Origin of the sequence: Luteococcus sp. Sow4_B9 (genome assembly GCF_052116585.1) — a bacterium.
In the GTDB taxonomy this organism is placed as follows: Bacteria; Actinomycetota; Actinomycetes; order Propionibacteriales; family Propionibacteriaceae; genus Luteococcus.
On record NZ_JBQKKT010000011.1, the window covers coordinates 1 to 54,834 of the forward strand.

The 54,834-nt window shown below is 67.2% G+C and carries 56 protein-coding genes and 5 tRNA genes (1 of these 61 only partly in view); 40 read left to right on the forward strand and 21 right to left on the reverse strand.

Translation table 11 applies throughout. The annotated features are described in order from the left end of the window. Positions 1–161 precede the first annotated feature (161 nt). Together ACTQ49_RS08370 and ACTQ49_RS08375 are read left to right on the forward strand one after the other, a co-directional pair. Positions 162–1,547 carry a 6-phospho-beta-glucosidase gene (locus tag ACTQ49_RS08370; protein WP_441827393.1) on the forward strand — a complete coding sequence of 462 codons (1,386 nt, stop codon included), beginning with the start codon at positions 162–164 and terminating at the stop codon, positions 1,545–1,547. A gap of 245 nt (positions 1,548–1,792) precedes the next feature. Then, positions 1,793–2,707, forward strand: coding sequence for an AEC family transporter (locus ACTQ49_RS08375; RefSeq protein WP_441827394.1), 915 nt, complete (start codon positions 1,793–1,795; stop codon positions 2,705–2,707). Between the two features lie 23 nt (positions 2,708–2,730). Here ACTQ49_RS08375 and ACTQ49_RS08380 read toward each other — a convergent pair whose 3' ends face one another. After that, on the reverse strand, positions 2,731–4,137 hold the full coding sequence (locus ACTQ49_RS08380) for an alpha,alpha-trehalose-phosphate synthase (UDP-forming) (RefSeq protein ID WP_441827395.1): 1,407 nt from the start codon (positions 4,135–4,137) through the stop codon (positions 2,731–2,733). A 133-nt stretch (positions 4,138–4,270) separates the two neighbouring features. Here ACTQ49_RS08380 and otsB point away from each other — a divergent pair, with 133 nt between their 5' ends. Both otsB and ACTQ49_RS08390 read left to right on the forward strand, forming a co-directional pair. After that, positions 4,271–5,146, forward strand: coding sequence for a trehalose-phosphatase (gene otsB, locus ACTQ49_RS08385; protein WP_441827396.1), 876 nt, complete (start codon positions 4,271–4,273; stop codon positions 5,144–5,146). Between the two features lie 54 nt (positions 5,147–5,200). Next, a tRNA-Ile gene (locus ACTQ49_RS08390) sits at positions 5,201–5,277 on the forward strand. A gap of 30 nt (positions 5,278–5,307) precedes the next feature. Here the strand turns inward: ACTQ49_RS08390 and ACTQ49_RS08395 are convergent. Further along, positions 5,308–5,964, reverse strand: a complete 657-nt coding sequence (locus ACTQ49_RS08395; RefSeq protein WP_441827397.1) for a GNAT family N-acetyltransferase — start codon at positions 5,962–5,964, stop codon at positions 5,308–5,310. A gap of 82 nt (positions 5,965–6,046) precedes the next feature. Here ACTQ49_RS08395 and ACTQ49_RS08400 point away from each other — a divergent pair, with 82 nt between their 5' ends. Further along, on the forward strand, positions 6,047–6,274 hold the full coding sequence (locus tag ACTQ49_RS08400; protein ID WP_441827398.1) for an amphi-Trp domain-containing protein: 228 nt from the start codon (positions 6,047–6,049) through the stop codon (positions 6,272–6,274). Between the two features lie 6 nt (positions 6,275–6,280). Here the strand turns inward: ACTQ49_RS08400 and ACTQ49_RS08405 are convergent, their stop codons facing one another. After that, on the reverse strand, positions 6,281–7,084 hold the full coding sequence (locus ACTQ49_RS08405) for an HAD family hydrolase (RefSeq protein WP_441827399.1): 804 nt from the start codon (positions 7,082–7,084) through the stop codon (positions 6,281–6,283). Then, complete coding sequence (locus ACTQ49_RS08410) at positions 7,084–8,064, reverse strand: hypothetical protein (RefSeq protein WP_441827400.1); 981 nt, start codon at positions 8,062–8,064, stop codon at positions 7,084–7,086. Before ACTQ49_RS08410 ends, ACTQ49_RS08405 begins: the two co-directional genes overlap by 1 nt. 238 nt (positions 8,065–8,302) lie before the next feature. Here ACTQ49_RS08410 and ACTQ49_RS08415 point away from each other — a divergent pair, with 238 nt between their 5' ends. From ACTQ49_RS08415 to ACTQ49_RS08435, 5 genes are all read left to right on the forward strand, one after another. Beyond that, positions 8,303–9,523: an AAA family ATPase gene (locus ACTQ49_RS08415; RefSeq protein ID WP_441827486.1), complete on the forward strand. Its 1,221-nt coding sequence runs from the start codon at positions 8,303–8,305 to the stop codon at positions 9,521–9,523. Positions 9,524–9,526: 3 nt separating this feature from the next. Continuing rightward, positions 9,527–10,600, forward strand: a complete 1,074-nt coding sequence (locus ACTQ49_RS08420) for a DUF58 domain-containing protein (RefSeq protein WP_441827401.1) — start codon at positions 9,527–9,529, stop codon at positions 10,598–10,600. Then, positions 10,597–11,571, forward strand: a complete 975-nt coding sequence (locus tag ACTQ49_RS08425) for a VWA domain-containing protein (RefSeq protein ID WP_441827402.1) — start codon at positions 10,597–10,599, stop codon at positions 11,569–11,571. Before ACTQ49_RS08420 ends, ACTQ49_RS08425 begins: the two co-directional genes overlap by 4 nt. Before the next feature lie 11 nt (positions 11,572–11,582). Further along, positions 11,583–12,542, forward strand: coding sequence for a VWA domain-containing protein (locus ACTQ49_RS08430; RefSeq protein ID WP_441827487.1), 960 nt, complete (start codon positions 11,583–11,585; stop codon positions 12,540–12,542). Between the two features lie 65 nt (positions 12,543–12,607). Beyond that, positions 12,608–13,342 carry a YggS family pyridoxal phosphate-dependent enzyme gene (locus tag ACTQ49_RS08435; RefSeq protein WP_441827403.1) on the forward strand — a complete coding sequence of 245 codons (735 nt, stop codon included), beginning with the start codon at positions 12,608–12,610 and terminating at the stop codon, positions 13,340–13,342. Between the two features lie 27 nt (positions 13,343–13,369). Here ACTQ49_RS08435 and ACTQ49_RS08440 read toward each other — a convergent pair whose 3' ends face one another. Further along, complete coding sequence (locus ACTQ49_RS08440; RefSeq protein WP_441827404.1) at positions 13,370–15,277, reverse strand: alpha/beta hydrolase family protein; 1,908 nt, start codon at positions 15,275–15,277, stop codon at positions 13,370–13,372. 184 nt (positions 15,278–15,461) lie between these two features. Here ACTQ49_RS08440 and ACTQ49_RS08445 point away from each other — a divergent pair, with 184 nt between their 5' ends. Beyond that, positions 15,462–15,962, forward strand: a complete 501-nt coding sequence (locus ACTQ49_RS08445; RefSeq protein WP_441827405.1) for a DUF3145 domain-containing protein — start codon at positions 15,462–15,464, stop codon at positions 15,960–15,962. Between the two features lie 33 nt (positions 15,963–15,995). On the opposite strand, the gene ACTQ49_RS08450 is transcribed toward ACTQ49_RS08445, so the two are convergent. The 4 genes from ACTQ49_RS08450 to ACTQ49_RS08465 all read right to left on the reverse strand — a co-directional run bounded on the left by ACTQ49_RS08450 (position 15,996) and on the right by ACTQ49_RS08465 (position 19,617). Next, entirely contained in the window at positions 15,996–17,252 is a 1,257-nt protein-coding gene (locus tag ACTQ49_RS08450; RefSeq protein ID WP_441827406.1) for a beta-ketoacyl-[acyl-carrier-protein] synthase family protein, read from the reverse strand. A gap of 92 nt (positions 17,253–17,344) precedes the next feature. Next, complete coding sequence (locus ACTQ49_RS08455) at positions 17,345–17,590, reverse strand: acyl carrier protein (RefSeq protein WP_441827407.1); 246 nt, start codon at positions 17,588–17,590, stop codon at positions 17,345–17,347. A gap of 97 nt (positions 17,591–17,687) precedes the next feature. Next, positions 17,688–18,680 (reverse strand): beta-ketoacyl-ACP synthase III, encoded by a 993-nt coding sequence (locus ACTQ49_RS08460; protein ID WP_441827408.1) that lies wholly within the window; start codon positions 18,678–18,680, stop codon positions 17,688–17,690. Between the two features lies 1 nt (position 18,681). Next, entirely contained in the window at positions 18,682–19,617 is a 936-nt protein-coding gene (locus tag ACTQ49_RS08465) for an ACP S-malonyltransferase (RefSeq protein ID WP_441827409.1), read from the reverse strand. Positions 19,618–19,860: 243 nt separating this feature from the next. On the opposite strand from ACTQ49_RS08465, the gene ACTQ49_RS08470 reads away from it, so the two are divergent. Beyond that, entirely contained in the window at positions 19,861–20,226 is a 366-nt protein-coding gene (locus ACTQ49_RS08470; protein ID WP_441827410.1) for a hypothetical protein, read from the forward strand. A 207-nt stretch (positions 20,227–20,433) separates the two neighbouring features. On the opposite strand, the gene ACTQ49_RS08475 is transcribed toward ACTQ49_RS08470, so the two are convergent. The 4 genes from ACTQ49_RS08475 to sepH all read right to left on the reverse strand — a co-directional run bounded on the left by ACTQ49_RS08475 (position 20,434) and on the right by sepH (position 23,283). Continuing rightward, positions 20,434–20,583: a hypothetical protein gene (locus tag ACTQ49_RS08475; RefSeq protein ID WP_441827494.1), complete on the reverse strand. Its 150-nt coding sequence runs from the start codon at positions 20,581–20,583 to the stop codon at positions 20,434–20,436. Further along, positions 20,538–20,690: a luciferase domain-containing protein gene (locus ACTQ49_RS08480; RefSeq protein ID WP_441827411.1), complete on the reverse strand. Its 153-nt coding sequence runs from the start codon at positions 20,688–20,690 to the stop codon at positions 20,538–20,540. Before ACTQ49_RS08480 ends, ACTQ49_RS08475 begins: the two co-directional genes overlap by 46 nt. Positions 20,691–20,782: 92 nt before the next feature. Further along, a complete protein-coding gene (locus tag ACTQ49_RS08485) occupies positions 20,783–21,898 on the reverse strand; it encodes a PucR family transcriptional regulator (protein WP_441827488.1) in 1,116 nt (371 codons plus the stop codon). Positions 21,899–22,041: 143 nt separating this feature from the next. Continuing rightward, on the reverse strand, positions 22,042–23,283 hold the full coding sequence (gene sepH / locus ACTQ49_RS08490; protein WP_441827412.1) for a septation protein SepH: 1,242 nt from the start codon (positions 23,281–23,283) through the stop codon (positions 22,042–22,044). A gap of 191 nt (positions 23,284–23,474) precedes the next feature. On the opposite strand from sepH, the gene ACTQ49_RS08495 reads away from it, so the two are divergent. From ACTQ49_RS08495 to ACTQ49_RS08505, 3 genes are all read left to right on the forward strand, one after another. Continuing rightward, a complete protein-coding gene (locus ACTQ49_RS08495; protein ID WP_441827413.1) occupies positions 23,475–24,557 on the forward strand; it encodes a ferrochelatase in 1,083 nt (360 codons plus the stop codon). A gap of 29 nt (positions 24,558–24,586) precedes the next feature. Then, complete coding sequence (locus ACTQ49_RS08500; RefSeq protein WP_441827414.1) at positions 24,587–26,635, forward strand: alpha/beta fold hydrolase; 2,049 nt, start codon at positions 24,587–24,589, stop codon at positions 26,633–26,635. A gap of 117 nt (positions 26,636–26,752) precedes the next feature. Then, the gene (locus ACTQ49_RS08505) at positions 26,753–27,049 is read left to right on the forward strand and encodes a DUF4193 domain-containing protein (protein ID WP_441827415.1); all 297 of its coding nucleotides are present in this window, start codon (positions 26,753–26,755) and stop codon (positions 27,047–27,049) included. 137 nt (positions 27,050–27,186) lie between these two features. On the opposite strand, the gene ACTQ49_RS08510 is transcribed toward ACTQ49_RS08505, so the two are convergent. Continuing rightward, positions 27,187–27,483, reverse strand: a complete 297-nt coding sequence (locus tag ACTQ49_RS08510) for a DUF4235 domain-containing protein (RefSeq protein ID WP_441827416.1) — start codon at positions 27,481–27,483, stop codon at positions 27,187–27,189. 150 nt (positions 27,484–27,633) lie between these two features. On the opposite strand from ACTQ49_RS08510, the gene ACTQ49_RS08515 reads away from it, so the two are divergent. Genes ACTQ49_RS08515 through ACTQ49_RS08530 form a run of 4 tightly spaced genes read left to right on the forward strand, consistent with a single transcriptional unit; the run spans position 27,634 to position 29,752 of the window. Then, positions 27,634–28,113: a DUF3093 domain-containing protein gene (locus ACTQ49_RS08515; RefSeq protein WP_441827417.1), complete on the forward strand. Its 480-nt coding sequence runs from the start codon at positions 27,634–27,636 to the stop codon at positions 28,111–28,113. Next, a complete protein-coding gene (dut, locus tag ACTQ49_RS08520) occupies positions 28,113–28,616 on the forward strand; it encodes a dUTP diphosphatase (RefSeq protein ID WP_441827418.1) in 504 nt (167 codons plus the stop codon). The genes ACTQ49_RS08515 and dut overlap by 1 nt, the downstream gene beginning before the upstream one ends. A 46-nt stretch (positions 28,617–28,662) precedes the next feature. Next, entirely contained in the window at positions 28,663–29,373 is a 711-nt protein-coding gene (locus ACTQ49_RS08525) for a DUF3710 domain-containing protein (RefSeq protein WP_441827419.1), read from the forward strand. Positions 29,374–29,410: 37 nt separating this feature from the next. Continuing rightward, positions 29,411–29,752: an OB-fold nucleic acid binding domain-containing protein gene (locus ACTQ49_RS08530; protein ID WP_441827420.1), complete on the forward strand. Its 342-nt coding sequence runs from the start codon at positions 29,411–29,413 to the stop codon at positions 29,750–29,752. Positions 29,753–29,783: 31 nt separating this feature from the next. Here ACTQ49_RS08530 and ACTQ49_RS08535 read toward each other — a convergent pair whose 3' ends face one another. Together ACTQ49_RS08535 and ACTQ49_RS08540 are read right to left on the reverse strand one after the other, a co-directional pair. Beyond that, the gene (locus ACTQ49_RS08535) at positions 29,784–30,452 is read right to left on the reverse strand and encodes a potassium channel family protein (RefSeq protein WP_441827421.1); all 669 of its coding nucleotides are present in this window, start codon (positions 30,450–30,452) and stop codon (positions 29,784–29,786) included. Positions 30,453–30,479: 27 nt separating this feature from the next. After that, positions 30,480–31,142: a potassium channel family protein gene (locus ACTQ49_RS08540; RefSeq protein WP_441827422.1), complete on the reverse strand. Its 663-nt coding sequence runs from the start codon at positions 31,140–31,142 to the stop codon at positions 30,480–30,482. A gap of 179 nt (positions 31,143–31,321) precedes the next feature. Here ACTQ49_RS08540 and ACTQ49_RS08545 point away from each other — a divergent pair, with 179 nt between their 5' ends. The 6 genes from ACTQ49_RS08545 (at position 31,322) to dxs (ending at position 38,962) form a co-directional block, all read left to right on the forward strand. Continuing rightward, on the forward strand, positions 31,322–32,524 hold the full coding sequence (locus tag ACTQ49_RS08545; RefSeq protein WP_441827489.1) for a class I SAM-dependent RNA methyltransferase: 1,203 nt from the start codon (positions 31,322–31,324) through the stop codon (positions 32,522–32,524). A gap of 2 nt (positions 32,525–32,526) precedes the next feature. After that, positions 32,527–32,868 (forward strand): hypothetical protein, encoded by a 342-nt coding sequence (locus tag ACTQ49_RS08550; RefSeq protein ID WP_441827423.1) that lies wholly within the window; start codon positions 32,527–32,529, stop codon positions 32,866–32,868. A 52-nt stretch (positions 32,869–32,920) separates the two neighbouring features. After that, positions 32,921–33,142, forward strand: coding sequence for a DUF6767 domain-containing protein (locus ACTQ49_RS08555; RefSeq protein ID WP_441827424.1), 222 nt, complete (start codon positions 32,921–32,923; stop codon positions 33,140–33,142). 215 nt (positions 33,143–33,357) lie between these two features. Beyond that, the gene (acnA, locus tag ACTQ49_RS08560) at positions 33,358–36,033 is read left to right on the forward strand and encodes an aconitate hydratase AcnA (RefSeq protein WP_441827425.1); all 2,676 of its coding nucleotides are present in this window, start codon (positions 33,358–33,360) and stop codon (positions 36,031–36,033) included. A 464-nt stretch (positions 36,034–36,497) separates the two neighbouring features. After that, positions 36,498–36,980 carry a hypothetical protein gene (locus ACTQ49_RS08565; protein ID WP_441827426.1) on the forward strand — a complete coding sequence of 161 codons (483 nt, stop codon included), beginning with the start codon at positions 36,498–36,500 and terminating at the stop codon, positions 36,978–36,980. Positions 36,981–37,033: 53 nt separating this feature from the next. Then, positions 37,034–38,962, forward strand: a complete 1,929-nt coding sequence (gene dxs, locus ACTQ49_RS08570; RefSeq protein ID WP_441827427.1) for a 1-deoxy-D-xylulose-5-phosphate synthase — start codon at positions 37,034–37,036, stop codon at positions 38,960–38,962. 38 nt (positions 38,963–39,000) lie between these two features. On the opposite strand, the gene ACTQ49_RS08575 is transcribed toward dxs, so the two are convergent. Together ACTQ49_RS08575 and ACTQ49_RS08580 are read right to left on the reverse strand one after the other, a co-directional pair. Continuing rightward, complete coding sequence (locus tag ACTQ49_RS08575; protein WP_441827428.1) at positions 39,001–40,266, reverse strand: HRDC domain-containing protein; 1,266 nt, start codon at positions 40,264–40,266, stop codon at positions 39,001–39,003. Positions 40,267–40,427: 161 nt separating this feature from the next. Then, complete coding sequence (locus ACTQ49_RS08580; protein ID WP_441827429.1) at positions 40,428–41,036, reverse strand: DUF3000 domain-containing protein; 609 nt, start codon at positions 41,034–41,036, stop codon at positions 40,428–40,430. Positions 41,037–41,141: 105 nt separating this feature from the next. On the opposite strand from ACTQ49_RS08580, the gene hemE reads away from it, so the two are divergent. The 4 genes from hemE to ACTQ49_RS08600 are packed head-to-tail and all read left to right on the forward strand — an operon-like array spanning position 41,142 to position 44,882. Beyond that, entirely contained in the window at positions 41,142–42,194 is a 1,053-nt protein-coding gene (gene hemE, locus ACTQ49_RS08585; RefSeq protein ID WP_441827430.1) for a uroporphyrinogen decarboxylase, read from the forward strand. A 33-nt stretch (positions 42,195–42,227) separates the two neighbouring features. After that, positions 42,228–42,944, forward strand: a complete 717-nt coding sequence (gene hemQ, locus ACTQ49_RS08590; protein ID WP_441827431.1) for a hydrogen peroxide-dependent heme synthase — start codon at positions 42,228–42,230, stop codon at positions 42,942–42,944. A 60-nt stretch (positions 42,945–43,004) separates the two neighbouring features. Continuing rightward, positions 43,005–43,778 (forward strand): ABC transporter permease, encoded by a 774-nt coding sequence (locus ACTQ49_RS08595; RefSeq protein WP_441827432.1) that lies wholly within the window; start codon positions 43,005–43,007, stop codon positions 43,776–43,778. A 60-nt stretch (positions 43,779–43,838) separates the two neighbouring features. Continuing rightward, positions 43,839–44,882 (forward strand): ABC transporter substrate-binding protein, encoded by a 1,044-nt coding sequence (locus ACTQ49_RS08600; protein ID WP_441827433.1) that lies wholly within the window; start codon positions 43,839–43,841, stop codon positions 44,880–44,882. Between the two features lie 22 nt (positions 44,883–44,904). On the opposite strand, the gene msrB is transcribed toward ACTQ49_RS08600, so the two are convergent. Further along, entirely contained in the window at positions 44,905–45,399 is a 495-nt protein-coding gene (msrB, locus tag ACTQ49_RS08605) for a peptide-methionine (R)-S-oxide reductase MsrB (protein WP_441827434.1), read from the reverse strand. Between the two features lie 112 nt (positions 45,400–45,511). Between msrB and ligD the strand changes: the two genes are divergently transcribed. The 3 genes from ligD to ACTQ49_RS08620 all read left to right on the forward strand — a co-directional run bounded on the left by ligD (position 45,512) and on the right by ACTQ49_RS08620 (position 47,537). Further along, complete coding sequence (gene ligD / locus ACTQ49_RS08610) at positions 45,512–45,787, forward strand: non-homologous end-joining DNA ligase LigD (RefSeq protein WP_441827435.1); 276 nt, start codon at positions 45,512–45,514, stop codon at positions 45,785–45,787. Between the two features lie 4 nt (positions 45,788–45,791). Next, a complete protein-coding gene (locus ACTQ49_RS08615) occupies positions 45,792–46,574 on the forward strand; it encodes a DNA polymerase domain-containing protein (RefSeq protein WP_441827436.1) in 783 nt (260 codons plus the stop codon). Positions 46,575–46,739: 165 nt separating this feature from the next. Beyond that, on the forward strand, positions 46,740–47,537 hold the full coding sequence (locus ACTQ49_RS08620) for a PPK2 family polyphosphate kinase (RefSeq protein WP_441827490.1): 798 nt from the start codon (positions 46,740–46,742) through the stop codon (positions 47,535–47,537). A gap of 88 nt (positions 47,538–47,625) precedes the next feature. On the opposite strand, the gene ACTQ49_RS08625 is transcribed toward ACTQ49_RS08620, so the two are convergent. Together ACTQ49_RS08625 and ACTQ49_RS08630 are read right to left on the reverse strand one after the other, a co-directional pair. Beyond that, complete coding sequence (locus tag ACTQ49_RS08625; protein ID WP_441827437.1) at positions 47,626–48,450, reverse strand: sirohydrochlorin chelatase; 825 nt, start codon at positions 48,448–48,450, stop codon at positions 47,626–47,628. A 502-nt stretch (positions 48,451–48,952) separates the two neighbouring features. Next, positions 48,953–49,024: transfer RNA gene (locus tag ACTQ49_RS08630), tRNA-Val, on the reverse strand. 384 nt (positions 49,025–49,408) lie between these two features. On the opposite strand from ACTQ49_RS08630, the gene ACTQ49_RS08635 reads away from it, so the two are divergent. The 8 genes from ACTQ49_RS08635 to ACTQ49_RS08670 all read left to right on the forward strand — a co-directional run. After that, a tRNA-Gly gene (locus ACTQ49_RS08635) sits at positions 49,409–49,481 on the forward strand. Positions 49,482–49,527: 46 nt separating this feature from the next. Continuing rightward, a tRNA-Cys gene (locus tag ACTQ49_RS08640) sits at positions 49,528–49,598 on the forward strand. Position 49,599: 1 nt separating this feature from the next. After that, positions 49,600–49,674: transfer RNA gene (locus ACTQ49_RS08645), tRNA-Val, on the forward strand. Positions 49,675–49,928: 254 nt separating this feature from the next. Beyond that, positions 49,929–51,065, forward strand: coding sequence for an ATP-grasp domain-containing protein (locus ACTQ49_RS08650; protein ID WP_441827438.1), 1,137 nt, complete (start codon positions 49,929–49,931; stop codon positions 51,063–51,065). A 107-nt stretch (positions 51,066–51,172) separates the two neighbouring features. After that, on the forward strand, positions 51,173–53,191 hold the full coding sequence (gene thrS / locus ACTQ49_RS08655; protein ID WP_441827439.1) for a threonine--tRNA ligase: 2,019 nt from the start codon (positions 51,173–51,175) through the stop codon (positions 53,189–53,191). Positions 53,192–53,193: 2 nt separating this feature from the next. Then, positions 53,194–53,778 (forward strand): HIT family protein, encoded by a 585-nt coding sequence (locus tag ACTQ49_RS08660; protein ID WP_441827440.1) that lies wholly within the window; start codon positions 53,194–53,196, stop codon positions 53,776–53,778. A 5-nt stretch (positions 53,779–53,783) separates the two neighbouring features. Further along, the gene (gene pgsA / locus ACTQ49_RS08665) at positions 53,784–54,473 is read left to right on the forward strand and encodes a phosphatidylinositol phosphate synthase (protein WP_441827441.1); all 690 of its coding nucleotides are present in this window, start codon (positions 53,784–53,786) and stop codon (positions 54,471–54,473) included. Positions 54,474–54,477: 4 nt separating this feature from the next. After that, positions 54,478–54,834: the 5' end (the start) of an LpxL/LpxP family acyltransferase gene (locus ACTQ49_RS08670; RefSeq protein ID WP_441827442.1), read on the forward strand. Its footprint extends 504 nt past the window's final position; only the first 357 of its 861 coding nucleotides appear in the window; the start codon lies at positions 54,478–54,480; its stop codon lies off the right edge, out of view.

Sequence of the window (54,834 nt, forward strand, 5' to 3'; positions counted from 1 at the left end):
TCGTGAAGCAGTGGCGCGGACTCGCTTCCCGCTACGACAAGACCGCCCGGTCATACGCGGCAGGGATCTGCCTCTCCGCCGCTCTGCAATGGATTTAGCAACACGTCCTAGGGGTGAGCCGATTTCGCTGGTGGCAGACGGCAGCTGCCAGACTGGCTGACATGATCCTCACCCTGCTTGGCGGCGGCGGTTTCCGCGTCCCACTGGTTTTCCAGGCCCTGCTTGCCGATGAATCGGCGGGGCGTGTCACGGAGCTGCGCCTGCATGACGTGGACGAGTCCAGGTTGGCTGCCATCGGCACGGTGGTCGACGAGTTGGCGGGTCGCCATCCGGATCCGCCACGTGTGGTCCGCACCACGAGTCTTGCTGACGCCATCCGCGGTACGGACTTCGTCTTCTCCGCGATTCGGGTGGGCGGAACCGCAGGACGGGCCGCGGACGAGTCCCTCTGCCTGGGGCACGGGGTGATCGGTCAGGAGACCGTGGGTGCCGGTGGCATCTCCTACGCCCTGCGCGGCATCCCGGTGGCCCTGGAGATCGCCCGTACGGTGCGGGAGGTGGCGCCGCAGGCGTGGGTGATCAACTTCACCAATCCGGCCGGCATCATCACCCAGGCCATGCGGGAGGTGCTGGGGGACCGGGTGATTGGCATCTGTGACTCGCCCGTGGGACTGGCCCGGCGCGTCCTCGAAGCAGCGCAGCACGGCGGAATCGTGAAGGACCCGGACCTGCGGGTGGAGCTGGGTGGTGACCGGGTTCGTCCGGACTATCTTGGCCTGAACCATCTGGGCTGGCTGAGGGGCCTGCACGTCGACGGCCAGGACGTGCTGCCCGAGGTGATTGCGCGGGCAGACCTTGTGGAGGGATTCGAGGAGGGCAGGCTCTTCGGCGCACCGCTGGTGCAGCTGCTCGGCGCCGTGCCCAATGAGTATCTGCACTACTACTACTGCTCGCGAGAGGCCCTGGCGGCCGACGCTGCTGCCGATGAACCGCGGGGACGCTTTCTGCTGCGCCAGCAGGGTGGCTTCTACGACGCTGTGGGCCGCGCGGAGAGCAGTGTCGAGGCGTTCGAGCTGTGGCAGCAGGTCCGGATGGAGCGTGAGCGGACGTACATGGCCACCAACCGTCAGGCTTCGGGCGACTTCGAACGCGATCCGCGGGACATGGCGGGTGGAGGCTATGACCGCGTGGCCTTGGCCATCATGCACGCCATCGCCAATGACGTGCCAGCGGACCTCATCCTCAATGTGGCCAACCAAGGAACCATCCCGGAGCTCGCCGACGAAGACGTCATCGAGTTGCCGTGCCGGATCGACGCCAGTGGGGTCAAGCCGCTGCCCACGGCCGGGCTTGCCGACCACGCCCTGGGCCTGGTGCTCAATGCGAAGTTCGTGGAGCGCATGACGATCATCGCGGGCCGCGATAGGTCCCGGAACCACGCGCTGCTTGCCCTCCTGCAGCACCCTTTGGTCGATTCCTGGCAGGTTGCCCAGGATCTGCTCGACGGGATGATCGAGCAGTGGCCGGAGCTGGCAGACCTGGCCTGATCCAAACCTGGCCTGATCCAAACCGGGCCTGATCCAAACCGGGCCTGATCCAAACCGGGCCTGATCCAAACCGGGCCTGATCCAAACCGGGCCTGATCCAAACCGGGCCTGAACCAAACCGGGCCTGAACCAACCGCAGGGCCAGGGCACATCGGCATCGTGGGCAAGATCCGCCAACAGCGCCGCGGGCGCGGCATGGATGCCTATTCTGGGCCCGTGGACCCCGGACGGGTCCGGGAGGCGCTGTGGAAATCCTGGTCAAGGCACTGTCCCTGGTGGCGATCATCCTCGTCGGCCAGGTGATCAAGCGGTTGGGCTGGGTGCAGGCCAGTGACTTCCCGATCTTCTCCAACATCGTCCTCAAGGTGACGCTGCCGTGCGTCCTGGTCACCAGCTTCAATGACCAGGACCTACCCACGGGTCTGCTCCTGGGGTTGGCGAGCGCGGGCCTGATCACCAACCTGGTCCTGCAGCTGGGTGGCTGGCTGGCGGAGCGTCGCAGTGGCAAGCGCGAACAGGCATTCGGGGTGATCAACGTCGCGAGCTTCAACATGGGGGCCTTCGCGACGCCATATCTGGCGGGCTTCATGGGGCCAGCAGCGGTGGTCCAGGCCAGCTTGTTCGACATTGGCAATGCCTTCGGTGCGGCGGGCATCGGCTATGCATGGTCCACCTCGCTCGCCGACGAATCCCGTCGGGTCACCGTCGGGCGCTTCTTCCGCCGAATGTTCAGTTCGGTGGTCTTCGACGTCTATCTGGTCCTGGTGCTCATGCAGCTCCTGGACCTGCGCTTCCCCGCGCCGGTGATCACCTTCACGTCCACGGTGGGGGCGGCGAACACCTTCCTCGCCATGCTAATGATCGGCATCGGGCTGGAGATCAGGATCGAACGAACCCGGCTTCGGCGTGCCCTGCGCCTGCTGGGCGTGCGCTACGTCCTGGCGACGCTGATGGCTTGCGCCGTGTGGTTCCTGCCCCTGCCGCTTGCCCAGGAGATCCGACTCCTGCTCACGATGGTGATGTTCGCGCCCATCGCCGCGATGGCCCCCGGCTTCACGCAGGAGATCGGCGAGGACGTGTCCGTGAGCACCTTCATGACGAGCGCCAGCATTCTCGTGGGCATCGTCGTGATGCCGCTGATCCTGCTGGCGCTCGGCTGAGGACGGCTCCGGCCAACCGCCGATCAGGCTCCCAGGTCCCGCAGGAAGTCGTTCGCCCAGTCGTCGATCTGGTGGGAGAAGACCTGCTTGCGCAACAGACGCATCCGCCGAGAACGATTCATGGTGCTGTCATTCGCGGCCCTCATGATGGTCTCCTTCATGCCGTCCAGGTCATGCGGATTGCACTGGTAGGCCTGCTTCATCTCCTTGGCGGCGCCCGCGAACTCGCTCAGCACCAGGGCTGCGTCATCGCCCTCGTGACAGGCCACATACTCCTTGGCCACGAGGTTCATCCCGTCGCGTAGGGGAGTGACCACCATCACGTCGGCGATCGAGTACATCGCTGCCATCGTGGTGCGCGGGTAGGAGTCATGCCGATAGGCGATGGCCGGGCTGCCAATCCTGCCCACCTCGGAATTGATGCGTCCCACGAGCAGGTCGATGTCGTCTCGCAACTTGCGGTACTCCTCGACGCGCTCCCGCGACGGGGTGGCCACCTGCAGGAAGACATTCTCGTCGGGATCCAGTTCGCCGCTGCTGAAGAGCTCGCCGAAGGCACGGATCCGCTGGCGCAGACCCTTGGTGTAGTCCAGCCGATCGACCCCCAGGAAGATCCGCTTCGGATTGCCCAGATCCTCGCGGAGCTGCGCCGCCTCGGCCTGGACATCGGGTTCACGAGCCAGGTCACGGAAACCGTTGGCATCGATCGAGATGGGGTAGGCCTTGGCCAGCACGACGCGACCATCGGGCATCCGGATGCGATCACGTGTCATCTGCACACCCACCAGCCGCTTGGCCAGGTTCACGAAGTTCGTCGCGCCGCCGGGCAGCTGGAATCCGATCAGGTCGGCGCCCAGCAGCCCCTCCAGAAGCTCGCGCCGCCACGGGAGCTGCTGGTAGAGCTCCTTGGGAGGGAAGGGGATGTGGAGGAAGAAGCCGATGCGCAGGTCAGGTCGCAATTCACGCAGCATGGCCGGCACCAGGTGCAGTTGATAGTCCTGGACCCAGACCGTCGCGCCTTGGGCCGCGTGGGCGGCGGCAGCCTGTGCGAAGCGCTGGTTCACCTCGCGGTAGGTCTGCCACCACTCGCGGTGGTAGACGGGCGGGACCACGACGTCGTGGTACAGCGGCCACAGGGTCGCATTCGAGAAGCCCTCGTAGAACTCCTCCACGTCCTGGGAGCTGAGGGGGACCGGCACGATGCTGTAGCCCTCGTGTTCGAACCCCTCGATGGTCTCGTCGGGAGCACCGTGCCAGCCGATCCAGGCGCCGCCCTTGCGCTTCATCACCGGTTCGAGAGCGGTCACCAGCCCGCCCGGGGAGGTACGCCACTGCAGTTCGCCCTCCGGGCCGGTCCGACGGTCGACGGGTAGCCGATTGGCCACCACCAGGAAGTCAGCGGTTTGGGGGGTCGAGGTGGTCTCCGGCATGGTGGCACTCCTTCGTTGCGGGACGTCGGATCACCTCCAGACTACCGGGGCAGGTGGCCCGCCCCCTTCCGGGTGGTGAATTCCAGCGGTCCTGCGGACCCACGGCGAGCCGGCTCATGGCAGGGTTGGTGCCATGAGCAATGTGACTGCGCAGGTGCCCACCGGCGGCTGGAAGGCCGTTACCACCACGGGGGAGTCGGCCATCGAGACGATCGTGGCCAACAGTTCCCGGACCCTTCTCGCCAGCGATTTCGACGGAACGCTGGCCGGGATCGTCGACGATCCCACCCAGGCCAGGATCAATCCCGCTTCGCATCGTGCTTTCTGCTCACTAGGAGCATTGGTGGGCCAGGTGGCCATCGTGACTGGGCGTGAGGTGGAGATGGCGCGGAGCCTGGGCGACCTGGATGATGCGCCGGGGCTGGAGCGCCTGGTGCTGTTGGGCCAGTATGGCCAGGAGCAGTGGGATGCCGCATCAGGGGAGTTGGTGAGCCCACCTGCACCGCCGGAGGTGCGCCAGGCCATCATCGAGCTGCAGAACCTGCTGGCGGAGCCCAGTGAGCAGAACCTGCGCGGGGTGCGTCTGGAGGACAAGGGCCGCGCCGTGGGCGTGCACACCCGACGGGCGGAGGATCCGTCAGGCGCCTTTGCCTGGCTGGTCGAGCCGGTCACCCGCATTGCCCAGCACCATGGTCTCGTCGTGGAACCGGGGCGCAATGTGATCGAACTGCGCGGGTCCACGATCACCAAGGGCGACGGGATCGACACCCTGGTGGCCCGCTTCGACCCGCAGGTGGTGGTGATGATGGGCGATGACCTCGGAGATCTGGCGGCCTTTGAGAGGATCAAGGAGCTGGGGGCGCAGGGCCGCACCGGCATTTGCGTGGTTTCCGGGTCCGACGAGCAGCCCGTCGTGGCGGCCGCCGCCGACGTGCTGTGCGATGGCCCAATGGGTGTGGCCGCCTGGATGGAGGACCTGGCGCAGGCGCTTCGCCAGGCGCGTCCGTGAGCCGGGACCGATCCCAGCCGCTAGTCTGGGTGGACTTCCCGGCTGACGGGAAGTGGGGCGTTGGCGCAGCCGGTTAGCGCAGGGTGCTCATAACACCTCGGTCGCGGGTTCGAGCCCCGCACGCCCCACCAGGTCCTGCTCCTCTTCGGGGCAGGAGCATCTCACAGGTCCAGACGGTAGGCCTGCTGGACGATGTCGGGCGCTGGTTCCCAGTCCAGACTGGCGTCGCGGACCAATCCCAGCGCGTGACGCAGTCGCGCACCCGGAACGGCGCCGGGCAACCAGGAGACCACCATGGTTCTTGCGCCACCTGCGCGCGCCCTCGCGATCGCGTTGTCCAGGAGTGCACGCAGCACCGCCTGTCCGGAAGTCTCGGGATCCACCGTGACCATCCAGACGTCGACGGTGTCGGCTGGCAGTCGACGGGGTGAGTGTCCAGGGGGACACCAGACCAGGCTTGCCACCACAGCTTCCCGCTGGATCGCCACCCAGACCTGGGACTCCTGGTCATCGTGCTCGACGTCACGCAAACGGTCCAACCACTCGTGGTCAGGGGAGAGCCCCTCGGCGTCGAGCTGGGCGCGCACCCGCAATCTGGCCACCGCTGGATGGTCCGTCGCCGAGGCCCGACGCACATCCACGGCCAGCCCGGGTGCGGTGTGCCCTGGGTGCACGAGCACGATCCTGCCGGATTCCAGATCCAGGGGTTGTGGGCCACTGCCCCCGCGCTTGGCCTGGGCGACGTTGACCTTCTGGAATTCCTGTTCCTCGCGCAGGTGACGAGCACCATTGTTGAAGGTCTCGAAGAACTCGGTCATGGCTGCCTCCCGCACGCTGGTGGAGCAAACCTAGCCGCTCCAAGCCCTTGACGGGGCCGGATTGGCCCGGTGGGATGGGCCCATGGGAGACGAACTCTACGAGCACGAGACCGAACAGACCCTCAGCCGTGAAGAGGCTGCGGCACGGCTTCGACAGATCGCCGACGACTTGTCCCGTCACAACGAGGTGCGGATCAGCCATGGCGACCGCGAGATGGCGATTGCCGTTCCCAACCAGGTCAAGCTCGAGGTCGAGGTGGAGGTCGAGCCGGAGAAGGAGACCGAGTTGGAGATCACCCTGAGCTGGTGAGGGGCATCAGCCGCTCAGGCCGAGGAGCTCCTCGAGGACGACGCCGACACCGGACTCGTCGTGGCCCGGGGCTCGGCGAAAACCCGCGGCCACCAGCAGTGGGTGGGCGTCGGCCATCGCATGACCGTGCCCGACGGCGTGGAGCATCGCCAGGTCATTGGGCATGTCGCCGAACGCAACGGCGTGCGTGAGATCGGCGCCCAGCTCGTCTGCGAGCAGGCGCAGGGTGTGGGCCTTGGTGACGCCCAGGGCAGAGACCTCGAGGAGTCCGATGGCGCCTCCGATGGACCAGGTGCAGGTCAATCGTCCGTCACAAACGGGTGCGAGCTGCTCCGCCAGGTCATCGCTCGACTGGACCCGGGAAGCCACCAACAGTTTCACGAAGGGTCGCGCGATCATGTCATCGATGCCGCCCACCACGTCGGCCTCCACCCGGTCACCGCGCAGGGGAAAGGCCACCTCGCGGCCCCACCCGATCCCGTACTCGACACCGAAGTGGATGTCCGGGCAGATGGCGCGCATCTCCTGGGCGACATCCCGGCACACATCGGCGGGGACCGTGTGCCGCTCCAGGATGCGGTCCTCGGCCAGGTCGAAGACGACGGCTCCATTGCTGGCCAGCACATAGGGATGCGCTGGGCGGATGGGGTCGAGGCACTGGAGCCAGCGCGCCGGCCTCCCCGTGGCCACCACGATGGGAATGCCGAGCTCCGCTGCCTTCAGCACAGCTGCCACATTGCGCTCGCTGGCCTGGCCGGTCGTGGACAGGAAGGTCCCGTCCAGATCGGTGGCAACCAGCGAGGGGAGCATCACAGCCTCCGGTTGGGGGTGGGAGTGCCGCCCTCACCAGAAGCGCTGCCAGAGGGCATGGGCGACTCCATCGACGGATTGTGCGACGGGTTCGTCGGCTCGCCCGAGGCACTCTGGCTCGGCGAAGCGCTCTGGCTGCCCTGTGACGGGCTGGCCGAGGCATCGGACGGACTTGAGCTGCCCGACTCGGGAGACGGTGAGCCACTGCCCTGGCTGGGGCTCTGGGACTGGCTGGGCGGGGGAGTCTGGGACTGGCTGGGCGGGGGTGACTGCGACGAGTCACTCGGCGGCGGCGTCGTCGGGATGGGCGGCGGCGGGGGAGCCGGTGGCTTGTTCTGGAAGAGCAGCACCGCGATCAGCAGCGCCAGTGCAGAAAGCAGCAGGGTCAGCAGCCAGCTGACAGCGATCGACATCCACCCCGCCCGGTCCGGGCGTCCGGGCCACGGCAACGGCCAGGCGCGATTGGCAGGCGGCTGGCTGTCATCGATCCAGTGCAGGCGATAGTCCGGTCCCGCGACGTCGCCGATGGGTGCCGCCATGGAGAGGTCGACGCTGCGCAGCAGTCGTTCCGCCTCCGCCAGGGAGGCCTCGCTCCCGTCATGGGCCAGCGCCACCCACGGGGCCTGGGGAACCGCGTCGGGCGGAACCGGATGATCATCCTGGGCGACGTAGCGGTGGCCCAGACGCCCCTGGTCCTGGCCCTCGCCGCCGCGGGCGACCACGGTGTCGATGTGCAGCTTGTTGACCTCACCGGCCAACCGTTCCCGGGCGGCAGCATCGCGCGCCGCACCTTCCGCGAGGATCACCAGCATCACCTGACGGCTGGCGCCCTTGGGGTCAGTCCCATGGGCCAGGTAGGCGACACCCGGGGGGCCGGCAACCAGACGTGCGTCCAGCCAGAAGGGGCCGACGCGCGGAGGATCGGTGGGCAGCAGGGGTGCGGCGTACTGTCCCTGCGGGGGCCGTGGCTGGTCAGACATCGACCCAATCACACCACATGCCGCCAAGGGGTGTGGTTCTTGTGGTGCCGGTGAGCCGCTCGTGTCATTCCGCGCGCCGCGGCTCTGACCAGCCGGAACCGTCGCGACGGCGAGGTATCGTGGCAACCACGTGTGCCCACAGACACCGCCACGCAGACACCCAGGAGACGATCACGTGAGCAGTACCCCGGAGTCCGTGCCCCAGGACAGCCCGAGCCCATCGCCAAGCCGTGGGCAGATGACCACTCAGGAGGCTGCGGAGCTGCTCGGCGAGGCCATCGCCCAGGTGCAGCGCGTCATCGTCGGCCAGGAGCACATGGTGGAGCAGCTCATGGTGGGGCTGCTCGCCAAGGGACACATCCTGCTCGAGGGCGTGCCAGGCGTGGCGAAGACCTTGGCCGTGCGTTCCTTCGCGACGGTCGTGGGCGGCGATTTCGCCCGGGTGCAGTTCACACCGGACCTGGTTCCCTCGGACATCGTCGGCACCCGCATCTACTCGGCCTCGAAGGAGAGCTTCGACATCGAGCTGGGCCCGGTCTTCGTGAACTTCGTACTGGCCGACGAGATCAACCGTGCGCCCGCCAAGGTGCAGTCGGCCATGCTGGAGCTGATGGCTGAGAAGCAGGTCTCCATTGGCGGCGTCACCTACCCGGCGCCCAAGCCCTTCATCGTGATCGCGACCCAGAACCCCGTCGAGTCGGAGGGCGTCTACCCGCTGCCCGAGGCCCAGCGTGACCGCTTCCTGCTCAAGGTGGACGTGCCCTATCCGCGGGGCAATGAGGAGTTCGAGATCCTGCGACGGATGTCGGTGACCCCGCCCGAACCGGTCAACATCCTGGACCCGGAGAAGGTCCTGGCCCTGCAGGACATGGCCAGCAATGTCTTCGTGCACAACCTGGTGGCGGAGTACATCGTTCGGTTGGTGCTCGCCACCCGTACTCCGGCCGACTTCGGGATGCCGGACCTGACCAATGTCATCCAGATCGGCTGCTCGCCCCGCGCCACCCTCGGGTTGGTGGCGGCAGCGCGAGCGCTGGCCCTCATCCACGGCCGCGACTACGTGCTGCCCACCGATGTCCAGGCGGTGGCTCCCGATGTGATGGCGCACCGGCTCGTTCTCGGCTTCGATGCCGTCGCCGACAACATCGAGACCAGTCAGGTGGTGGACCGCATCCTTGCGATGGTGCCGCCGCCCACGCCGGTCTGGAATGAGAAGACCCGCCAGCAGCAGCACGAGCAGCACTCGGTGCGACCCGAGCACACCGTCGAGCTGCCCAGCGAACCAACGGTCGCGCTGCCCCAGAACCAGCAGCCACAGCAGGCGCCCCAGCGCGCCGATGGTGGAGGCGCTGACGTCCCCCCGGGCAGTCACCAGTCCAACGGCAATGACTTCCCCAACTTCCCTCCACCGTCGACGCCTCGTCCGCCGGCCAATCCGTACGACCCGCAGCAGAACTGATCCATGACCCAGCCCCCCTCCTTCGCGCCGCCGCCAGCCCCGGCGTCCGCCGGGACGCCGACCGACATCGGCGCAGCCGGCAGCGTTCTGGCGCCCCCCACGGGCGCGACGCTGCCACTGAACCGGCTGGCCCCCGAACTGGCGCTGCGCCGTCTGGAGCTCACCATCGTGCGCCGGCTGGAGGGTTTCCTGCACGGCGACCATCTGGGGCTGCTGCCCGGCCCTGGTGCCGACGCGCACGACGCCCGGGTCTACCAACCCGGACAGGACGACGTGCGCAAGATGGACTGGGCGGTCACCGCCCGCACGACCGTGCCGCACGTGCGAGACACGATTGCGGACCGAGAGCTGGAGGTCTGGGCCCTGCTGGACGTGACTCCCAGCATGAACTGGGGCACCGAGGGCATCACCAAACGTGACCTGGGCATCGCCGCGATCGCAACCATCGGTTTCCTGAGCCAGCGGATGGGCGATCGGTTCGGCGGGATGATCATGCGCCAGGACCAGGTGAAGCGCCTGCCGGCGAACAGTGGCCGCACGGCGCTCTACGGTCTGCTGCGCAAGATGCTCGACGAACCGATCGTGCCCGATCATGCGCCCGGGGAGATGACCCTGGCCCGCGGGATCGAGCAGCTGGCACGAACCCAGCGCCGCCGCGGCATGCGAGTGGTGGTGAGTGACTTCCTCACCCCCGGCGATTCCGAGCTCGACCCGAATGTGGAGCCCGAGTGGGAACGTGCCCTGCGGCGCCTGGCGGTGCGCAACCAGGTGTTGTGCATCGAGGTGGTCGACAGCCACGAGGTGGAGTTTCCCGACGTGGGCGAGATGCTCATCAAGGATCCCGAGACCGACTTTGCCCGCTACGTGAACACGTCGGACCCGGCGGCCCGGGCTCGGATGGATGCTGCCGCGGCTGCCCAACGAGACCGGACCCGGATCGCGATGCGCAGGGCAGGAGTGGGACACATCCAGCTGCGCACCGATCGCGACTGGGTGCAGGACATCGCACGGTTCGTGTTGGCCTACCGACGCACTGCCTCCATGCTGCACCAGCCACCGCAGGGGGTCAGCCGATGAGTCTGCACCTGTTGCTCTCCCTGCCCGAGTTCAAGAGTCCCGAACGGCTCTGGTCCCTGCTGCTCCTGCCGATCCTGGTGATCCTGTACCTGGTGGCGCTGAGGTTGAAGGGGCGCACCGGCATCCGGTACACCAACACGGGGGTCCTGTCCGCCGTGCTGCCGCGCCAGTCACAGTGGCGGCGCCACCTGGCCGTGGCCATGAGCCTGTGTTCTCTGGTGGCACTGGCCATGGCATGGGCTCGACCGATGGGCATCGAGCGGGTTCCCCGCGAACGGGCCACCGTCGTCGTGGTGATCGACGCCTCGCAGTCCATGCAGGCAACCGACGTGAAACCCAACCGCCTGGATGCCGCCAAGGAGGCGGCCAAGGACTTCATCGCCACACTGCCCGAAGGGTTCAACGTCGCCGTGGTCTCGCTGAGTGGCAGCCCCTCGGTGAGAATGCCCCCCAGCGTCGACCGCGCGGCAACCCAGCGGGCGATCGACGGGATCGAGCTGCAGGACGGAACCGCGCTGGGTGATGCCATCACGGTGAGCCTCAACGCGATCAAGCAGGCACCCCAGGGCGACGGCGACCAGCCGGCCCCCGGCCTGGTGGTGATGCTGAGCGATGGCACCAACACCTCGGGCGGCGACCCGATGGCGGCGGCCGCCACGGCTCGAACCCGCAAGGTGCCGGTGCACACCATCTCCTATGGCAAGAGCACCGGGTATGTGGACCTCGACGGCAAGCGTGAGCGTGTGCCCCCGGATGCCGCTGCGCTCAAACAGATCGCACAGACCACCGGCGGGAAGTCCTGGGGCGCCGACTCCGCCGGCGGGCTCAAGGACGTGTACAAGGATGTGAAGAGCCAGGTGGGATACGAGGAGGTCCGCAAGGAGCGGACCGCCCAGTACGCCCTGTACGCCTTGGCCTTCGCCACGGTCGCGGCCCTGGGCGCGGTCTCGATGGCAGCGAGGTGGCCCTGATGTCGGTTCGAATGCTTCTGCTGACCGAGTTCATGCGGCCCGAAAGGCTGTGGTTCCTGCTGCTGGTTCCAGCGATCGGCCTGCTCTACCTGTTGCTCAACGGGCGTTTCCGGCCGACCCCCGGGCGCCGACGGACCCGGCTGGACCTGGTGATCCCCAAGGACGCCGCCTGGAAACGCCACGGCGCCGTCGCCCTGGCCCTGGCCTCCCTGGCCTCCCTCGTGGTGGCCTGGGCCATGCCCAAGGCGTACACCAATGTGCCCCGGGACCGGGCCACCGTGGTGATCGCCATCGACGTCTCCCGTTCCATGGTGGCGACGGACGTGCGGCCCAATCGTCTGGCGGCCGCCCAGGCCGCGGCGCAGGCCTTCACCCGCCAATTGCCCGAGCGGTTCAACGTCTCCCTCGTGAGCTTCGCGGCCACCGCGCAGATCGTCGTCCCGCCCACCACCGATCGTGTAGCCGTGGACCGCGCGATCCAGAACCTCGAGGTGGCGCCCTCCACGGCCATCGGCGAGAGCATCTACACCTCGCTGGACTCGCTCAAACTGGTGCCGCCGGACAAGGATGATCCGAAGCAGACCGCTCCAGCGGCCATCGTTCTGCTCTCCGACGGTGCGACCAACATCGGCCGATCGTCTCTGGAGGCGGCCGAGCAGTCGCGCAAGCAGAATGTCCCGGTCTATGCCATCGCCTACGGCACCGCGACCGGCTTCGTCGTCGAGGGCGGCCAACGGCAACCAGTTCCCGTGAACCACGCCGAGTTGTCCGCCGTCGCGCGCAATTCCGGTGGCAAGAAGTTCGCCGCTGCCAGCCAGGACGAGCTGGAGGCCGTCTACCGGACGATCGCCCAGTCGGTGGGCTACGAGAAGGTCTACACCGAGGTGACGGACAAGTACGCAGGTCTGGCGCTGCTCTTCGCCGTGCTGTCAGCACTGGGAGTGATCTCACTGGGTGCTCGCTGGCCCTGACGGGTACTGGAGGATTTCGGGAGCTGGCTGGCCAAGCGACCCATCGCAGTGGTTGAGTCGGAGCCATGTCCAGCACTGTTGATCCCACGCCCACCTCCACGCTCGCCGAACGTCTGGCTGCCGTCGAGGAACGGATCGCCCGTGCCTGTGTGGCCAGTGGTCGCTCGCCGCAGGAGGTCCGGTTGCTGCCCGTCAGCAAGACCCACTCCATCGAGATGGTGCGCGAGGTGGCCTCGCACGGGTACACGCTCTTCGGGGAGAACAAGGTGCAGGAGGTGCAGCAGAAGGCAGCCCAGCGCACCGAGGGGGACGGCTTCGGCTTCTCCGTCATCGGTCACCTGCAGACCAACAAGGCGAAGGTGGTGGCCGAGCTCGCCGACGAGTTCCAGTGCGTCGACTCGGCGAAGATCGCCATCGCCCTGGACAAGCGTCTGCAGGCCTTGGGGCGGCGCCTGCCCGTTCTCGTGCAGGTGAACACGTCCGGCGAGCCGCAGAAGTCCGGCGTGGCGCCCGACGAGGTGCTGGGGCTGGTCCGCGAGATCGAGGCCTGCGACGCGCTGGACGTGCGGGGCCTGATGACCGTGGCCATCAAGGGCGAGGATGCCCAGGTGGCCGCCTGCTTCAACCGGATGCTCGAACTGCAACGGGACCTGCGTGATGCCCAGGCCCTCGGCTCCGCGTGGGACGAGCTCAGCATGGGCATGTCAGGTGACCTGGAGCTGGCCGTCGCCCACGGATCGACCTGCCTGCGGGTGGGCACCGCCATCTTTGGCGCCCGTGATTACGGGCCGGCCGCCTGACATCCATGGCCAGACGGCCCGGACCGGTCAGAGGTTCTCGACCTCCAGGCGTGGCACTTCGTCGGCCGGAGTGAAGCCGAAGAGCTGGCTGTAGAAGCTCAGCTGGGCCTCCACCACGGCGCGACGGGTGCTCTGCTTGCGGAAGCCATGGCCTTCGCCCTCGAACATCAGCAGCGCCACCGGCAGCTTCTTGGCCCGCACGGCGTTGGCCATCGCCTCGGCCTGGTTGGGCGGCACCACCTTGTCGTCGAGTCCCTGCAGGATGAGCATCGGACTCGAGAGACGATCGACGTGGTGGATGGGGGAGCGCTCCTCGTAGAGCGCCTTCTGCTCCGGCCACGGTCCCACCAGCCCAAAGGGGTACTTGGCCTCGAACTTGTGGGTGTCGGTGACGAGCGTCTCGAGGTCACCGATGCCGTAGCGGCTCACACCGGCTGCGAAGACGTCCGAGGTCACCAGAGCCTGCAGGGTGGTGTACCCGCCGGCCGAGCCACCCTGGATGATGACCCGTTGCGGATCGGCAAGGCCCCGTTCGACGACGGCCCGAACGGCACCCACCGCATCGGCCACGTCCGCCACACCCCAGTTCCCGCGCAATCGGTTGCGGTACTCACGCCCGAAGCCGGCCGAGCCGGAGTAGTTGACGTCGAGGACGCCGAAGCCGCGGCTGGTCCAGAACTGGAAGTCGCTGCGGTACACGCCGGGCGCCATGCCCGTGGGGCCGCCGTGGGTGTTCACCACCAGGGGAGGAAGTTCTCCGTCGGGGAGCTGGCAGTCCGGGTTGGTCGGCGGGTAGAACCAGGTCTGGGCTGGGCCGAAGCCTGCGTCGAACCAGAGCGACTCGGGCACCGACACCCACGTCGCGTCGGGCTGCCGCTCGGCGGCCTCCTTGACACTCACCACCTGGTCGTCCGTCAGCCGCAGGATCTGGGCGTGACGGTCGGCATGGTCGACGTTGAGGAAGACCCCGGCCGGGCCGGCGACGATCGTGTCCACGTCGGCAAAGGTCATGGGCAACAGCTGGTGACTGCCGTCCAGGGCCACCCGAAGGAGGCAGGCACGAGCGTCCTGATAGCAGAACATCACCAGCGATTCGCCGTCGACGGCATAGCAGTCATTGCCCTGGACCCACAGGGGTCGGCAGAAGTCGGCGTCCAGCCGGACCAGCTGACGTCGTTCACCGTCGGCCAGGATCCACGGATTCCAGAATCCCGTCTCGTCGCTCAGGTGGACCAGATGCTCACCGACCCAGCGCGGATGCAGCACCGAGACCTCGTCGCGAGCCAGGATGGCCTGCGCCTCGAGCGGGCCGGCATCCAACCATGAGGCCGTCATGAGACGGGTCTGGTCCCACGGCATGTTGGGGTGGTCCCATTCGATCCAGGCCAGGCTCCCGGCCGTTGAGAGTTCTGGGTGTGCGTAGAAGTCGGCCCCCTGGGCCAGGACACGTCCATGGTCTGCGTTGTCGTGGTCGAGCGAGAGCGCCACGATGGTGTTCTCCGGCTCGCCCTCCACGCGGTGGTCCTCGCGGACGGCGAGCACGATGCGACGGGCGGCATCGACGCGTAGACCCCCAAAACGCACGGCACGATCTCCCGTGGTGATGGCGCGATCCGTGCCGTCCTGGACGACGTGCACGGCGCCGTCGTCGTCATTGCACCACGCGACGATGCCTTCTTGTGCATGCCAGGTGCCGCCGCCATACTCCTGCACCCTGGATCGCACGCTCGCGTCTGCGGGGGTCACGTCCGTCGTGGTGTCGCCGCGGCGACGAACCAGCACCGTTCGGCCATCCAACTCCGGGCGGCTCTCGAGCCAGTACAGATCCGTGCCGTCGACTCCCAGGCTGTTGAGGCCCATACCGGAGGCCAGGAGTGCGTCGATGCTGACCGGGGAGGGCCAGCTGCCACAGGGGAGCGAAGAAGGTGTGCTCATGGTCCCGACCCTACCCAGTGCGCGGACGCAGCGACTGGCCTGCGGGCCGCCGGGGACTGGTTCCACACGATCGTGTCTGGAAGTTCGCGCTCGCTTGGGGCACAATCGAGACACCACCACACTCTGGCCAGTTGACCATGTCTGCAGGGGAAGGCACGACAGGGCCTTGGTCAGGAGAACAGTGATGGTTGACACGACTGGTGGGCTCGTGATGGTCCACTCGACGCCGTCGGCTCTGTGTCCCCACATCGAGTGGGCAGTCGGGGGCGTACTTGGCGCGCCCGTGGAACTTGTCTGGCGGCCCCAGACGGCGCTTCCCGGTCACCTGCGCACCGAGTTCTCGTGGCGTGGGGCAGAGGGCACCGGGGCGCGACTGGCCAGCGCCTTCCTGGCCTGGAGGCGGATCCGCTATGAGGTCACCGAGGACCAGGGCAGTGATGGTGAGGGGCACCGCTGGAGCTACACCCCGGATCTGGGGATCTTCCACGCCAGCACCAATGTGCATGGCGATGTGATGGTCCCCGAGGATCGGCTGCGGTCTGCCCTGGCGGCAGACAATGCCGGAACCAGACCACTGCGCGAGGGTCTTCACGAGCTGCTGGGCACCGCCTGGGACCAGGAACTCGAGATCTTCCGACAAGCAGCCGAGGACGACTCGGTGCGCTGGATGGATCGCGCAGTCTGAGTCGCCCTCGGCAGGATCCTGCTGGATGCAGGGTCAGCGGCTCTGGTGCTCGTTGGTGACCACGACGGCCACATTGTGGCCTCCGAAGCCGAAGGAGTTGTTCATCGCCGCGAGGTCGCCGGCAGGCAATTCCTGGCGGCTGGTGGCGATCTGAACCGGAAGATCAGGCTCGAGGTTCTCGATGTTGATCGTCGCCGGGATGTTGCGGGTGTTCAGCGCCATCACCGTCGCGAAGGTCTCGATCGCTCCAGCGCCCCCCAGGAGGTGTCCGGTCATCGACTTGGTGGACGTGACGATGACGTCATCTGCGGCATCGCCGAGCGCGGCACGGATCGAATGCGCCTCGGTGACGTCACCCTGCGGCGTCGACGTGCCATGGGCGTTGATGTGCTTGATGTCGCCAGCGTCCACCCCCGACTGCTTGAGAGCGCGCAGCATCGCCGACGACTGGCCACGGCCGCTCGGATCTGGCTGGACGAAGTCATGGTTGTCGGCGCTGATGCCTGCACCGGCGATGGTGCCGTAGATCTTTGCCCCCCGGGCCTGCGCATGTTCCAGTCGTTCCAGAACCATGCACACCGAACCCTCACCCATGACGAAGCCGTCGCGGCCGGTGTCCCAGGGGCGCGACGCGGTCTCGGGGGAGTCATTGCGTCGGCTCAGGGCCTGCATCTGCGCGAAGGAGTTGATGGTGAGCGGGTGCAGCACGGACTCGGTGCCACCGGCCAGCACGACGTCGGCGCGGTCCAGACGGATCATGTCCACGGCCAGACTGATCGCCTCATTCGAGGAGGCGCAGGCGCTGACCGGGTCATGGATGCCGGCCCGGGCGTTGACCTTGAGCCCCAGGTTGGCCGCCGGAGCATTGCCGATCAGCATCGGGATGGTGAAGGGGCTCACGCGGCGCAGTCCCTTCTCCTTCTGGATGTCCCACTGGTTCAGCAGGGTGTTGAGGCCGCCGATGCCGCTGGCGACGCTGACACCCACGCGGTCCTCATCGATGCCCTCATTGGTCGCGCCGAAGACGAATCCGGCATCCTCCCACGCCTCCTGACCGGCAATGAGCGCCAGTTGTGTTGATCGGTCCAGGCGACGGGCGGCCGTCCGGTCGAGGTGGCTGGCCGGATCGCCCTTCACCTGCGCGGCGAAGGTGACCGGCAGTTCCGCGGCCCAGTCCTGCTCCAGGGAGCTGGCTCCGCTGACCCCGTCGAGCATCGCCTGCCAGGTGCTCGGGGCATTCTCGCCGAGTGGGGTGTAAGCGCCGAATCCGGTGATGACAACGGTGGTCATGGAATCTCCAGTGAGTGATGGGTGTGTGGATGTGACTGTGCCGAGCGCGTCGGCCCCTGGACTGGGTGACGCGCTCGGCACCGGGTGGTCGATCAGGCCTGGGCGCGCTCGACGAAGGCCACGGCGTCGCCGACGGTCTTGAGGTTCTTGGCGTCCTCGTCGGGGATGGACACGCCGAACTTCTCCTCGCAGGCGTAGATGATCTCGACCATCGACAGCGAGTCGACGTCCAGGTCATCGGTGAAGGACTTGTCCAGCTGGACGTCCTCGATGGCGACGCCCGCGACGTCGTTGACGATCTCGGCGATGTCGTTGCGGATCTCTTCGGTGCTGGCCATGGTGGCCTCCTGGTTCTCTTCGTGGTGTGTTGTGTTTGGCGTGACGGAGGAGTCGGGTGATCCCTCCGGGTACGTGGGTCCCCCTGAGTAGGGGCGGTCAGGGCAGGACGACCACCTGGCCGGCGTAGGCCAGGCCGGCGCCGAAGCCCATCAGCAGGGCCTTCTGTCCGCTACGGGCCTCGCCCGACTGCAGGACCGCGTCGAGCGCCAGTGGAATGGAGGCCGCGGAGGAGTTGCCCATCTGGGCAATGTCGCGGGCGACGACGATTCCCTCCGGCAGCTTGAGCTGGCGCAAGGTTGAGTCCGTGATGCGGTTGTTGGCCTGGTGCGGGATGAAGACGTCAAGCTCCTCGGGCGCCAGCCCGGCCGCCTCCAGCGTCTCGCGGGTCCGTTCGGCGACGAAGGTCGTGGCCCACCGGAAGACCTTGGTCCCTTCCATCCGAAGGTAGGGACGTTCCTGGCCGTCGACGAGGCTCTCCCAGTCGTCCAGGGTGATGACCTCGCTGTGGCTCGGGTCCGACCCCCAGATGGTCGGTCCGATGGCGGGCACCTCCGAGGGGCCGATCACCACGGCACCAGCGCCGTCGCTGAAGATGAAGGCGGTGCCGCGGTCAGCCATGTCCAGATAGGGGCTCAGCACTTCGGTTCCCACGACGAGGACGTGCGTCGAGGTTCCCGTACGGATCAGCGAGTCGGCCAGGGCGACCCCGTGGCAGAAGCCAGCGCAGGCGGCGGAGATGTCGAAGACGGCGGGGGAGGGGCACCCGAGCTCCTGGGCGACCCGCGCGGCCATCGAGGGCATCTGCTGGGAATTGCTGACGGTGGCAAGGATCAGGGTGTCGATCTGGTCGAGCGTCATGCCCGCCCGTTCGACAGCCTGACGGCAGGCATCAGCCGCCAGGGTCACGGCGGTCTCGCCCTCGGCCACCCAGTGCCGCTGGGTGATGCCGGTCCGCTGCCGGATCCACTCATCGTTCGAGTCGATCATGGTGCAGATCTCGTCATTGTCCACCACTCGGGAGCCACGGGCGGCTCCGGTGGAGATGATCCGCGCCGAGGTCGATCCCGATGACATCGCAAGGGTCGCCATCTCAGGCACCCGCAGCCGCATGCTGCGCGACGAAGGCGCGCGCGTCGTCCAACTGGTCGGGGCTGTTCAGGTTGAACAGTTCGACGCCCTTGAGGTTTCGCTTGGCGATTCCGGTGAGCGTGCCGGCCGGGGTCAGCTCCAGCAGGCCAGTGACACCGTGTTCCCGCATGGTGTCCATGCAGAGGTCCCAGCGGACCGGGTTGGCCACCTGGCTGATCAGTCGCTCCAGGTAGTCGTCCCCATCCGTGACCACCTGTCCGTCGCGATTGCTGAGCAGCGCCAACTGCGCGTTTGCCGGCGAGATGGCGCTGGCTGTTGTGCGCATCCGGTCCACCGCGGGTTCCATGTGCACGGTGTGGAAGGCGCCGGCGACGCTCAGCGGGAAGAGCCGGCTCCGGCGGGGGGCCGCCTCCGCGAAGGCCTCCAGTTCCTCGACGGTTCCGGCGGCGACGATCTGGCCGGAGCCGTTGTTGTTCGCCGGGGTGAGCCCGGCGGCCTCGATGGCGGACAGGACCTCGTCTCGGTCGCCGCCGATGACGGCGGTCATCGACGTGGGCCGCAGGGCAGAGGCTTCGGCCATGGCGCGCCCACGCTCCCGAACGAGGTTCATCGCATCGGCAGCGGTGAGGACGCCCGCAATCGCGGCCGCGGCCAACTCGCCGACGCTGTGTCCTCCCACGATGCCGACGCGCTCGTCGACACCGGGTTCACCGAGCAGTTCGGCGGCGGTGGCGATGGCAGCTGCCACGAGCAGGGGCTGGGCGACGGCCGTGTCCCTGATGGTCTCCGCGTCGGAGGTGGTGCCGTGCGCCGCCAGGTCGGTCCCTGCCACGTCGGCCAACTCCGCGAAGCGCTGGGAGAAGCCGTCAAGCTCCAACCAGGGAGCGAGGAAGCCGGGGGTCTGGGCGCCCTGTCCGGGGGCAACGATTGCAAGCACGTAGACAACTCTCGCTCGTCGTTGCCGGAAACCGAGCAGACGACGCGACGAAAAGTGTGGTCGGTGTTTTGTGGGAACCCCACAGTTGAACCGCGAGGGAGCCCGCGAGAGCGCGAATCCTGATTGTGGAAGGAGGCGAATCACACTCGTGTCACCCGGTCCTTGGGAGACAACGTGGACCAGTCCTTGGAGAGCTGTCCGGTGCTGCCAGAATGGGGGGACCTACAGGAGATTGGGGCCCTCATGAGTCTGCGGATCATCGCACGCGGCAATCGCCTCGCGTCGATGGGGCAATCGATCGTTGTCGAGGTCAACTCGGAGCAGGGGATGCTGCGGCTCGGCGCGCCTTTCTACCGTCGCTCGATCCCGCTCGCCGAGATCACGTCCGTGACCACGGCGCCTGACGATGGGCTCAACCGCGGCGTCGTGAATTGGTTCGTGGTCGGTCGTGCACAGTCACCACAGGGCGTCCGGCTCAACACCGGTGGCTCGGCGCGGGTCGACATCACCACCGCCACCGGAGGCAGATACCAGGTCGTCGTGGACACGCCTGAACAGGCTGGGCAAGTGGCCGATGCGCTCCGGCGCTATCGGGACAGCTGCCCCTGACGTCCGCGACCCCGCTCCACCCCCCCTGTGCTGCCTGATGCCCCCAGCCACGGACTCGTGGCCCAACCGAGGTCCGTTCATGTTGCTGCGCTCGTGTCGCTCGCCGGGGGACGTCCATCCGTGGGACCGCGAAAGCTGGACCGCACCGATGGACCCTCTGCCGTTCTGGGGCGCCTCGCAGATCCTGAGGGGTGTCAGCTGCGATGGTCACGCCTCCTCAGTTGTGTCGCGGCCGGTCGCGTAGGCGTAGGAGGCCAGGACGACCTGCTTGGCCACGACGATGTCGGCGCTGTCGCGGGGGGTGTAGAGCATCACGACGTTGATGCCCTGTTCGTAGAGGGGTGCTTCTCTCCCCATCCCGAGGCGAAGAAGGCCGCATGGTCGGCCGGGTCAAGCGACAGGTGGAGGCTGCCGTCCGCGTGCAGGTGGACGAACTCGGAATCGCGATCGGGGGGCAGCAGCACCGCCTCGGATGCGTGCGGGGCGTGGGCCGGGTTCCGGTGGCGACGACCACCGCCCAGAGGGCGCCTCGGTGGGGTTTGTCCAGCCAATCTGGTCAGCGTTGCGCCGCCGCCAGGCGGCCCAGGGTGATCGACAGCCGCAGCACATAGGCGTCGCGGGCGTCGGTGGGGGAGTAGCCCGTGACGTCCTGGATCCGCTTGATCCGGTAGCGAACCGTGTTGGCATGCACGAACAGATCGCGAGCGGTCGCCTCCACCGAACAACCGTGGTCGAGGAAGCTCACACAGGTCTCCAACAGATCGCCTCCGGCCGCCCGCAGCGGCTCGAAGACCTCGCGGGCTAGTGCTCGTCGGGCATGCCCGTCGCCTGCCAGCACGCGTTCGGGCAACAATTCGGTGGCCGGCAGTGCCCTGGCGCCTTCGGGCCAGGCGTCCGAGGCCCGCAGGCCGCTGGTCGCGGCCCTGGCCGAGAGGGGGGCCTCCACCAGGTCCTCCACCAGTGGGCCGATCACCACGTGACCCTCGCCGAAGTACTCCACCAGTCTTTCGGTCACCTCGACGGCTGCCTGATCATCGGTCACCTCGGGGCCGCTGGCCACCAGCACCAGTCGGTCTCCCTGGATGGCGGCCAGGACGTCCAGTTTCATGCGACGGGCCTGGCGTCGAAGCCGTGTGATGGCCGGGTCACCCTCCGGATGCACTCGGCCAACGGCGACGAAGACCTTGCTGCCGGAATTCCACCCCAGGGTCGAGGCCCGGGAGACCATCGACTCGTCGGCCTCCGCGCGTACGATGGCGTCCACCACGAGCGCCTCCATGCGGGCATCCCAGGCGCCGCGCACCTCGGCGGCCCGTGCATAGACCTCCGCCGCGGCGAAGGCCACCTCCCGTGAGTAGTGCACGATGGCGGTCTGCAGTACCGGCCGATCCTCGTCGGGAACCAGGTGCTGCACCTGCTCCTCCACGACGGTGATCGTCGTGCGCATCAGGTCCACCGTCTGGTGGAGCGAGATGTTTCGGGTCAGGGCGCGCGGAGCGGCCGCAAAGACATTGGCCGGATCGAAGGCCACTTCCGGATCGTCGGCCACCCACTGGACGAAACCATCGATCCCGCCCCGGGCCACCACCGTGATCCAGGAGCGGTGTTCGGCGTCGAGCTCCCCGAACCAGGGGTGTCGCTCGTCGAGTGCCGCCAGGACGGCGGTGGTCAGGCGGCCTGTGGTGGTCTGCAGACGCTGCACCAGCTCCCGACGTTCACGGTCGTCCGGTACGAGGGCTCGGCCCGTGCCGAGCGCGGGCACCCCGTCCGTGACGCGATGCGGCGACATGGATCCAACCTCCTGTTGACCGATGATCACTTCTCGTTCGTGGGCCCGCCGAACATGATCTCGTCCCAGCTGGGGATCGATGCGCGCTTCTTCCGCGACCGCGGACGGGGCTTCGGAGCCGGCTTCTCGTCGGGAACCGGTTCGGCGTCGACAGCCGGATCCGTGCTTCCAGTGAATTCCTGGTCGGCCTCGCCGGTGTGGACGGGCAGCTGCGGTTCAGAGTCTTGGACCGCCGGGGCCGGCGGGAGCTCTGCGACGGGCTGCTGCGGACCGTCAAGCTGCGGAACCTGGGCTGCACCGCCCTCGAGGGCAGCACCCGGCGTCGCGTCCGAGCCGCCCACGGCGGGATTCTCGTCCGCTTCCTCCACGGCGGCGGTGCCGTCCGCCTTCACCTCGGCAGCGGTGCGGTCCGCTTCCTCCACCTCGGCAGCGGTGCCGTCCGTGTCCTCCTCGGCACGAGCGTCGTCCGACGGTGCCTGCTGTGTGACCGGGCTGGCCAGACCGGCGTAGATGTTCACCGAGTCCTCGGCAAAGGAGCTGAGCATCTCGTAGAGGACGTCCATGTCCGAGGTGTTCTTGGGCACGAAATCGTAGACACCGTCCACCTCCTCCAGCTCGTCGGCGGGGAAGTCCTGGTCCTCGCCCTCGCTGGGGGCCTCGGGCTCCGGCTCGCGGGACTCGCTGGGCGTCGCCGCCTCGAAGGGAGGACGCTGGCCGGGCAAAGATCCGGTCTGGACGGCGCGCACCAGGGCCAGTTCATCGTTCAGGTCCACCGTCGGCTCGGCATCGGTCGGGTCTCCGGTGGCACGGTTCGCGGCGGTCACCTCGCCGATCAGTTCCCGGGCAGGGTCATCCTGCGCGACGCTGAAGCGGGCACGCATGTCGAAGATGAAGTGCGCGTCCTGGTGATTGCCCTCGGCATCGTCATAGCTGGCCCGCACGGTCCACCTGCGGTCCTCATTGCGCCAGGCATCCCACTTCACCTGCTCGGACAGAGCACTGCCCAGCCGCTCCTCGACCACCGAGCCCATGGCCCGGACCGAGCCTGTCTCACCACGACGACGCACGGGGCACTGCAAGGCGGTCAGCGCGATGTGCTCGCGTTCGGCCAGCACCGGGGCAGCGTAGGGTTCGACCTTCTCCGCCGGTACTCCTGCTTCCTGCGCCACGTCCTCCAGCGAGGCTCCGGACCGGATTCGGTTCTGGATGTCGCGAGGGCTGAGGGCGCTTGTCATGTTCTTCTCCACTGCTGGCGGAACGGGGTGCACGTCATGGTTCTGGGTTCTGTCGGGCTGGCGTGTGTTCGGGGGGCCGTGCCCGCACGTACTGTTCAGGTCACAGTACTGCTGCTTCCAACCTATCGTGACCTGCCAGCCGCGGTCGCGTCCCTCCTCTGCCGACGCGCCGTCGGGCGGCCAGAGGTGTGCGCAGGGTTCGGATGGTCTGTCAGTATCGGCACATGACTGCCCGTACGACGCCTGAACCCCGAACCTCCAACGATCCGCTCTCGCCGCACGATGCCATCCTGCTGGTTTCCTTCGGTGGGCCGGAAAAGGCTGACGAGGTCGTGGACTTCCTCGAGGTGGTCACCCGGGGGTCCGGCATCCCCCGGGAGAGGCTGGCAGTGGTGGGGGAGCACTACTTCCTGTTCGGTGGCCGCAGCCCGATCAATGACCAGAACAGGGCACTGATCGCTGCCCTCGCCGAGGAACTGGCCGAGCGCGGCTCAGAGGTCCCCATCTACTGGGGCAACCGGAACTGGCATCCCTTCATCGACGAGGCGATCCAGCAGATCGTCGCCGACGGACACCAGCGCGTCCTGATGGTGACCACGAGCGCCTATCCGTCCTATTCCGGCTGCCGCCAGTACCGCGAGGCGGTGGCCGATTCCGTGCAGCGACTGGCCCCCGGACTGCAGGTGGACAGGGTGGGCCACTACGCCCTGGATGACGGCTTCATCCGGGCCAATGGCGAAGCGCTGGTCCGGGCCCGCGCCGAAGTGCCCGGTGCTCGCGTCGTCTTCGTGACCCATTCGATTCCCACCCACATGGACGCAACGTCGGGAGCTGAACCCGAAGGACATGCCTACCTGCGCTGGCACCAGGAAGTGGCCGCACGGGTGGCTGGCCTTGCCGACGTCCAGGAGCACGACCTGGTCTTCTGCTCCCGTTCCGGGCGTCCAGAGCAGCCGTGGCTGGAACCCGATGTGAATGACCACCTCGCGCGGCTGGCCGAGGCCGGAATTCGTGAGGTGGTGCTGGCACCCATCGGATTCATCTCGGACCACATGGAGGTCATCTACGACCTGGACACCCAGGCGCGAGAGACCTGCGAACAACTGGGCATCACGATGGTGCGGGCGGACACGGCGGGCACCTCGCCCGTCTTCGTGCAGGGCCTGGTGGATCGACTGCTCGAGCGATCCGAGCAGGCCCGAGCGGCGCAGTCTGCCGACAGTGCCACCATGCCTCTTGCCACCGGTTGTGGCGGGACAGGTTGCTGCCCCCACCCGCGGGGGCTGCAGCTGCCGGCCGTCGACTGACGAGACCCCGTGGAGAAGGAGCAGGAATCATGAGTACCCAGGACCTCCAGGAAATCTCGCATCAGGATCCGTGGGATGACCTCGACGCGTTCATCGAGCAACCCCGTCTGGCCGGTCTGGAGCTGAGCTGTGACGGCCGCTGGCTGTTGGCCAGCGTTGACCACCTCTCGCAGGACAGAACCGCCTGGCGCCGATCCCTGTGGCGGGTGGACCCCACGGGAGCGCAGCCAGCCCGGCGCCTGACCAGGGGCCTGGACGGCGAGGTGCTGGCCGCCTTCCTTCCCAATGGTGACGTGCTCTTCGGCGGGCGTCGCCCGTTGCCCGTCGTGCCGGCTCCTGACGACCATGAGCGGGGACTGTGGCGGCTCCCGGCCGATGGTGGCGAGGCGCAACTCGTGGTGCGCGGCGTGGAGAGTGCACGCACCGTGCTGAGTGCCCGCGGATCCGAACAGGTGGTCCTGGGCCTGGGGGTTGCCCGCAGCGCGAACAATCTCGCGGCTGATGCCACCTGGCGTGCCGAGCGGTCCCGCGCCAAGGTGGCGGCCATCCTGCATGAGTCCGCCGCGGTGCGGCACTGGGACCATGACCTGCCCGCGGAGCAGGTCCGCTTTGCCCTGTGTCCGCTGCCCGATCCGGACGGGGAGGCCACCTCCGTCGCCGAGCTGGATCTCTTCTCCCCCTGGTTGGGCGACGGACTGTCGGCCGACGCAGTGCTCTCCCGGGATGGTCGGTTCGTGGTGTGCGTCGACGAGCAGGCCGGGCCAAGGGCCCAGCGACGGGGCCGGATCCTGCGCATCCAAGTGGATGACGGCACGGTTGAGAGCCTGCTGGACCAGCAGGACTGCGAGTTCGGTTCGCCGGTGCTCAGCCAGGACGACCGCTGGCTCGCGTGTGTGCGGCATGTGCCCGGCGATGCCCACGAGGCCCCCCACCAGTACCTGCACCTGCTGGACACCACCACCGGTGACCACCGGGACCTGGCGCCTGAGTGGCCGCGGTGGGGCACCCCGGTGGGTTTCTCGCCGGCTGGCGACGTGCTCTATGTGGTGGCTGATGAGGACGGTGATGCACCCGTCTTCGCCGTGGACACCGCGACGGGCGGGGTCCGTCGTCTCACCGGGCCGGGGGCGCACAGCGCGGTGAGCATCTCACCCGACGGGGCATACCTGTATGCGCTGCGCTCCAGCTGGGTTGAAGCGGGCAGCATCGTGCGCATCTCGGCCACGACGGGCGAGAGCACCGTGCTGCATCGCCCGGCTCCCCAGGTGCCGCTACCCGGAAAGCTGGAGAGGATCAGCACCACGGCGGCCGACGGCCAGCAGATCCACTCCTGGCTGGCGGTGCCCCACGAGGCCACGGCAGAGCGACCCGTGCCGCTGGTGCTGTGGGCGCACGGTGGGCCGCTCAACTCGTGGAATGCGTGGAGCTGGCGCTGGTGTCCCTGGTTGCTGGTCAGCCAGGGCTGGGCGGTTCTGTTGCCGGACCCGGCCCTGAGCACCGGCTATGGGCGCAACTTCATCCAACGCGGCTGGGGCCGGTGGGGTGAGGAGCCCTTCACCGACCTGATGACGGCCACCGATGCAGCGCTGGAACGCGATGAGCTCGACGAAGGGCGCACCGCCATGATGGGCGGCTCCTTCGGCGGCTACATGGCCAACTGGATCGCGGGGCACACGGATCGCTTCCGGTGCATCGTCTCGCATGCCAGCCTGTGGAACCTGGACTCATTCCTCGCGGCGACTGACCACCCGTGGTACTGGGAGCGGGAGATGACCGTCCAGATGCGCTCGGAGCATTCGCCGCATCTGTTCGCCGACGCCATCCACACGCCGATGCTGGTGATCCACGGGGACAAGGACCATCGTGTGCCGATTGGGGAGGGGCTGGCTCTGTGGTGGGCCCTCAACCGCGGCCACGACGGCGCGCCGGAGGAGCTTGCCCACAAGTTCCTGTACTTCCCCGACGAGAACCACTGGGTGCTCACTCCGCAGCATGCGCGGATCTGGTACGCAACCGTGCGAAGCTTCCTCGCCCAACACATGGAGGGGCGGGCCTTCATCCGCCCGGGCTTGGTGTGATACACATGTGCCTGCCCTTGGGGCGGAACCGATTTCCGGAGCGGGAACAAAGCCTGCTCCAGACGTGTTGAGGGCACACCGACGACGCGGATTCTCGACGACAGCAGGAAGGACGACATGGCGACCGATTACGACGCCCCTCGCAAGACTGACGAGGAAATCAACGAGGACTCCATCGAGGAGCTCAAGAACCGTCGCAATGACAAGAACTCGGGCAAGGTCGACGAGGATGAGGTCGAGGCTGCTGAGTCCTTCGAGCTGCCCGGTGCCGACCTGTCGCACGAGGAGCTGACCGTCCGCGTTCTCCCGCGCCAGGCCAATGAGTTCACGTGCGCGTCGTGCTTCCTGGTCAAGGCGGCCAGCCAGATGGCTGAGACCAAGGGTGGTCAGAGCTACTGCGTGGACTGTGTCTGAGTCCGCACTCACCTGAGATCGACGCAGCTCGTCCGCACGACGAAGGGGCTGTCCTCCCGGCCGGGAGGACAGCCCCTTCGTCTTTTGGTCCCTGTGACGAGGCCCCTGGCCTGGGACCCCGTCATCAGGGTCCGGCGTCAGATCTTGAACTTGACCTTCTGGGTGGTGTCCAGACGTTCGCCGGTCACTGCCTCGAAGCGGCGGCCGACATAGCGGTTCAGCACCAACTGGCTGACTCCGAGTCCCACACCGGAGGCCAGCGCCCACATGGCGGCATAGGTCGGGGGCACCTCGGGATCATTGGGGTCCGGCGGATTGTCACCCGTGGCAACCTTCCATCCGGCCTTCAGCACCTTCTGCGTGACCACGGTGGTCACTGCGCCGAGCAGTCCGGCGTAGATCTTGAAACCGATGTTCTGGCTCGTGGTGGCCATCGGGTCTCCTCACGTTGGCGTTGATGCGATGCCATGGAGTCCGCGTCTCGCGGGGCATCTTCGCAGTCCATGGTAGGCCCGCTGGGCAGCCAGTGGAGGGCACCGTTCGCGCTCGGCGCAGCTGTCGCGGGGACCCGGTAGGTTGGTTCCATGCGCACAGGCCCCGTCCCCACAGCCCAGGACCCTCGTGAGCACCTCACGGTGCCTCCCACCTGGTGGCTGTTCGCCCTTGCGTTCGGCTTGACATTGGTGGTGGTCGTGGGCGCGTACACCAATTTCTGGTTCGGCGCGGCCACCGCGGTGCTCAGTCTGCTGGGTATCGGCGCCGGCTTCTACCACTTCGGACATCCAGTGGTCGCGGTGGACCAGACCGGTCTGCGTGCTGGCCACGCCCATATCGACTGGGAGTGGGTCGCCGGCGCTGAAGCCCTCGACGAGAAGCAGATGCGGGAGGCTCTGGGCCCGGGTTCCCTGGCCTCGGGCTGGTTCCTGACGCGCCCCTACATCAAGGGCGGCGTTCGCGTGGAACTAGCGGACCCGGCCGATCCACACCCCTTCTGGTTGGTCAGCAGCCGTAGGCCACAGGTGGTGGCGCACCTGGTGAATGAGCGTGCGGCGGGCCGGCCGTGATGACTGACGCAGAAGCCGCCCAGACGGGCCCCCTCCATGCGCTCCGGGTGAGGCGACTCGACCCGGAACTCCCGCTACCCACCCGCGCACATCCCGATGACGCCGGACTTGACCTGATGACCACGGCTGACGTGGTCCTCGCGCCAGGGGAACGAGTGCTGGTGGGAACCGGCCTGGCCATCGCCCTGCCCCGCGGCTTCGTCGGACTGGTCCATCCGCGTTCGGGACTTGCGGCAAGGCACGGCGTCACCGTCGTGAACGCACCGGGAACGGTCGATTCCGGCTACCGGGGAGAGATCAAGGTCTGTCTGCTGAACACCGATCGTCAGCACAGCGTCACGCTGCACCGCGGCGACCGCATCGCCCAACTGGTGGTTCAGGCCGTCGAGCTGCCGGCGGTCGTCGAGGTGGTCGAGCTGGATGCCTCCGATCGTGGTGCCGCCGGACACGGCTCCACCGGGGGAGTGCTCGGGTGGCAGCGGGGCGACGAACCGACGAGCTAGGATCGACGTCGTTGCCGGGCGAAGGTCGCCGCGGCGTGCGGAAGGGATGTTATCCGTGAGCACTGGGCCCATTGACAACCAGGACGTCGAGCAGGTTGAGAACGGCCAGGAGCCGGTCAACCCCGACGATCCCCGCTGGCTCGAGTTGGACGAGAAGGACTGGCGCGAGGACGGCCCCTATGACATCGACGAGGTGGACCTCGACGCCGACGAGATCGATCGGCTGGACTTCGGTGGCGTCATCCTGACCCCCTTCGAGGGGATGGGCATGCAGCTGCAGGTGGACGAGAACACCGGCAATGTGCAGGCCATCCTCGTCCTGCATGAGAATTCCGCCATCGAGATTGCGCTCTTCGGCGCGCCCGCCAGCAGCTCCATGGCAGCGGACATTCGCCGGGAGATGGTGCAGGTCACCGCGCAGCAGGGCGGCGACGTGCAGCTGGCCGAGGGGCCCTTCGGCGCGGAGATCCGCCGGGTCATCCCGCTGCAGGACGAGCAGGGTCAGCAGGTGTACCACGTCTCCCGCTCCTGGTTCGCTCAGGGGCCGCGCTGGCTGCTGCGCGGTGTGGTGATGGGCGAGGCCGGAATGCACGACGGTGTGGATGCCCCCACGGAGCTCTTCCTGGAGATCTTCCGCAACCTCGTGGTCCGTCGCGACGAACAGCCGCGCGTGCCGGGCGACCTGATTCCCCTCACCATCCCCGCTGAGCTGCAGCAGTCCGAGGCCGTCGAGCCCGGTGACGCCGCACTCCAGTGAGCGCACCATCGGCTCCGCAGCCCAGGGGCAGCGGGTCATGAGCATGTTCAGTCGTTCCCTGCGCCGATTCCAGGCGCAGGACACTCCGGCGGAGAACGTGGCGCCGGACCACACGCGGTCTTCGATCGCCACTGTGACGCCCCGCCGCGTCGCGGTGGTGCGTGGCCGCGTTCGCAGTGCGACGGTGACTCCGGATGGTCCACGGTGGTTGGAGGCCACCATCGACGACGGCACCGGTGAACTGGTGCTGATCTGGATGGGGCGCCACAGCGTCCTGGGCGTCGAGCAGGGGCGGCTGATGGAGGTCGAGGGGCTGGTCACCCGTTTCCAGGGGCGGCTGGCCATCTACAACCCCAAATACACATTGTTGCCCGGTTGAGGTGATGCGGTCAGCCCGTGGGCCGTTGCCGTCAGAGGCCGTGGGCTGGCACCAGGAGACGGGCGAGTTCTCGCTCGTGCTCCGGCGAGACGACGAAGATCAGCTCGTCGCCGGGCTCGAGGACATTGCCATCGTCCGGCCGCATCGCACGTCCCTGCCGAATCACGGCAACCAGGACGGCGTCACCGGGCAGCGAGATCGCGCGCAACTGCTGGCCCACCCGGGGGCTCTCCGCCGGGAGGGTGAGTTCCACCAGATTCGCGCTGCCGCTCTTGAAGGTGAAGATCCGCACCAGGTCGCCGATGCTGACGGCCTCCTCCACCAGGGCAGACATGATCCGCGGGGTGGACACGGCGACGTCGACGCCCCAGACCTCGTCGAAGAGCCATTCATTCTCGGGATGGTTCACTCGCCCCACGGTCCGCGGCACGCCAAACTCGGTCTTGGCCAACAGAGTGTGCACGAGGTTCGCCTTGTCATCGCCGGTGGCCGCGATGCAGACGTCACAGGTGTCCAGTCGCGCCTCGCTGAGCGTGTCCAGCTCACAGGCGTCAGCCAGGAGCCATTCGGCGGTCGGGACGGACTCGGTCCGGATGGCGTCCGGGTCACGGTCGATCAGCAGAACCTGGTGCCCGTTGGCGATCAGCTCCCGTGCAATGGAACTCCCGACATTGCCTGCTCCGGCGATGACGATGCGCATGTTCTTCTCCTGGGGGTTCCGGGCTGGTCAGCGATGGACGGGGGATGTGCTGAGCACATCCTCGATCTCGTCGGTGCGGTCGATCTCGATGGCGGCATAGAGCAGGTCGCCCTCCTGGAGCACCGTGTGCTCGTCGGGCACCATGCCGACTCCGAAACGCACGATGAAGGGCAGCGGGGTGCGCACGGCGCGGGTGATCTCGCCAATCGTGTGACCGATCCAGCCGTCGTGGGTGTGGACCTGGACCAGGCGGGCATTGCCTGCGGGGTCTCGCCAAACGGGTTCCGATCCCTCGGGCAGGAGCCCGCGCAGCACCTGGTTGGCGGCCCAGCGCACAGTGGCAACCGTCTGGATGCCCAGCCGCTCGTAGACCTCGGCCCGCCCCTGGTCATAGATCCGACAGACGACGTTCTGGATGCCGAACTCCTCGCGCACGACACGCGCCGCGAGGATGTTGGAATTGTCACCGCTGGAGACCGCCGCAAAGCCGTCGGCCTGGCGGATGTTGGCCCGCTCGAGCACGTCACGGTCGAAACCGACCCCCTTGACGGTGGTGCCCTTGTAGTCCGGCCCCAGACGACGGAAGCTCTCGGCGCTGGTGTCGATCATCGCGACGCTGTGGCCGCGCTTCTCCAGACTGCGGGCCAGGCTCGAGCCGACGCGCCCGCAGCCCATGATGACGATGTGCATGTGCCTGCCTCCAGGGTGGTTCACGGAACGGGAAAACGGTACAGCACCTCGAAGGCGGGCCCCGGGCCGCGGGTGGTCGTGTGGCATCCCCGTGTCTGCTGAGCGAGGATGGGCGGGTGACTGACTCCGCCCGCCCCGCAACCGCTTCCGACGAGCCGTGGGATGACCCCACAGGAACGGTGGTCGGCCCCGTCGATGTCGGGCCGGTGGCCCACGGCGGGCACTGTGTGGCCCGGCTGGACGGGCGGGTGGTCTTCGTGCGGCATGCCCTGCCCGGGGAACGCGTGATGGTCCGCATCACAGACGCCGGCCGCAAACGGTTCTGGCGAGGCGATGCGGTGGAGGTGGTCGAGGCATCGTCGGACCGTACCCAGGCTCCCTGCCCGATTGCCGGGCCGGGAGGCTGTGGAGGCTGTGACTTCCAGCACGTCACCCCCTCGGGGCAACGACGTCTCAAGCAGGCGGTGGTTCGCGAGCAGCTCGACCACTTGGCGGGGATCACCTGGGATGGTGAAGTGGAGTCCGTCGAACCGCTGACGGGTTGGCGCACCCGGACCAGGTTCGCGGTCGAGCGCGCACAGGAGCAGCAGGGCCTTGCGGTGGTGGGAATGCGGGCACATCGCTCCCATGAACTGGTACGCCTGCCCCAGCAGGGCTGCATGATCGCGGATCCCCGGATGCCGGGGCCAACCGAATTGCAGCAGATCGCGCAGGCAACCGAGGGCGACGAGATCCGCGTGGTCGTGCCGGCAGGTGGGGAGCCCGTCGTGGTCACCGATCGTGCGCAGAGCGCCGTCCTGGTCGAGGAGTCGTGTGGCGGCCGCCGATACCTGGTCCGTGCTGATGGCTTCTGGCAGGTTCACCCCCAGGCCGCCCAGGTCTTGGTGGATGCGGTGATGGATCTGGTGCGCCCCGAAAGTGGCGAGCGGGCACTGGACCTCTACTGCGGTGTCGGGCTCTTCGCTGGAGAACTGGCGATTCGGGGGTGCCGTGTGGTGGGGGTGGAGCAGGCGGGCGCGGCTGTCCAGCTCGCTCGACGCAATGTGCCCGGAGCCCGCTTCATCGCCGCGCCCCTGGTGAAGGCGCTGGCAAAGTTGCCGTCGTCGGTTGACGTCGTGGTCCTCGACCCACCCCGAACGGGCGCGGGAGCGGAGGTGGTGGCCCATCTGGCAGGTCTGGGTGCCCGCGCGATCGCCTATGTGGCATGTGATCCGGCCGCCCTGGCACGTGACCTCAAGACCTTTGCGGAGCACGGCTACCGGGCGCAGGAGATCCGAGCTTTCGACCTCTTCCCGATGACCCACCATGTGGAGTGTGTCGCCCTGCTCACGCCGCAGCACCCGGACCCGGACCATCAGCCCCGGACGGGGGTGGATGCATGAGCGTGAAGTGCACACTGTTGGTCAACATCTGGAATGTCCAAGGGGGGCCTCGCCTGCAGGCGGAGGTCAGCGCCCAGGAGGTGGAGTTCGCATCGATCCCCGCCTCGGGGGACCGACTGCGGGCTGGCAGCCTGGGGGCCGCCATGGGGTCCCTGATGGGCCTGCCGACGATCGACCGGGTGGAACATGCGCCCCGGCTTCCCTTTGAGGATGGCGGGCACAGGACGGCTCGCACGGTGGTCGTGGTGAACCTTGCGCTCTCGCGGGAGCTGGCCACCGACGAGCTGGACCGGATCGTCGACGCGGGTTGGACCGTGATTCAGCACGGGAGCCTGCGCAGCTGAGATGACCGGAGCCTGTGGGTTGGCGCGGGTGGCCCGTTGGCAGAATGGGGGAGTGCCCAAGCATTCCGCCCTGTGTCCGATCCGTCCTGGCGATCCCTGCAGTCTGTGCCAGCCGGGCGCCGATGGTCCCCAGAACTGTGGGCTGGTCTACTTGGTGATGGATGATCCAGAGCTTCGTGAGGCCTGGAACCACAATCGACGCGATCTGATGGCGCGGGGCCGCAAGACGCAGGACCGCACAGCCCAGGACCATCGGTCCTCCGACGATTCCTGAGCTGTGGGTCCAGAACTGTGAACTCCCTCACCACGAGGGATTTTGGACATGAAGATCGCGCATTATTCAGCGTCATTGCGGGTGGCCCGAGCGCGGTGGGTGTAGCAGACTGGGCTCGGATTCCCGTTTGAGCGGGCTCGTCCCGTCGAACATGATATCTTGACATCAAGAGACTTTGGCGCAGGCGCCAGAGCCGACCGACCCAGGAGTGATGCATGAGCGTCAACAGCTTTGGGGCCAAGTCCACCCTTGAGGTGAATGGCCAGTCCTACGAGATCTTCCGGCTCGATGCCGTCGAGGGCTCCGAGAAGCTCCCCTACAGCCTCAAGGTTCTCCTCGAGAACCTGCTCCGCACCGAGGACGGTGCCAACATCACCGCCGAGGACATCAAGGCGCTGGCCGCCGGTGCTCCGACCGGTGAGCCCGACAAGGAGATCCAGTTCACCCCGGCCCGCGTGATCATGCAGGACTTCACCGGCGTGGCCTGTGTCGTCGACCTGGCCACCATGCGCCAGGCCGTCGCCGACCTCGGCGGCGACGCCGACAAGGTGAACCCGCTGGCTCCCGCCGAGCTGGTCATCGACCACTCGGTCATCGCCGAGTACTTCGGCACCCCGGATGCGCTGCAGCTCAACACCGACGTCGAGTACCAGCGCAACCTCGAGCGCTACAAGCTGCTGCGCTGGGCCCAGGGCGCCTTCGACGAGTTCAAGGTCGTCCCCCCGGGCACCGGCATCGTCCACCAGGTCAACATCGAGAACCTGGCCCGCGTGATCTTCCCGCGCACCGTCGACGGCGTGCTGCAGGCCTACCCGGACAGCTGCGTCGGCACCGACTCGCACACCACCATGGTCAACGGCCTGGGCGTCGTGGGCTGGGGTGTTGGTGGCATCGAGGCCGAGGCCGCCATGCTCGGCCAGCCGATCAGCATGCTGATCCCCAAGGTCGTCGGCTTCAAGCTCTCCGGCCGCCTGCCCGAGGGCGTCACCGCCACGGACATGGTGCTGACCATCACCGAGATGCTGCGCGAGCACAAGGTCGTCGGCAAGTTCGTCGAGTTCTACGGCCCCGGCGTCTCCGAGGTGCCGCTGGCCAACCGCGCGACCATCGGCAACATGAGCCCCGAGTACGGCTCGACCATCGCCGTGTGGCCGATCGACGACAAGACCACCGACTACCTGCGCCTGACCGGCCGTGACGAGGACCAGATCGCCCTCGTCGAGGCCTACGCCAAGGAGCAGGGCCTGTGGCACGACGCCAGCAAGGAGCCCGTCTACTCCGAGTACATCGAGCTGGACCTGTCGACGGTCGTCCCGTCGATCGCCGGTCCCAAGCGCCCGCAGGACCGCATCGTGCTGGCCGAGTCCAAGCCCTCCTTCGAGGAGAGCGTCAAGGCCTACACCGCCGACCCGGCCAAGACCGTTCCGGTCACCCTGGCCGACGGCCGCAGCTTCGAGCTGGCCAATGGCGCCGTGACCGTCGCGTCGATCACCTCCTGCACCAACACCTCGAACCCGAGCGTCATGCTGGGCGCCGCCCTGGTGGCCAAGAAGGCCGCAGAGAAGGGTCTCAAGCCCAAGCCCTGGGTCAAGACCACCGTCGCCCCCGGCTCGCAGGTCGTCACCGACTACTACGAGAAGTCCGGCCTGCAGAAGTACCTGGACGAGCTCGGCTTCAACACCGTCGGCTACGGCTGCGTCACCTGCATCGGCAACACCGGCCCGCTGATCCCCGAGGTCTCCAAGGCGATCAATGACAATGACCTGGCCGTCACCGCCGTCCTGTCGGGCAACCGCAATTTCGAGGGCCGCATCAGCCCCGACGTGAAGATGAACTACCTGGCCAGCCCGCCGCTGGTCATCGTCTACGCGCTGGCTGGCACGATGGACATCGACCTGGCCAATGACCCCATCGGTCAGGACCAGGATGGCAATGACGTCTTCATGAAGGACATCTGGCCGACCACCGAGGAGATCGAGGAGGTCATCGGCGGCTCGATCAGCGCCGAGATGTACAAGGCTCGCTACGCCGACGTCTTCGCCGGCGACGAGCGTTGGCAGAACCTCGACACCCCGGAGGGCAACCTGTTCGCCTGGGATGAGGCCTCCACCTACATCCGTCGCGCACCGTACTTCGACGGCATGCCCGCCGAGCCCACCCCGGTCAATGACATCCAGGGCGCTCGCGTGCTGCTGAAGCTGGGCGATTCGGTCACCACCGACCACATCTCCCCGGCCGGCTCGATCAAGTCGGACTCGCCTGCTGGCAAGTACCTGACCGACAACGGTGTGGAGCGCAAGGACTACAACTCGCTGGGCAGCCGTCGAGGCAACCACGAGGTGATGATCCGCGGCACCTTCGCCAACATCCGTCTGCGCAACCAGATCGCCCCCGGCACCGAGGGTGGCTTCACGCGTGACTTCACCCAGGCCGATGCCCCGGTGACCACGGTCTACGAGGCGGCCGAGGCCTACCAGAAGGCCGGCACCCCGCTGGTCGTCCTGGCCGGCAAGGAGTACGGCTCCGGTTCCTCGCGTGACTGGGCCGCCAAGGGCACCACGCTGCTGGGTGTCAAGGTGGTCATCGCCGAGAGCTACGAGCGCATCCACCGCTCGAACCTGATCGGCATGGGTGTCATCCCGCTGCAGTTCCCGGAGGGCCAGAATGCCGACTCGCTCGGCCTGGACGGCACCGAGACCTTCGACGTCGCGGGCGTGACCGCCCTCAACGAAGGTGTGACCCCCAAGACCCTGCACGTCACCGCCACCAAGGCAGACGGCAGCACGGTGGAGTTCGATGCGATCCTGCGCATCGACACCCCCGGGGAGCGCTCGTACTACCTGAACGGCGGCATCCTGCAGTACGTGCTGCGCCAGCTGCTCAAGAAGTGATCGACGCCCTGCGGGGCTGATCCTGAAGGGCCGCGGGCCGTACCTCCTGTCATGGAGGTACGGCCCGCGGTCCTTTCATGTCCGGACTCGGGGCGGTGAGCCGGTTCGTTCATGGGATGAGCGGGTTGTGAGCAGTCGCCAGCGTCGCGTACGGGGAGTCACCATGGTTTCAAGAGCATCGTCATCCCGGACTTCGGGCCTACCCTGGGTCATTCCCGACGAGGCCCAGGTGGGAGCTCCACCGGATGCCCAACGAGGAGGAGGGGATCATCTCGTCCGAGTGGAATGGTGCCGTCATCCAGGCGCTGGGGGAGGGCTGACCGGTGGCCTGCTGACAGCTGGGTCATCCCACTGGTGTTTCGAACAGGTTTTTGAAAAACTGTCAGAGGCGCCCGGCAGTCTTCCTCCCACGGGCCGGCACCACGGCCCGTACCGTGCGCTTCGCGCGAGCCAGAGGAGGAATTGTGTCCGTCGCATTCAGGCAGTACCCCAGTACGCGCCAGCACCCCGACTTCCATGCCGGAGGATCCGTTCGCACCGTGTCGGCCCGCCCGAACGGCAGTAGGAGTACCGCAGCGCAGCAGGTCTATGTGCCACCGGGCTGGCCCGTCGAGGTGATGCCGCCGGGGGCTCCGGACTGGGAATCCAGCGCCATCGTCTGGTTGCTGGACCAGTGCCCGGCCGATTATCGCGGCTATCCGGTGCTGCGTCGGCACCCGGTGGTCCTGGCGCGGCTGGCGGCCGAGTTCACCGAGGGGCAGATCAGGTCCAGCCAACAGGCCCTGGCCACCGCCCGGCCGGCACTGGGGGACTTCGTGGACGGCCGCGTCCTGGACCAGGCAGCGGATGCCATCCAGTCCGAACAGGCTCGCCTGGTCCGGGTGCGTCGGGCGGTGATGCTGGTGGAGGAGGCCCTCCGGGGTGGATTCTTCGTTCGCAAGCTGTGATGCAACCCAAAGGAATGCTTGGCCATTGCCCGGGTCGGCCTAAGATGTCTCCCATGGCATTGTTGGACCAGATCAAGGAGCCCGCGGATCTGCGCGGGTTGTCGCGCGCGGAACTCGATGAATTGGCACGTGAGATCCGCGCCTTCCTGGTGACCAATGTCAGCCGCACCGGCGGGCATCTGGGGCCGAATCTGGGCGTCGTGGAACTCACCATTGCCATGCACCGGATCTTCGACTCGCCCCATGACCCGCTGATCTTCGACACGGGCCACCAGAGTTATGTGCACAAGATCCTGACCGGTCGTGCAGACCAGTTCGAGACCCTGCGCCAGAAGGGTGGCCTGTCCGGCTACCCCTCGCGCGCGGAGAGCGAGCACGACTGGGTGGAGAACTCCCACGCCTCCACCTCCCTGAGCTGGGGCGAGGGGCTCGCCAAGGCCTTCCGGCTCAAGGGCGAGGAGCGCACCGTCGTCGTGCTCGTCGGCGACGGAGCTCTCACCGGTGGCATGGCCTGGGAGGCGCTGAACAACATCGCCGTCCAGGAGGGCCTGCGCCTGGTCATCATCGTCAACGACAACGGACGCTCCTACACCCCCACCGTTGGTGGTCTGGCAACCCACCTCGCCGGCATGCGCACTGATCGCCGCTACGAACAGGTGCTCGACGTGGCCAAGCGCAGCATCAACAAGGCCCCGATCTTCGGCCGGCCTGCCTATGACCTGCTGCACGGCATGAAGACCGGGCTCAAGGATGTCCTGGCACCCCAGGGTCTGTTCAGCGATCTCGGCCTGAAGTATGTCGGCCCCATCGACGGGCACGACGAGGAAGCCGTCGAACGGGCCCTGGAACAGGCCAAGGGCTTCGGTGACCCCGTCATCGTGCACTGCATCACCCAGAAGGGGCGCGGCTTCAAGTTTGCCGAGGACAACGAGGAGGACCGCTTCCACGCGGTCGGCAAGATCAACGAACTCACCGGTGAACCTTTGAGCGCGTCGGTCCAGGCCACTTGGACCGACGCCTTCAGCGACCACATGGTGCGGCTGGGCGACCAGCACCCCGAGCTGGTGGCCATCACCGCCGCCATGCTGCACCCGGTGGGCCTGGCTCGTTTCGCCCAGGTCTTCCCGGACCGCGTCTTCGACGTCGGCATCGCCGAACAGCACGCCGTCACGTCCGCCGCCGGCCTCGCGGCGGGAGGCCTGCACCCCGTCGTGGCGGTCTACTCCACCTTCCTGAACCGGGCCTTCGACCAGATGCTGATGGATGTGGCCCTCCATGGTCTGGGCGTCACCTTCTGCCTTGACCGGGCGGGGGTCACCGGCACCGATGGGGCCAGCCACAACGGCATGTGGGATGTCTCCATGTGCAGCCTGGTACCCGGCATGCGGCTTGCATCCCCCCGCGACAAGAAGCGGCTCGAGGAAGCGCTGGAGACCGCGATCACCATCGACGACGCCCCGACCGTGCTGCGCTGGTCCAAGGAGAAGTTGCCCGATCCGATCGAGGCCGTACGCCAGCTCGACGGGATGGACATCCTGCGTCACGCCGAGGACTCGGAGGTCCTCATCGTGGGTTATGGGCAGTTCATGGGGATGGCGCTGGACGTGGCCGATCGCCTGGCCCGTCAGGGTGTCCGCGCGACGGTCGTCGATCCCGTCTGGTCCATCCCGGTCAATCCCTGCCTGGTGGACCTCGCGGCAGGGCACCAGCTCGTCGTCAGCATCGAGGACTCCATGGTGGCCGGCGGAGTCGGAGCCCAGCTCGGCGACCAGATGCGTCGGATGCGCGTGCAGACGCCGCTGATGTGCTTCGGCATTCCCCAGACCTTCCTGGAGCACGCCACCCGCAACGAGGTGCTCGACGAGAACACCCTGACCGGGCAGGACATCGCCCGCGAAGTACTGGGCTGCTACCTCGCCGGCAGCCAGCCACTGGAGACCGGGAGCGACGTCACGGCGAGTAGTCAGGACCTGACCGACTGACTTGGTGATGCCCGGCCGGGGGTCACCGGCGCTGGGCGTCACTGCTCCGGAAAGAGCTCCACGAGCACAGGCACCACGATCTCCCGCTGCCAGGGCCGAGCGCCCAGTTCCTCGAGCCTCGCGTCGACGGCCTCCGTCGTGAATGCAGGAGGTTCGAAGGTGATCCGGCGCAGGGTGTCGGGACTGATCAGGTTCTCCGGGGGCATGCCCAGCTTCTCCGCCAGCTGCTGCGTGGCGGGCCTGACCCGATTCCAACGGGCAAAGGCCTCCGGGTGCCGTCGTTCCCAGCTGCGCGGAGCTGGCGGACCGTCCGGGGACATCCGCAAGGCGGGTAGTTCCCGGGAAGTCAGGGCCGTCACGCGTTCCAAGGCCTGGATCCAGTTGTTCTCGTACTGCTTGGCGGTGCGACGCTTGAAGCCATTCACCCCGCGCAGCTCCTCCTTCGTCGGAACATGCGCTGGCTTGGTGGTACCCGCCAGCACGGCCAGCTCGCTGATCGCGGCATCCTGCACGAGTCGTCCGGGGGCCTTGTCCAGCCGGGCGGCCAGTTCATCCCGGGTGGTCCACAGCTCCTTCACGACGGCCATCCCCACTTGGCTTCGCACCTGGTGCAGACCGTGGACCCGGCGCCAACGCTCCTTGCGGGGTGCCACGTCATCGGTGCAGTGTTCCGCCAGCCAGGCAAATTCTTGTTCCGCCCACTCCAGTTTGCCCGCTGCCTCCAGCTCCCGCGCGAGCTTCTCCCGCAGCTCCACCAGCAACTCCACGTCGAGTGCGGCGTAGTTCACCCACTCCTCGGGAAGGGGCCGGCGGGACCAGTCGGCCGCCGAGTGCTCCTTGAGCAGGCGTACCTGGAAGAACTGCTCCAGCATGGCCCCCAGACCAACCCGGGGGAGTCCGAGCAGTCGCCCGGCCAGTTCGGTGTCGAAGATCCTTCGCGGTACCAGACCGGCCTGCACCAGGCAGGGCAGGTCCTGGGTTGCCGCATGGATGATCCATTCGGCGTCCCCGATCGCCTCCTGCAGTGACTGCAGCTGCGGCACGCCCGCAGCGTCCTCGAAGGCCACCGGATCGATGATGTGGGTGCCAGAACCGTCGCGTCGCATCTGGAAGAGGTAGGACTTCGACGAGTATCGGAAGCCTTGGGCACGCTCCGCATCCACCGCGACCGGACCGGTCCCCTCAGCCAGGCGGCGCACGGCCTCGGCCAGGGCCTGTGGCGTGTCCACTACCGCTGGAATGCCCTCGGCGGGGCGGTCCAGGACGGGCAGGTCCTGCGGGCCTTCGGATTCGGAACTGCTCATCGCCACATCGCCAGCTTCATCACTTCTTGTCCTTCCCCATTGGCCCTGATCGGCCACCCCGATACTGACCCTGATCGGCCACCCCGATACTGACCCTGATCGGCCACCCCGCGTTGTCCCGCACCCTGAACCACGCGGGGTCAACCCGTCATTGAACCGCTTCACAGGCTTGGCCCGCGACGCCCACCACCGGTCCGCGCAGCGAGCCGCACGATCCCGGGCGGCAGATCCGGCAGCCCGGCCGTCGTGCAGAGCAGGTGTTCCCACGCGGCGAGGTGCCGGGCCAGGTCGTCGGGCCCGTCCAGGAGGGGAGTCCAGGATGCTCTGATCTCCACTTCGGCGCGCTCGGGCTCGTCCTCCATGGCCCCGAAACAGCGGCTGGACACGGCTGTCACCGTGCCCGAAGCTGCACAGTACCGCGCGCCCTGCCTGTGGAGGGCATCGGTGAGCCAGGACCATCCGACCTCCGCCAGCAGGGGATCGGTCACCATCTCGAGATCCACCTCGGCCCGGGCCAGTGTCACGCAGCGATGGGTTCCCTCCCAGGCCTCGACACCCGCTGGGTCATACAGCAGGACAAGACGGCCGGATCCCAGTTCTGCCCCGTCCTGGTCAACCTCCGCCTCCACTGCGACGGCGTGCGGCGCGATTCGCTGCGGTGACGGTATGCGCTCGACGGTGACCTCGTGCCGCCAGACCTGCTGGTCGAGCCGGTCCACCAGTTCGGCGAAGACGTCGGCGTCCGCGTCGGGAGGAAGTTCGGCACTCACGTCCTCGACCCTATGCACTGGGGAGCCGCCCGCGACGTGGACGCGCCGGGGTCCGCCCCTTCGTCCAATGTGTGGCTTGCGAGCGACTGTGGTTGAATCCGGAGCGTGACTGATCCCACCATCCCAGCCCTCGTCGCCGCGGCGCGACGTCAGCAGGGCACCGAGCTGCCCGTCTGGTTCATGCGTCAGGCCGGCCGCTCGCTGCCGGAATACCGAGAGCTTCGCGTGGGGACGCGGATGCTCGATGCCTGCTCCGATCCGGAGATGATCCACGAGATCACGCTGCAACCGGTGCGCCGGCACAAGGTGGATGCTGCCATCTTCTTCTCCGACATCGTGCTGCCCCTCAAGGCGATCGGGATGGACCTGGACATCGTTCCCGGCACCGGTCCGGTGGTGGCCAACCCGATCCGCCGTCGGGAAGACCTGGCCCAGCTGGTGGAGATGACTCCCGACCACGTCGACTTCGTGACCGCGGCGATCAAGACCATCGTCGACGAGCTGGGGGAGACGCCGCTGATCGGCTTCGCCGGGGCACCCTTCACGCTGGCGAGCTACCTCGTGGAAGGCGGCCCCTCCAAGGACCATTCCCGCACCAAGTCGATGATGGCGGGCGATCCGGAACTGTGGAATGAGCTGTGCCAGCGCCTGGTGCAGATCTCCACGGTCTTCCTGCAGGCCCAGATCGATGCGGGCGCCCGCGCCGTGCAGCTCTTCGACTCCTGGGCGGGAGCGCTCAGCGAGCGTGACTACCGCGCCCAGGTGCTGCCTCACAGCACCCAGGTCTTCGGGGCGCTCGAGGGGGACGTGCCCACGATCCACTTCGGGGTGGGCACCGCCGAGCTGCTTGGCGCGATGGCTGAGGCCGGCAGCGACGTGGTGGGTGTCGACTGGCGCACGCCACTCGACGTGGCCTCGGCCCGCATCGGCGCCAACAAGGCGGTCCAGGGCAACCTGGACCCGGCGCTGCTGCTGGCGCCCTGGGATGTCTTGGCCGAGCGCGTGCGTGAGGTGATCCGTGCGGGTGCCAAGGCCCCCGGTCACATCTTCAACCTCGGGCACGGCGTGCCTCCCACCACCGATCCCACGGTGCTCACCCGGATCGTCGAACTCATCCACACCGAGGGGCCGGCACTGCGCGCCGAAGCGGGCTGCTGACTCCCAACCCACACTGCGAAGGAAGAAGGAAACATGAGCAAGCGCGTCGACCATGAGGCGATCAACTCCGAGACCAACTACATGATGGTCTCGGTCTTCGCCCGGACCAGTGCCGTCAGGCCCGAGGCGGTCCAGCAGGCCCTGGAGGCCGTCGAGCAGGCCACCGAAGGAAAGGACCTGGTGATCCGCGGCTGGTATGACGTGGCCGGCTTCCGTGCCGACGCCGACGTCATGGTCTGGTGGCATGCCCCCAACTCCGAGACGCTGCAGGACGCCTACCTGGCCCTGCGGGCCACCGAACTGGGGGAGACCCTGGTGCCGGTGTGGTCGCAGATGGCCATGCACCGCGCGGCCGAGTTCAACCGTGCCCACATCCCCTCCTTCCTGATGGGGGAACAGGCCAAGAAGCACGTGTGCGTCTACCCCTTCGTGCGCGACAGCGACTGGTACCTGCTGCCCGACGAGGACCGCAAGACCATGCTGCGCGACCACGGACGCATGGCCGTTCCCTACCCGGACGTGCGCGCGAACACCGTCGCGTCCTTCGCGCTGGGCGACTACGAGTGGATCCTTGCCTTCGAAGCCGACGAGCTGCACCGCATCGTGGACCTGATGCGTGATCTGCGTGGGTCAGAAGCGCGCCGTCACATGCGTGAGGAGCAGCCCTTCTTCACCGGGCGTCGTCGCGAGCTGTCGGAGATCGTCACCAGCTGGGGCACCCCGCGCGAAGGCGACGGTTGCTGCTGCTGAATCACCGCCCGGGGCTGAGGCCCCGCGGGGGAGTCGTCGTCGAGGTCGTTGAGGGAGCCAGTGAAGAGCAGTAGCACGCGTGCCGTCGTCGCACCGTTGCTGCTTGCCCTGATGCTCATCCTCGGCTGGCAGGCGCTGGTCTCGGTGATGGGCTGGCCATCCTTCGTGTTGCCCTCTCCTGCAGCCGTGGCGCCGCGGCTGGTGGCGGACCTGTCGTCGGCCAGCTTCTGGGCACACGTGTGGGTCACGGTGCTCGAGGCGCTGGGCGGCTGTCTGCTCGGAGCGCTCGCCGGCCTGCCGCTCGCAGTAGCCATCCACGTCTCGCGGTGGTTCTCCGACGCGGTGAATCCCTTCCTCGGCGCCACCCAGGCCATCCCGGCGATCGCCCTGGCACCCCTGCTGGTGCTCTGGGTGGGCTACGGGCTCTTCCCGATCATGCTCTTGTGCGGCCTGATGGTCTTCTTCCCCATCCTGGTCACCACGTTGGTGGGGTTGCGGCACGTCGACCAGGACCTCGTGGACGCAGCCCGAATGGATGGCGCGGACCGGGCCGCCCAGCTGTGGTGGATCGAATTCCCCCTCGCGCTGCCGAGCGCCCTGGCAGGTCTGCGCAATGGCTTCACCCTGAGCATCACCGGCGCCGTGGTGGGGGAGATGGTGATGGGAGGCGACGGCCTGGGACTGGTCCTGGCCGTCCAGCGCGACCAGATGGACACCGTCGGAATGTTCGCCACCATCATGGTGCTGTGTGCCGTGGCCTCCGGCATCTACCTGGCCATCCGGGCGGTGGAACTGCGCTCCCGAGTGGTCGCCGCACAGCTCCGCAGACAGTAACCCGGCCCAGGGACTGGGCCATTCCAACTGGGCCATTGCACCAGCCCCCGAAAGGCAGTCGTGAACCACTTCAATCGCCGTCAGGCCCTGCAGCTCGCCGCCGGAATCGCCGCCCTGGCGGCGGCAGGGTGCAGTGGCACCGCGGTGCAGCGAGCCGAACAGGAAGCCTCGGCTGCTCCGAGCAGCACGCCGAGCGCGCTCGGTTCGGCCACCATTGGGCTGACCTACATCCCGAACATCCAGTTCGCTCCCTTCTACTGGGCCGCCCAGAACCGGGGCTTCGCGGCGCGAGGTGTGGATGCCACCCTGCGCCACCACGGAGCCAACGAGGGACTGTTCACTGCGCTGGCCGCCGGCAAGGAACACTTCGCCATCGCCGGAGGCGACGAAGTGCTGCAGGCCCGTGGGGAGGGGCTGGACCTGGTCACCGTCGCTGGCTACTATCAGCGCTACCCGGTGGCCGTCATCGTCCTGGAGGACTCCGACATCACTGGTCTGGCGGATCTCAAGGGACGGCGGATCGGCCTGCCCGGGGAGTTCGGCGAGACCTGGTTCGGCCTGCAGTTGGCCCTGAGCACTGCGGGTCTCGATCGTTCCCAGGTTCAGGTGACGTCCATCGGCTACACCCAGCAGGCCGCGCTGACCACCAGAAAGGTGGACGCGATCATGGGCTTCGTCAACAACGACGTCGTGCAGTTCACCCAGGCCGGCGTGGCTGTTCGGGAGATCCCCATCGCGGGTGAGATCCCCTTGGTGAGCAGCAGCGTCGTCACAACCCGCGCACTGCTGGAGAAGTCACCGGCGCTGGTGGAGGCCGTGGCTCGTACCGTCGTGGACGGAGTGCAGGCCGTGGTGCGCAATCCTGCCGCGGCCGTGGAGGCCAGCACCAGTCACATCCCGGGGTTGACCACGGCGCAGGCCCGCAAGAACGCGATGGCCACCCTGGAGGCCACCATCCCCCTCTGGCGTGGGGGCGAAAGCGAACCGACGCTGCGGCTGTCCACCGAACAGTTCATCGCGATGGAGGCCTTCATGTCGCAGAGCGGCCTGCTGCCCAAACCCGTTGACCCGCTCAAGGCAGTTGCGGTGGACGTACTGGGCTGATCTGGCCCAGCACGAGGGCAGGTCAATCCTGGTCCGGCTCCAGGGTGAGGCAGACCGAGTTGATGCAGTAGCGCAGATCGGTCGGGGTGCCGTAGCCCTCACCTTCGAAGACATGTCCCAGGTGCGATTCGCAGGCAGCGCAGCGCACCTCGGTGCGGGGCCTGCCCGGGATACTGTCGTCCTGCAGATACACCACTCGATCCTTGGCCAGGGGCGCGAAGAAGCTCGGCCAACCACAGTGTGAGCTGAACTTCTCGGTGCTGCGGAAGAGCTCGGTGCCACAGGCACGGCAGCGGTAGATGCCCGAGGTGGTCGTGTCCGTGTACTCGCCGGTGAAGGCACGTTCGGTGCCCGCCTGACGTAGGACGTAGTACTCCATGTCATCCAGCTGGGCCCGCCACTGCGCCTCGGTCTTGACCACCTTGCCAACGGGCGCCAGATCCTGCCCGGTGCTCGTCTCTTCCGGGGCGCTGGACTCTGCCGGCGTGACTGCCTGATTGGGGCTGTGCTCGCTCATGTGCGTGGGATTCCTCTCCTTGGCCACCAAGAATCTCTTTGGGAAGGCTATCCGGTGGTTCCAAGCCCGCGGGTATGCGCCTGCGCGAGGCTCACCCGGCTAGGCTGACGCCATGGCCAGAACCGCAGTGACCCTCGACGTCGACGGCCAGCCGGTGCGCCTGTCCAGCCCGGACAAGGTCTACTTCCCCGAACTCGGGATCACCAAGCTCGATGTGGCGAACCACGTGCTCACGGTTGGCGACGGGATGCTGTGCGCCCTGCGTCATCGTCCGACGACGATGGAACGCTGGCCCGCTGGCGTCCAGGATGGCCTCACCATCGGAGCCTTGGGACCGGACAAGGGAAATCCCTTCTACCAGAAGCGAGCCCCCCAAGGGCATGCCTGATTGGGTGCAAACGACTGAGGTGACCTATCCATCGGGGCGACGCGCCGCCCAGGTGACTCCCACTCGCCTCGCTGACCTGGTCTGGATGGTGAATCTCGGCACCCTTCGCTTCCACGCCTGGCCGGTGACCGCTCCTTGGGTTGATCTCGTCGACGAGTTGCGCCTGGACCTGGACCCCCAGCCCGGAACCGGTATCAGGGAGGCCGCCCAGGCGGCTCTCGAACTGCGGCGCGTCCTGGCCGAGGCAGGGCTCGAGGCCTGGTGCAAGACCAGCGGTGGCCGCGGCCTGCATGTCTACAGCCCGATCGAGCCCACCGATTTCATCGACGCGCGTCACGCGGCGATCGCGATCGGGCGTGAGTTGGCCCGGCGAATGCCCACCGCGGTCACGACGAAGTGGTGGAAGGAGGAGCGAGGGGAGCGCATCTTCGTGGACTACAACCAGATGGCCCGGGATCGGCTGATGGCAAGTGCCTATTCGATCCGCCCCGTCGCCGGCGCACTGGTTTCCGCACCCCTTCTCTGGGATGAGGTGCCGACCGTCGATCCCACGGCTTTCACCGTCCCGACGATGGGGGAGCGGTGGCGCGAGGTCGGCGATCCGTGGGCGCCGATGTACTCCGCCGCCCCCGGAAGCCTCGGCATCGCTTTGTCCTGGTACGAGCGAGATGCTGCGGCAGGTGAGGGAGAGATGCCCTATCCGCCGGAGTACCCGAAAATGCCGGGCGAGCCGCCACGGGTGCAGCCCAGTCGAGCCCGGGCGGCGCAGGAATCCGCCCAGAGCTGAGCATTGGCCGCGATCGGTCCTTCCAGCCTCCGCACAGGCGCGAGGTGGTCCACAATGACCGGCATGGCAAAGAAGAAGAAGTCCGAAAAGTCGACGGCTGGCAAGGCCAAGCAGACCGGGGCATCGCTGCGTGAACTCCTGCGTCTGCCGCAGGGGCCGGTGGACATGGCGAGTCTTGATGCTCGCGCCACGCCCGGTTACCCGGGCGAGGGCAAGGCGGACGCGGACCAGCATCGCGAGCAGGTGGGGGAGCAGCTCAGCGAGCTGCAGGAACGGCTCTATGCGGCCGGACGGGAGGATGAGAAGGCGCCCAGTGTCCTGGTGATCCTGCAGGGGATGGACACCTCGGGCAAGGGCGGCGTCATCCGGCACGCCATCGGCATGGTTGACCCCCAAGGCGTTCAGTTCACATCCTTCAAGACCCCGACGAAGGAGGAGCGAGAGCACGACTTCCTGTGGCGCATCGAGAAGGCCCTGCCCGAGCCGGGCATGATCGGAATCTTCGATCGATCTCAGTACGAGGACGTGCTGATCGTCCGGGTCGAGGACCTGGTTCCCGCGCAGGAGTGGGAGAAGCGCTACGACATCATCAACAAGTTCGAGGCGGACGTCGTCGCCCGGGGAACGCGCATCATCAAGTGCTTCCTCAATGTCAGCAAGGCTGAGCAGCAGGAGCGCCTGCTGGAGCGGTTGAACAACCCGGAGAAGTACTGGAAGTACAACCCCGGGGATGTGGACGCGCGTCTGCAGTGGGATGAGTACCAGGCGGCCTACGCGGATGCGCTGGAACGTTGTAACACGGATGTGGCGCCCTGGTACGTGGTCCCGGCCGACCGCAAGTGGTACCGCAACTGGGCGGTGGCGCAACTGCTGTTGGAAACGCTCGAGGAGATGGACCTGTCCTGGCCCGAGGCTGATTTCGACGTGGCCGAGGAGATCGAACGGGTCACCGCCGCTTCCTGATGATTGCCGCGAACCAAGCGCGGGTGGGCTCGGATGCAGTAGTGCGTCCGAGCCCACCCGCGTGATGGGCTTCGTGCGATGCGTCGGTTCAGACTGCGTGGCTGATCTGGGTGACCGGCGCCACGTTGGTGTCAGCCGTGACGCCCCGCGGTGCGGCTGCACGGTCAACCGTCTCGTCGAGCAACTCCATTGCCGCGAAGACATAGCGGGCCATCACCAGGTCCAGGATGAACTCGTGGTCTGCCATCGGCTCAGAGACCGCCTCGACGCCGGCGTGCAGTGCCAGCTCTCGCTGACGCTGGAAACTCTCATCGGCACCGATGTAGAAGCTGCCGACGGCGATGTGCCGTCGCCCCTGCGAACGCAGCGTGCTCACGGCTTGACTCACGGACGCCCCGGACCCGTCGTTGACCGCCACGACGCAGGGGAGACGGTGGTGGGCCGACCACTGCCGGGCCCGGCGGGCCAGCAGGGCATTGCCACGGGTGTCGCCCGCCGTGGGCGCCGAGAGGACGAGCCCGTCCAACTCGACGGTGTGCGACTGCCGCAGAGCCTCGCGCAACCGCACGTCAAGCACATTCAACAGATCGGTGGCGGGTCCTACCGGGCGGGACATGGTGATCGCGACACCCGGGTGCGCTGTCTTCACCTGCTCCACCACCAGGGTCGCCTCGTCGGTGGGTTCCACGGCGTGGGTCAGATCCATCGGTACGAAGACCACTTCGCGGACGCCTCGGGCCACCAGGCTGGAGACCACCGCGGCACTGGAGGGGGAACCCTGGTCCAGGAAGGCCAGCGCCACGTCGAGTTCGGGGCGGGCCTGCTGCATCTGGAGCCGAATCGCATGGAGATGGCGGGTCTGCTCGGGCTGGATGGAGCCCTGGGCAAGCAGGACGAGCGCTGGTGCAGTCATCGGGGAGCCTCGTGATTCTCGGGGGTTGGACAGGATCTTGCGGCTCCATTGCCGTGGTGTAACAGTGACCCGCCGACTGGCAGTGCGGCAAGCAGAATCCCAGAGTCTGAGATGGCATCTCACAGGGTGGGCATCAAGGAGGGGGTGAAAGCCCCTAGTCACACGCGAATACTCATTGACTTCAGGCGCCATTCAACTTCCTGTTCACAGCATCGGCGCGCGATGGCCATACATCCGATCGTGGATGCGGGGGAGGGCAGTAGAATCTACTGTTGACAGAAAATTTCTCCGAATGGGCTGGCTGCCTGGCATGAAATATCGCACTTGAGCCAGCATTCAAGTGCCAGAAGGGGAACTTCTTTCCCCGCCCAGGCTGTCCGAGTCCGATGAATGTCAGGCGTCAGGTTCGTACATCCGACCAGTGAGGCCAAGCAGGAGGGCTGTCGGGTCAGTGGACGCAGTCAGGGCCCGGAGTGTGACCTCCGGGCCCTGACTGCAAGAGTGGGCGATACTGGGTTCGAACCAGTGACCTCTTCGGTGTGAACGAAGCGCGCTACCACTGCGCCAATCGCCCTTGCGAAGAGAGACACTAGTGGACCCGAAGCGTGCTGCGCAAATTGATGTCACGATCCAGCTCGGGAGCTGTCAACCAGCCCGTCGCGACGTTGCTGTGGCCATGAGGTGAACCGCGTCGCGGACTCAAGGGTGCGCCCCGGGGGCCGGACTTCGGGTGATGCCCACCACGGGTGGACGGTCGGTGAACTGGGCGTGAATCACCGCCGTGTGACTCTCGATTTGCACAGCCGGAAATCTGTCCGCTAGTGTTCTCAACGCACCGAACGCGGGGCCTACTCGAAAGAGAGGCTGAAGCGGCAGGATTTGATCGGAGAGCAAGTAGCCGATAAGCTCCTCTGGTGCACGGCATGAGGAAGGTCGAAAGGCCAAACTCATGCAATATGCGGACGTGGCTCAGCTGGTAGAGCATCACCTTGCCAAGGTGAGGGTCGCGGGTTCGAATCCCGTCGTCCGCTCGGAGAGGCTCTCGCCCCATCCCGACTGGTGAGGACTCATCTTCACGGTGGAGTGGCCGAGAGGCGAGGCAACGGACTGCAAATCCGTGTACACGGGTTCAAATCCCGTCTCCACCTCGGGCGGTTGGCGCAGTGGTAGCGCGCTTCCCTGACACGGAAGAGGTCACTGGTTCAAACCCAGTATCGCCCACCACTGAGAAGGACCCCGGCATTCGCTGGGGTCCTTCTCGTTTGTGGCGTGCCCGGCCATGCCTCCGGGCCCTGATCTAAGAACAGTGCCCTCTTCTCGACTGGAGGCCCTTGTCATCCGCCTCCGTCGAGTCAAATGCCGACTCCATGGGTGGTCGTACACTCGAACCAGTCATTGGATCAACTTTCCTGATGATCCGCCTCGGGAATCCCCTCCGAGCACGGGATCGGAAACCTGGCGCACTTAGGCTCATGGGCATGCCTCCCCACAAGGCGATGACTTCGCATGCACCGGACTCCCTTGTCGTGTTCATCGACATGGGCATGATGCTCTCCTTCGACCAACTGGCCAGCGCTTTGCGTCAGCTGGGCGTGCGAGTGGTTCACATCAGCTCGGCAACCAATCCGTTGGCCCGTCTCTCCTCCCGCGTCCTCTACGACGAGGGACACCGCTTCAGCAGCACCGACGACCTCGTCGCGGTGCTGGCCTCACTGGACCGAGACCGAATCCTTGACATCCAGTGCCCCGAGTTCATCCTGGCGGAAGTGCTGGAGGCCAGCCGACGTGCTGGCCTCACCGAGCGAGTCCTGCGGATGCTGGAAGAACGTCTGCTGTGGTGCGACAAGTTCGAGGTGTGCCGCCGTCTGGAGGCAGCCAGCATCCCAGCGCCCCGGACCCGACAGCTCATGGGGGCCACCCATCAGGCGGTTGTCGAGGAACTGGGATCGCCATTCATGGTGAAAACGCGCGTTGGCTCCGGAGGCGAGGGGGTCCGCATGGTCGAAAGTGGATCAGAGTATGCCTCGTCGGTGGCAGAGCTCGGCGGCCCCGGCGCGGAGCTGTACGCCGAGGAATTCCTCCCCGGCGAGACGCTCTGCTACGCCGCGGCCTTCGTCGACGGACACTCCGTCGAGAGCACCGTCTATCGGACCGTGCTCGGGCCCCGTACGCATGGTCCTTCCTCTCACATCGAGGTGGTGCGGGACCAGGCTGTCCGCGGGATCGGCGAGAGGGTCGTGGGGCTGCTCCAGGGCACCGGCCTCGTGAACCTTGACCTGGTGCGCGCCGCGGACGGTCAGCCCAAGGTCGTCGACGTCAACCTGCGCGCGTGGCATTCGGTGGCTGCACTGGCTGCCGTCAACCACACCTTCGCCCACAGCTATCTCAACGGGCTGCTGGGTCAGGACCAACCGCCGGTGGGGCCAGGGCTCACTGGGCAGGTGCACGTCTTCCCGGACCAAGGTCCTCTGGCGGCGGGGAGGATCCGGGCGGCGCGCGAATTCCTGGCCGATGCGTGGGGCCAGCGACGGGTGCTACCGCCCCGCTATATCGCCATGCAGACCCTCCTCTTCATCCGCCGACTCATGCGGGAGGGCGGCGCCTCACGCGTCTGACGCTTCCAATCGGGCAGAATGGGGGAGTCCAACCATCGGCCGGCCCCCAGAGGCCGGCCTGCGTTCGTCCCTTGTCTGGGCGCGCGCCCGCCGAAAGGAACCCGCCTGTGCCAGCCAGCATCACCGTCGTCACGTCGCAGGAGCGAGTCGAGCGGGTGATCGAGACCACGACCACAGGGCTGGACCTGTTCGGCGAGGATCGATCCATCGTCGCCATGCACGTCAACGGCGAAACGCTCGACCTCCAGCGCGAGGTCCATGACGGTGACGTCGTCGAACCCGTCCTGATGAGCAGTGATGAGGGCCTCTCCATCGTGCGTCACTCTGCTGGACACGTCACCGCCCAGGCGCTGCAGAATCTCTTCGTCGACGCCAAGCTCGGCATTGGACCGCCCATCACCGACGGCTTCTACTATGACTTCCAGTGCGATCCGCTCACTCCTGAGGACCTCAAGGCCATCGAGAAGAAGGCCACCCAGATCATCAAGGAGAAGCAGCGCTTCGTGCGGCGCGTCGTCTCCGAGGAAGAGGCGCTGGCGGCGGAGGCGCACGAGCCCTTCAAACTGGAGCTGATCCAGGACAAGGGCGGCTCCAATGACGAGGACGGCTCCTCCGTTGAGGTGGGCGGCGCCGAGCTGACCATCTACGACAATGTCCGTCGCGACGGCAGCGTGGCCTGGTATGACCTGTGTCGCGGACCTCACGTTCCGCACACGGGCTACATCAATGCCTTCGCGCTGACCAAGAGTTCCGCTGCCTACTGGCGCGGCGACCAGACCAAGGCCCACCTGCAGCGTGTCTACGGCACCGCATGGGCCACCCGCGATGACCTGAAGGCCTACCAGCACCGTCTGGAGGAGGCGGCCAAGCGGGACCACCGAAAGCTGGGCGCCGAGCTCGACCTGTTCAGCTTCCCGGAGACGCTGGGTGCCGGCCTGCCCGTCTTCCACCCCAAGGGTGGCGTGATCGTGCGCGAGATGGAGGACTACGTCCGCCGGGCCCACATCGACAATGGATTCGTCTACGTGAAGACGCCTCACATCAGCAAGGAGGACCTCTTCTTCACCTCCGGTCATCTCCCGTACTACGCGGAGGGCATGTTCCCCGCGATGGACGACGACGGTACGGCCTACCGCCTCAAGGCCATGAACTGCCCGATGCACAACGAGATCTTCCGCAGCCGTGGCCGTTCCTACCGCGAGCTGCCGCTGCGCCTGTTCGAGTTCGGCACGGTCTACCGCAATGAGAAGTCCGGGGTCCTGCAGGGACTGACCCGCGTGCGCACCATCAGCCAGGACGATTCGCACAGCTATGTGACCCCGGAGCAGGCCCCGGCGGAGATCAAGCACCTGCTCCAGTTCATCCTGAAGCTGCTGCGCGATTTCGGACTGGACGACTTCTACCTGGAGCTGTCCACCCGGGATGAGGACGGCAAGAAGAAGGACAAGTTCATCGGTTCCGACGAGCAGTGGGCCACCGCCACCGAGATCCTGCGCCAGTGCGCGGAGGAGTCCGGTCTGGAATGCGTTCCCGATCCGGGTGGAGCCGCCTTCTACGGCCCGAAGATCTCCATCCAGGCCAAGGACGCCATCGGTCGCACCTGGCAGATGTCCACGATCCAGTACGACTTCAACCAGCCCGAACGCTTCGGTCTGCAGTACACAGCCAGCGATGGCAGCCACCAGCAGCCGGTGATGATCCATTCGGCCAAGTTCGGTTCCATTGAGCGATTCCTCGGCGTGCTCGTCGAACACTATGCGGGGGCCTTCCCGGCATGGCTGAGTCCCACCCAGGTGATCGGCGTCCCGGTGGCGGGGGAGTTCAATGACCACCTCGCCGGTGTCCTGGCCCTGCTGGAGCAGCGCGGTGTGCGCGTGGAGATGGACGCCAGTGATGACCGTTTCCCCAAGAAGATCCGCAATGCCACCAAGTTGAAGGTGCCTTTCATCCTGATCGCCGGCGGTGAGGACCGCGACGCCAATGCGGTCAGCTTCCGCTTCCGCGACGGATCGCAGCGCAACGGGGTGCCGGTGGCCGAGGCGATCGACGAGATCGTCGCCTGGATCGAGTCCCGACGCAATGACAGTCCCACGGCAAGTGCGGTCTCGGACGGCGCGGAGGTCTGATCATGGTGCACGACCAGGGCGGGCCACATTCCGACCCCGTCGTCGAGTTCGCCGAAACGATGGCTGGAGTCCCGGACGCCTTCCAGCGGCTGTGGACGCCGCACCGGATGGCGTACATCAAGGGTGACTCCAAGCCGAAGGACTCATCGACGAAGCAATGCCCCTTCTGTGTGAAGCCGCAGCACGACGATCCCGACGGACTCATCGTCCACCGGGGCAAGCACTGCTTCGTGGTGATGAACCTCTTCCCGTACTCGCCGGGTCACCTGCTCGTGTGCCCCTACCGACACATCTCCTGGTACACCGATGCGAACGATGCGGAGGTGGCAGAGATGGCCGATCTGACCCGCACGGCCATGCGCGTGCTGGGCGAGGTCTCCCACCCGGCCGGATTCAACATCGGCATGAACCAGGGCGAGGTGGCCGGTGCCGGGATCGCGGCGCACCTGCACCAGCACGTCGTGCCTCGGTGGCTGGGCGACTCGAACTTCCTGCCGGTGGTGGGACAGACCCGGGCGGTGCCGCAACTGCTCGCCGACGCCCGGAGTGCGCTGGCCGAGGCGTGGCTCGCGGCGACGGAGGGCTGATCCGGATGGTCGAACGTTTCCGGCAGCTGTACGCCGCCCTGATGACGCCGGCCGCCAAGCTGGCGATCGCGTTGCGCATGACGCCGGACATGGTGACCTGGTTCGGCACGCTGCTCGTCGTGGTGCTGTCGCTGTGGCTGGTTCCCGCTGGCTTGTTGTGGCAAGGAGCCCTGGCGATCACCGTGTGCGTGCTCACCGATGGCGTGGACGGGCAGATGGCGCGGATGACCGGGCGAGGGTCGTCCTACGGCGCCTTCCTGGATTCGACGCTGGACCGCGTGGCCGATGGTGCCATCTTTGGCTCAGTGGCCCTCTGGTATGCCGGCGGCGGCGACTCGGTCCTGTGGAGCGGCGCGGCCATTGCGGCCCTCGTGATGGGCCAGGTCACCAGCTACGCCAAGGCCCGGGGGCTGGCCCTCGGTTTCAAGGTGTGGGGCGGGCTGGCCGCCCGTGGAGACCGCCTGGTGGTGCTGCTGGTCGGCATGCTGCTGGCGGGACTGGAGCTGGACTGGGCCCTGCCCGTGGCCCTGTGCTACCTGGTGGCTGCGAGCACCTGGACGGTTCTGCAGCGGATGGGGCAGGTCAAGCAGCAGGCACGCGAAGCCGAAGCCGCCGGCCGCACGGTGGTGGACCCGCAGGCGACCGTCGCAGCCGAGCACACCGCGGAGCAGCGCCTGCACCGCAAGGGGCGATGAGCAGGTGTCGCGGACCACGGCTGCCCTGGACGCGGTGGGGCGCACACCGGAGGCCGTCTGGCGGCCAGCCGTGCGTCTCGGTGCTTGCGCGGCCGCGCTGAAGCCGCCACGTGGGCTGCGCCAGTGGCAGGCCAATGCCACGACGCTCGCTGGGCACGCACCCGGTGGGGACCTCACCCGTCGGGCCGCACAGAGCTGGGCGCGCAATGTGATGGAGACCGCGCGGCTGGGGCACTGGAGTGAGGAACAGATCCGCTCTGCGGTCCTCGTGGACGAGGATGCGCTGGCCGTCCTGCGCGCTCGTCACCGCCACGGGGGAGCGGTGGTTGCTCTACCGCACATGGGCTCCTGGGATCTGGCG

What these genes read in the sequence shown, in the direction of transcription:
- acnA (WP_441827425.1), top strand. Translation starts at nt 33,358, where the DNA reads ATGAGCGTCAACAGCTTTGGGGCCAAGTCCACCCTTGAGGTGAATGGC.
- ACTQ49_RS08395 (WP_441827397.1), bottom strand. Translation starts at nt 5,964, where the DNA reads ATGACCGAGTTCTTCGAGACCTTCAACAATGGTGCTCGTCACCTGCGC.
- ACTQ49_RS08535 (WP_441827421.1), bottom strand. Translation starts at nt 30,452, where the DNA reads ATGCGCATCGTCATCGCCGGAGCAGGCAATGTCGGGAGTTCCATTGCA.
- ACTQ49_RS08435 (WP_441827403.1), top strand. Translation starts at nt 12,608, where the DNA reads ATGTCCAGCACTGTTGATCCCACGCCCACCTCCACGCTCGCCGAACGT.
- ACTQ49_RS08455 (WP_441827407.1), bottom strand. Translation starts at nt 17,590, where the DNA reads ATGGCCAGCACCGAAGAGATCCGCAACGACATCGCCGAGATCGTCAAC.
- ACTQ49_RS08530 (WP_441827420.1), top strand. Translation starts at nt 29,411, where the DNA reads ATGAGCATGTTCAGTCGTTCCCTGCGCCGATTCCAGGCGCAGGACACT.
- ACTQ49_RS08505 (WP_441827415.1), top strand. Translation starts at nt 26,753, where the DNA reads ATGGCGACCGATTACGACGCCCCTCGCAAGACTGACGAGGAAATCAAC.
- ACTQ49_RS08500 (WP_441827414.1), top strand. Translation starts at nt 24,587, where the DNA reads ATGAGTACCCAGGACCTCCAGGAAATCTCGCATCAGGATCCGTGGGAT.
- ACTQ49_RS08515 (WP_441827417.1), top strand. Translation starts at nt 27,634, where the DNA reads ATGCGCACAGGCCCCGTCCCCACAGCCCAGGACCCTCGTGAGCACCTC.
- ACTQ49_RS08660 (WP_441827440.1), top strand. Translation starts at nt 53,194, where the DNA reads ATGGTGCACGACCAGGGCGGGCCACATTCCGACCCCGTCGTCGAGTTC.
- ACTQ49_RS08525 (WP_441827419.1), top strand. Translation starts at nt 28,663, where the DNA reads ATGTTATCCGTGAGCACTGGGCCCATTGACAACCAGGACGTCGAGCAG.
- ACTQ49_RS08625 (WP_441827437.1), bottom strand. Translation starts at nt 48,450, where the DNA reads ATGACTGCACCAGCGCTCGTCCTGCTTGCCCAGGGCTCCATCCAGCCC.
- ACTQ49_RS08475 (WP_441827494.1), bottom strand. Translation starts at nt 20,583, where the DNA reads ATGGGGAGAGAAGCACCCCTCTACGAACAGGGCATCAACGTCGTGATG.
- dut (WP_441827418.1), top strand. Translation starts at nt 28,113, where the DNA reads ATGACTGACGCAGAAGCCGCCCAGACGGGCCCCCTCCATGCGCTCCGG.
- ACTQ49_RS08495 (WP_441827413.1), top strand. Translation starts at nt 23,475, where the DNA reads ATGACTGCCCGTACGACGCCTGAACCCCGAACCTCCAACGATCCGCTC.
- ACTQ49_RS08440 (WP_441827404.1), bottom strand. Translation starts at nt 15,277, where the DNA reads ATGAGCACACCTTCTTCGCTCCCCTGTGGCAGCTGGCCCTCCCCGGTC.
- ACTQ49_RS08420 (WP_441827401.1), top strand. Translation starts at nt 9,527, where the DNA reads ATGACCCAGCCCCCCTCCTTCGCGCCGCCGCCAGCCCCGGCGTCCGCC.
- ACTQ49_RS08405 (WP_441827399.1), bottom strand. Translation starts at nt 7,084, where the DNA reads ATGCTCCCCTCGCTGGTTGCCACCGATCTGGACGGGACCTTCCTGTCC.
- ACTQ49_RS08410 (WP_441827400.1), bottom strand. Translation starts at nt 8,064, where the DNA reads ATGTCTGACCAGCCACGGCCCCCGCAGGGACAGTACGCCGCACCCCTG.
- ligD (WP_441827435.1), top strand. Translation starts at nt 45,512, where the DNA reads ATGGCCAGAACCGCAGTGACCCTCGACGTCGACGGCCAGCCGGTGCGC.
- msrB (WP_441827434.1), bottom strand. Translation starts at nt 45,399, where the DNA reads ATGAGCGAGCACAGCCCCAATCAGGCAGTCACGCCGGCAGAGTCCAGC.
- ACTQ49_RS08415 (WP_441827486.1), top strand. Translation starts at nt 8,303, where the DNA reads ATGACCACTCAGGAGGCTGCGGAGCTGCTCGGCGAGGCCATCGCCCAG.
- ACTQ49_RS08370 (WP_441827393.1), top strand. Translation starts at nt 162, where the DNA reads ATGATCCTCACCCTGCTTGGCGGCGGCGGTTTCCGCGTCCCACTGGTT.
- ACTQ49_RS08445 (WP_441827405.1), top strand. Translation starts at nt 15,462, where the DNA reads ATGGTTGACACGACTGGTGGGCTCGTGATGGTCCACTCGACGCCGTCG.
- ACTQ49_RS08470 (WP_441827410.1), top strand. Translation starts at nt 19,861, where the DNA reads ATGAGTCTGCGGATCATCGCACGCGGCAATCGCCTCGCGTCGATGGGG.
- ACTQ49_RS08650 (WP_441827438.1), top strand. Translation starts at nt 49,929, where the DNA reads ATGCCTCCCCACAAGGCGATGACTTCGCATGCACCGGACTCCCTTGTC.
- ACTQ49_RS08430 (WP_441827487.1), top strand. Translation starts at nt 11,583, where the DNA reads ATGCTTCTGCTGACCGAGTTCATGCGGCCCGAAAGGCTGTGGTTCCTG.
- hemQ (WP_441827431.1), top strand. Translation starts at nt 42,228, where the DNA reads ATGAGCAAGCGCGTCGACCATGAGGCGATCAACTCCGAGACCAACTAC.
- otsB (WP_441827396.1), top strand. Translation starts at nt 4,271, where the DNA reads ATGAGCAATGTGACTGCGCAGGTGCCCACCGGCGGCTGGAAGGCCGTT.
- ACTQ49_RS08510 (WP_441827416.1), bottom strand. Translation starts at nt 27,483, where the DNA reads ATGGCCACCACGAGCCAGAACATCGGTTTCAAGATCTACGCCGGACTG.
- ACTQ49_RS08540 (WP_441827422.1), bottom strand. Translation starts at nt 31,142, where the DNA reads ATGCACATCGTCATCATGGGCTGCGGGCGCGTCGGCTCGAGCCTGGCC.
- ACTQ49_RS08575 (WP_441827428.1), bottom strand. Translation starts at nt 40,266, where the DNA reads ATGAGCAGTTCCGAATCCGAAGGCCCGCAGGACCTGCCCGTCCTGGAC.
- ACTQ49_RS08620 (WP_441827490.1), top strand. Translation starts at nt 46,740, where the DNA reads ATGGCGAGTCTTGATGCTCGCGCCACGCCCGGTTACCCGGGCGAGGGC.
- ACTQ49_RS08425 (WP_441827402.1), top strand. Translation starts at nt 10,597, where the DNA reads ATGAGTCTGCACCTGTTGCTCTCCCTGCCCGAGTTCAAGAGTCCCGAA.
- pgsA (WP_441827441.1), top strand. Translation starts at nt 53,784, where the DNA reads ATGGTCGAACGTTTCCGGCAGCTGTACGCCGCCCTGATGACGCCGGCC.
- ACTQ49_RS08400 (WP_441827398.1), top strand. Translation starts at nt 6,047, where the DNA reads ATGGGAGACGAACTCTACGAGCACGAGACCGAACAGACCCTCAGCCGT.
- ACTQ49_RS08460 (WP_441827408.1), bottom strand. Translation starts at nt 18,680, where the DNA reads ATGGCGACCCTTGCGATGTCATCGGGATCGACCTCGGCGCGGATCATC.
- ACTQ49_RS08450 (WP_441827406.1), bottom strand. Translation starts at nt 17,252, where the DNA reads ATGACCACCGTTGTCATCACCGGATTCGGCGCTTACACCCCACTCGGC.
- ACTQ49_RS08380 (WP_441827395.1), bottom strand. Translation starts at nt 4,137, where the DNA reads ATGCCGGAGACCACCTCGACCCCCCAAACCGCTGACTTCCTGGTGGTG.
- dxs (WP_441827427.1), top strand. Translation starts at nt 37,034, where the DNA reads ATGGCATTGTTGGACCAGATCAAGGAGCCCGCGGATCTGCGCGGGTTG.